Here is a 44,278-nt window from a genome sequence, read left to right on the forward strand (position 1 = left end):
GTGCAGGCAACGCACCATTTGCGGCATCGCAATAATCGCCGTGGTATAGGTGGTTGATCCAGTCAACCATTTAACAATCGCGATACAAGATCGTCATTCAGGCGTCACACGACGCCTGCACGGCCCGCTCGATAGACTGCGGGGCGTGAAGGCCGCCCCTCCGTCCACCCCCGCCTGGCCAGGCATTCGCCGCCGGGCCCTGTTGTTGCTGGCCAGTGCCCTGATGTCGGTCACTGCCCAGGCCCAGCCCGCTGCCGGCGCGCAAGCGCAGAAGGTGCTGCGCTACGCCTTCCGCATCGCTGAAACCGGGTTCGATCCGGCGCAGGTGATCGACCTGTACTCGCGCATCGTCATCAGCAACATCTTCGAGGCGCCGCTGGAGTTCGAGTTCATGGCCGAGCCGGCGCGGCTGCGGCCCAACACCTTGGTGGCGATGCCGCAGGTGAGCGAGGACCACACCACCTTCACCCTGCAGCTGCGGCCGGGCCAGTACTTCGCCGACGACAAGGCCTTTGGTGGCCAGCGCCGTGAGCTGACGGCACAGGACTATGTGTATGCGCTCAAGCGCCACTACGACCCGCGCTGGAAGAGCCCGCAGCTGTACCTGCTGGAGAACGCCAAGATCCTGGGCTTGTCGGAGCTGCGCCAGCAGGCCATGGACCGCAAGCAGCCCTTCGACTACGACCGCGAAGTGGCCGGCCTGAAGGCACTCGACCGCTACACCTTGCGCATCCAGCTGGCTGAGCCCTCACCGCGCTTTTTGTACGAGCTGGCCGATGCCTCGCTCAGCGGCGCGGTGGCGCGCGAGGTGGTGCAGGCTTATGGCGACGAGATCATGGCCCACCCGGTGGGCACCGGGCCGTTCAGGCTGGTGAGCTGGCAGCGCAGCAACCGCATCGTGCTGGAACGCAACCCCGGCTGGCGTGAGGTGCTATACGACGAGCACCCGCCGGCCGGCAACACGCGCCTGACCGCCATCGCGCAGCAGCTCAAGGGCCGGCGGCTGCCGATGATCGACCGGGTGGAAATTGCCATCGTCGAGGAGAACCAGCCGCGCTGGCTGAGCTACCTGGCCGGCAGCTTCGACCTGCTGGAAGAACTGCCGCCCGAGTACGCCGACCTGGCCATGCCGCACAACCAGCTGGCGCCGCACCTGGCCCGCCGCGGCATGGCCATGGTGCGCTACCCGCGGGCCGATGCGTCGCTGTCGTACTTCAACATGGAGCATCCGGTCATCGGCGGCTACCTGCCTAGACAAGTGGCGCTGCGCCGCGCCATCTCGCTGGCGCTCAACGTGGAAGAAGAAATCCGCCTGGTGCGCGGCGGCCAGGCGGTGCCGGCGCAATCCCCCATCGCGCCGATGACCTGGGGCTACGACCCGGCCTACAAGAGCGAGATGGGCGACCACGACCCGGCGCGGGCCCGGGCCCTGCTCGACCTGTACGGCTGGCGCGACGTGGACGGCGACGGCTGGCGCGAGCAGCCCGACGGCCAGCCGCTGGTGATCGACTACGCCACCCAGCCCGACCAGCAAAGCCGCAAGCTCATCGAGCTGTGGGAGAAGAACATGCGGGCGGTGGGCATCCGCATGCGCTTCAAGACTGCCAAGTGGCCCGAGAACCTGAAGGCCGCCCGCGCCGGCCAGCTGATGATGTGGGGCGTGGGCTGGAGCGCCACCCGCCCCGACGGCGACACCTTCCTGGCGCTGGGCTACGTGGGCAACAAGGGCTCGGCCAACCTGGCACGCTTCGACCTGCCGGCCTTCAACCGCCTGTACGAACACCAGGGCACGCTGCCCGATGGCCCCGAGCGCGCCGCCGAGATGGCCCGCGCGCGCGACCTGATGGTGGTGTACATGCCGTACAAGGTGCACCTGCACCGCATCTTCACCGACCTGGCACAACCATGGCTGATCGGCTACCACCGCAACATCTTCGTGCGCGACTTCTGGAAGTACGTGGACATCGATCCCATGCAGCAGGAGGCGGCGCGATGAGGCTGCCTGCCGCGCGGCGGGGCGGGTCGGCGCTGGTCGCCACGCTGCTGCTGGCCTGCAGCATGATGGTCGGCGCCCAGCAGCCCCCCGCAGCTGCCGCGGCGCCGCAGAAGGTGCTGCGCTACGCCTTCCCGGTGGCCGAAACCGGGTTCGACCCCGCGCAGATCAACGACCTGTACTCGCGCACCATCACGCCGCACATCTTCGAGTCGCCCTACCGGTACGACCCGCTGGCACGGCCCGCCCAGGTGCGACCGCTCACCGCCGTGGGCATGCCCGAGCACAGCGACGACTACCGCACCTGGACCGTCAAGCTCCAGCCCGGCATCTACTTCACCGACGACCCGGCGTTCGGCGGCCGGCGGCGTGAGCTGGTGGCGGCCGACTACGTCTACAGCTTCAAGCGCTTTGCCGACCCCGCCACCAAGAGCCCGGCCTGGAGCTGGATGGCGCAGTTCGGCTTCATCGGGCTGGAGGCGCTGCGCGAGCAGGCGCTGAAGCACAAGCAACCCTTCGACTACGACAAGCCGATCGAAGGCATCCAGGCGCTGGACCGCTACACGCTGCGCTTCCGGATGGACAAGCCGTCGCCGCGCTTCGTCACCAGCGCGCTCACGCTGGGCGACCTGATCGGCGCCGTCGCGCGCGAGGTGGTGGAGAAGTACGGCGCCGACATCCCGGCGCACCCGGTGGGCACCGGGCCCTTCGTGCTCAAGCAATGGCGGCGCAGCTCCTTGATCGTGCTGGAACGCAACCCCGCCTACCGCGAAGTGCGCTACGACGCCGAGCCGGCCGCCGACGATGCCGAAGGCCAGGCGCTGTTGGCGCGCTTCAAGGGCCGCCGCCTGCCGATGCTGGACCGGGTGGAGATCTCCATCGTCGAAGAGAACCAGCCGCGCTGGCTGAGCTTTCTGCAGCAGCGGGCCGACCTGATCGAGCTGCTGCCGCCCGAGTTCGTGAACCAGGCGATGCCTGGCGGCAAGCTGGCGCCCTACCTGGCCGAGCAAGGGCTGCAGGCGCTGCGCAGCCGGCGGTCCGACGTGAGCCTGACGCTCTTCAACATGGACGACCCCATTGTCGGCGGCTATACGCCCGACAAGGTGGCGCTGCGGCGCGCCATCTCGCTGGCGGTGGACGTGGACGCCGAAATCCGCCTGGTGCTCGGCGGCCAGGCGATGGCGGCGCAAAGCCCGGTGCCGCCCAACACCCATGCCTACGACCCCACCTTCAAGAGCGAAAACGCCGACCACGACCCGGCGCGGGCCAAGGCGCTGCTGGACCTGTACGGCTATGTCGACCAGAACGGCGACGGCTGGCGCGACCTGCCCGACGGCCGGCCGCTGGTGCTGCAGATGGCCACCCAGCCCGAGCAGCGCAGCCGACAGCTCGACGACCTCTGGAAGCGCCACATGACCGCGGTGGGCCTGCGCATCGACTTCAAGCCCGCCAAGTGGCCCGAGAACCTGAAGGCCGCACGTGCCGGCAAGCTGATGATGTGGGGCGTTGGCAGCTTGGCCGCGGCGCCCGACAGCCTGGGCATCTACCAGCGCTACCACGGGCCGCAGTCGGGTGGCCAGAACATCGCCCGCTTCAAGCTGCCGGCGATGGACGCGCTGTACGACCAGATGAACCAGCTGCCCGACGGCCCCGAGCGGCAGGCCTTGTTCGACCAGGCCCGCAAGCTGGCGGTGGCCTACATGCCCTACAAGGCCCGGGCCCACCGCATCGCCACCGACGTGGCCCAGCCCTGGCTCATCGGCTACCGCCGACCGCTGTTCTGGAACGACTTCTGGCAGTACCTGGACATCGACACCGACCTGCAACGCCAGCGGATGAAGCCGTGATGCGGGCGCTTCGTCATGCGCTGGCGGTGGCGGCGCTGGTCATGGCCACGCTGCCCGCGCAGGCGCCGGCCAGCAACGCCGTGCCACCGGCCAAGGTGTTGCGCGTGGCCTTCAACTCGGCCGAGACCGGCTTCGATCCGGCGCGCATCAGCGACACCTACTCGCGCACGCTCACCGCCCACATCTTCGAGGCGCCGCTGGAGTACGACGCGCTGGCGCGCCCGCCGCTGCTGCGCCCGCGCACCGCGCAGGCGATGCCCGAGCACAGCGCCGACTACCGCACCTGGACGCTGAAGATCCGGCCCGGCATCCACTTCGCGCCCGATGCGGCCTTCGGCCAGCAGCCGCGCGAGCTGGTGGCGCAGGACTACGTCTACAGCTTCAAGCGCTTTGCCGACCCCACCACGGCCAGCCCGATCTGGTCTTACCTGGAGACCTACCAGCTGCTGGGTCTGGCCGAGCTGCGCGAGCGGGCGCTCAAGCGCCAGCAGCCCTTCGACTACGACCGCGAGATTGCCGGCGTGCGCGCGCTGGACCGCTACACGCTGCAGTTCCAGCTGCGCGAGCCGCGGCCGCGCTTTGCCTATGTGCTGGCGGCCAGCGACGTGTTCGGCGCGGTGGCGCGCGAGGTGGTGGAGCGCTACGGCAACGCCATCACCGAACACCCGGTGGGCACCGGGCCCTTCATGCTCAAGCAGTGGCGGCGCAGCTCGCTGGTGGTGCTGGCGCGCAACCCGGGTTACCGCGACGTGCGCTACGACGCCCAACCCGCCCCCGACGACGCGGCAGGCCAGGCGGTGCTGGCGCAGCTCAAGGGCCGCCAGCTGCCGATGGTGGACGAGGTGCAGGTGAGCATGATCGACGAGGAGCAGCCGCGCTGGCTGAGCTTTCTCAACGGCCAGCTGGACGCACTGGCCGGCGTCTATGGCTCGCTGCCCGGCAGCTTTGCGCCCACCGCCGTGCCCAATGGCCAGCTGGCGCCGCACCTGGCCAAACGCGGCATCGTGATGCACCGGCAGGTGAACCCCGACGTCATCCTGACCCTGTTCAACATGGCGCACCCGCTGGTGGGCGGGCTGGCGCCCGAGAAGGTGGCGCTGCGCCGCGCCATCGGCCTGGCCATGGACACCGAGCGCGAGGCGCGGCAGATCCGCCGCGGCCTGGCGGTGCCGGCGCAATCGGTGATGCTGCCGCATGCCAGCGGCTACGACCCGCACTTCAAGAGCGAAAACGGCGACCACGACCCGGCCCGCGCCCGCGCGCTGCTGGAGGTGTACGGCTACCGTGATCGCGACGGCGACGGCTTTCGCGAGCAGCCCGACGGCCAGCCGCTGGTGCTGGAGATGTCCACCCAGCCCGACCAGATCTACCGCCAGTTCGACGAGCAGTTCCAGCGCGACATGCAGGCCGTGGGCCTGCGGGTGCGCTTTCTCACCGGCCAGTTCGCGGAGCAGCTCAAGCAGGCCCGCGCCGGCAAGCTGATGCTGTGGATGGTGGGCAACAGCGCCAGCTCGCCCGACGGGCAGGACGTGCTGCAGCGGCTGAACGGCCCGCAGGCCGGCGGCCAGAACCTGGCGCGCTTCCAGCTGCCGGCCTTCGATGCGGTGTACGACCGGCTCTCGGCCCTGCCCGACGGGCCCGAGCGGGAGGCGCTGTTCCAGCAGGCGCGGCTGCTGTCGGTGGCCTACATGCCCTACAAGGCCTCGGTGCACCGCATCAGCGTCGACCTGCTGCACCCGTGGGTCATCGGCTACCGCCGGCCGCTGTTCTGGAACGACTGGTGGCACCGGGTGGACCTGGATGCAAACGCCCGACAGGCCGCGGGAATAAACCCCGCCCACCAGCCGTAAGCAGCAGGTGCACGCTCCCGCCGCCTTCCGCCAGCAACTGCTGGGCGCCATTCCGCGCCTGCGGCGTTATGCCCGCTCGCTGGTGATGGAGGTGCACTTGGCCGACGACCTGGTGCAGACGGCGCTGGAGCGCGCGCTGGCCCATTGGCACCAGTTCGACCAGCGGCGCGACCTGGTGCTGTGGGCGCTGTCCATCCTGCACAACGCCCACCTGGACTTTCGGCGCCGCGACGCCCGCACCACCGCCATGGACCCTGCCGATCTGGCCGCCGAGATGGATGCCCACCAGGCCGCGGCACCGCCCCACGACCCCGGCCTGCGCATCGACCTGCAGGCGGCGCTGCGCCGGCTGCAGCCCGACCAGCGCGAGGTGCTGCTGCTGGTGGGCGTGGAGCAGCTGAGCTATGCCGAGGCGGCCGAACTGCTGAACATCCCGATCGGCACCGTGATGTCGCGGCTGTCGCGGGCCCGCGCGGCGCTGCGCGCGTCGCTGGAAGGTGGATCATCCGCCGCCGGCCACCTGCCGCCCACCTTGCGCCGCGTGGTCTGATCTGATGGCCCCCATGAACGCCCCCCTGCCCCCCGACGACACCCAGCTGGGCGCCTGGCTGGACGGCGAACTGCCGCCGGCCGAGCACGACCGCATCAGCGCCTGGCTGGAAGCCCACCCGGCCGATGCACAGCGGGTGCAGGCCTGGGCCGCCGACCGCGATGCGCTGCGCGCACTGTGGGGCCCGGTGGTGCAGGAGCCGGTGCCGCCGGCGCTGCAACGCCAGGCCTGGCGCGGCGCCAGCCGCGCGGCCTGGGCGCGGGCCGCCATGGTGGCCGGCCTGCTGGTCACCGGTGCGCTGGCCGGCGGCAGCGCCGTCTGGTGGCAGCAGCATGATGCCGCCGCCGCGGGCGGCGTGGCGGCGGTGACCCTCGAGCCGGCCTGGGTGCAGCGCGCCGCGCTGGCGCACAGCCTGTACGTGCCCGAGCAGCGCCACCCGGTGGAAGTGCGCGCCCAGGAAGACCACCTGGCCCGCTGGCTGACCCGCCGCACGCAGCTGCCGGTCAAGCTGTTCGACCTGCGCCAGCAGGGCTTTGCGCTGGTGGGTGGCCGCCTGCTGCCCGACACCGACGGCCCCGGCGCGCAGCTGATGTACGAAGACGCCAGCGGCCAGCGGGTGACGGTGTACCTGCGCAAGCCCGATCCGCAGGTACCCGCCTCCTTCCGCTATGAGCAGCAGGGCGAGCTGGGCCTGTTTTACTGGGTGGAAGGCGGCTGCGGCTACGCGCTGGCCGGCAGCCTGCCGCGCGAGCGCCTGCTGGCGCTGGCCGAGGCCATCTACCAGCAGCAGCCGCAGTAAGCCGGCCGGTGGCCGCGGGGCCCCGGGGCCGCTGCCTAGAATCCCCGCATGCCCGATCACGCCTCCGCCGCCCGTGCGCCCCGACCCGTTCCGCGCACGGCCGCCCAGCGTGCCGCGGCCTGGCACCGCCTGCTGGCGGTGGTGGTGCTGGGCTTTGCCTCCGGCCTGCCGCTGGCGCTCACCGGCCAGGCCATGCAGGCCTGGCTCAGCCTGGAAGGGCTGGACGTGGCCACCATCGGCTTTCTGAGCCTGGTGGGCCTGCCCTACACCTTCAAGTTCCTGTGGGCGCCGCTGATGGACCGCTTCGAGCTGCCGCTGCTCGGCCGGCGCCGCGGCTGGCTGGTGCTCACCCAGCTGGCGCTGGCCGGCGTGCTGTATGCGCTGGCCGGCACCTCGCCGTCGGCGGCGCTGCGCACCTTTGCGCTGCTGGCGGTGCTCACCACCTTCGTCTCCGCCTCGCAGGACGTGGTGATCGACGCCTACCGCACCGACCTGCTGCCACCGGCCGAGCGCGGCCTGGGCTCATCACTGAACGTGCTGGGCTACCGGCTGGCGATGATCGTCTCCGGCGGCGTGGCGCTGATCTGGACCGACCCCAGCAATGCCGGCACGGCCTTCGGCTGGACCTGGCCACAGGTGTACCAGTTGATGGCGGTGCTGATGCTGATCGCCGCCGGCTGCTCGGCCCTGCTGCTGCCGCGGCTGCAGCATGCGCCGGTGCCGCGCACCGTCGCGCGGCACGACCTGGTCGGCTTCGGCGCGGTGGTGCTGGCGGTGGCGGTGGGCGTGCTGTTCACCGACCGGCTGGCCAATCCGTTGGCCCGCTGGCTGCTGGGCACGGCGCTGCAGGGCAGCAGCCTGTCGCCTGCGCTGCAGGGCAAGTGGGCCGAGCTGCTGGGGCTGCTCATCGGCATCGGCGTCACGCTGCCGCTGGCGGCCTGGGCGGCGCGGCGCGCGCGCTTCGAAACCCTGCTGTCGGGTCTGCAGAGCTACTTCTCGCAGGCCGGCGCGGGCGCCTTCCTGGCCTTCATCGTGCTGTACAAGCTGGGCGACGCCTTCGCCGGCTCGCTGATGACGCCCTTCCTGCTCAAGGCCATGGCCTACAGCCCGGCCGAGGTGGGCGTGGTCAACAAGGTCATCGGCCTGTGGCTCACCATCGGCGGCGCGCTGCTGGGCGGCGCCTTGATGCTCAAGCTGGGCCTGTGGCGCTCGCTGCTGCTGTTCGGCGTGCTGCAGATGGTCAGCAACCTGGGCTTCTGGTGGCTGGCGGTCAATGGCGCGGGCGTGCTGCCGGGCCTGACCATCCCGGCCTTCGACTGGGGCTTCGTGCACCTGGCGCAGGCCACGCCGGTGGACGGCGGGCTGCTGATGGTGATCGCCTTCGAGAACCTGTCGGGCGGCATGGGCACGGCGGCCTTCGTCGCCTTCTTGATGAGCCTGTGCAACCAGCGCTTCACCGCCACGCAGTTTGCGCTGCTGTCGGCCTTTGCGTCGGTCGGCCGGGTGTGGGTGGGGCCGCTGGCCGGCGTGCTGGCCGAAAGCATCGGCTGGCCCACCTTCTTCCTCGTGTCCACGCTGGCGGCGCTGCCCGCGTTGGGGATGCTGTGGACGCTGCGTGGCAGCATCCGCGCACTGGAGGTGCCACCAGGGCCGGTGGCCGCTGACGACTGAGGACCGCCCCCAAGCTCGCTGCGCTCGCGTCCCCCCGAGGGGGAGCCCAGTTCCTTGGGGCGGCCCGGCGCAACTGGAGGCAAGGCGATTGCCAAACCGCCGGCACGCCCCCATCTTTGACCTGGTTCAACCGTTGTATGACGCCACTGCCATGACCAAGCTCTTCCGTACCGACGCCGACATCGCCGTGCCGCACGGCGCCGGCTGCCGCTGTGCGCTGCACGGCCGGCGCCTGTTCACAGGTGCCCTGGTGGCCGGTGCCATGGCACCCGCCTGGGCCCAGCGAGACAGCGAAGGCGTGCGCGGCGACGTAGGCAGCGAAAGCCAGTTCGCCAAGCTGGTGTCGGCCGAGGAGGTGGAGGCCGCGGCCCAGCAGCAGTACACGCAGATGAAGCGCGAGGCCGCCCAGCAGCGTGCACTGGCGCCCGACGACAACGGCCAGGTGCTGCGGCTGCGCGCCATCGCCCAGCGGCTGATTCCGTTTGCCGACGACTGGAACCGCCGCGCCGGCCAGTGGAAGTGGGAGGTCAACCTGATCGGCAGCCAGCAGCTCAATGCCTTTTGCATGCCGGGCGGCAAGATCGCCTTCTACTACGGCATCCTGCAGCAGCTGCAGCTGAGCGACGACGAGGTGGCCACCATCATGGGCCACGAGATGGCCCACGCGCTGCGTGAGCATGCGCGCGAGCGCATGGGCAAGACCGCCGCCACCCGCGTGGGCGCCAGCCTGCTGTCCAGCGTGCTGGGCCTGGGCAGCGCCGGCGACCAGCTGCTGAACATGGGCGGCCAGCTGCTGACACTGAAGTTCAGCCGCGACGATGAATCGGAAGCCGACATCGTGGGCATGGACCTGGCGGCCCGCGCCGGCTACGACCCGCGCGCCGGCATCAGCCTGTGGCAGAAGATGCTGCAGGCCAGCAAGGGCGCGCCGCCGCAGTTCCTGAGCACCCACCCGGCCGGCCAGACCCGCATCCGCGACATCGAGGCCAAGCTGCCCAAGGTGCAGCCGCTGTATGCGCGCGCGGACAAGCCTGCGCGCAAATACGGCCCGCCGCCGCCCGCGGCGGCCAAGGGCAACTAGGCGTCGGCTAATCGCAGATCAGGTGGCCGGCGACCCAGTAACAGCCGTCGTCGCCGCCGCCGCCGGCCTGCGTGGCCAGGGGCAGGCACACCAACAATGCGAAGGCCAGCTTCCCGCACATGGCCGATAAGCGAAGCAGTTTCATCGAGACACTCCTGAGGGGTGGCTCAATGTAACCAGATGCAGCAGGTGCGGCCGCTCCCTAGAACACCGTCTGCACCGCCAGCACCACGCTGCGGGCCGGCAGGTAACGCGCCAGCCGAACGTCGCCCGAGCGGAACGAATCGTCCTGGAACCGGAAGCGCTGGCCGAACAGGTTCTTGACCGTGAGCGTCACCGTGGTGGGCGAAGCGCCGGCATGGCGGCCCAGAACCAGGTCGACCAGGCGGAAGCGGTCGAAGCCCTCGGGCATGTTCATGCCGGCCGGCGTGCGCACACGCTGCGCCACGGTCGTCCAGGCGGCCTCACCGAACCAGCCGTCGTTCAGGAAGTAGCGAACCGCCAGCGGCACCGACGCGGTCCGCAGGTTCAGCAGCATGGGTATCTGGTAGAGGGGGTGGCGCCAGAAGCGGTCGAGCACCAGGCCGCCGCGCACCGCGATGCGCGGGTGCGGCGTCCAGAACAGTTCGGTGCGCGTCTGCTGCTCGTTCCAGCGCTCGTCGACCGTGCCCTGGCCGCTGGTGGTCACCGGGCCTGGCACGCTCACGCGGCGTGCCGTCCAGGCGGCGGAGAGCTTCAGGCCCGGCGACAGGGCGACGTCCGCGCCCAGTGCATGAACCACGCTGGCCACGCTGTTGCCATCGTCATAGATCTGGTTGAAACCCACCACCGACGTCGGCTCGATCGACTGATCGAACTCGGCCGCGCGCCGCAAGGTGCGGAAGGCAGCCGCGCGGACGGTGGCCTCCGGCGTCGGCCGCCACAGCAAGCCCAGCTTGGGCAGCCACAGATGGCGCAGGCCGGTCGGCTCATCGGCGACCAGGCGGGCCAGGCCCAGCGTGCCCTGGAGCGTGTCGCCCAGCGGCTGCTGCCAGTACGCATAGGCCTGGTCCTGGTTCAACGCTTGCCGGTCGTCGGTCAGGCAGGGCGCCTCCGTCCTGCAGGGGCCGGACGGCACGGGCAGGGCAGGGTCGTACCGCCGCAGCCGCAGCTGCGATGTCGAGCGGGTCCGGGCGACGCCCAGCAGCCAGTGGCCGCCAGCCACCGCGCGCTGGTACTGCGCTTCCAGCACATGCCCCGGGCTGTCAGCGTCGATGGCCAGCACGCGCGTGCGGCCCGGCAGCAGCACGGACTCTTCCTCATGCTGCCGCACATAAGACACCAGCACCACTTCCTGGCCGCTGGGTCGCCAGGCCAGGCCCAAGCGGGCGCTGCGATCCTCGATGCTGTTGTGCTCACCCGGCGCCGTGGACTCCACGCCGAAGGCGGAGCGCACATCGCCATACTGCGAGCGACGCGAGCGCAGCTGGCCCTGCAGCTGCAAGCCAGGCGTCAGCTGCCATTGCAGCAGCACGTCGTCCACCTGGTGGCTGATGGGCGAGTTCGGGCGGAAGCCCTCGGTGTGGTAGCGGAAGCTGCCGGCGTCCAGCGCCAGGCGATAGCCGGCATAGGCGCCGCTGGCTTCGGCCGACCAGAGCCCGCGGCTGCCAGCGGCCAGGCCCAGCCGGCCGCTGGCGCCCTGGCGCCCTGGCGCTCGAAGTAGCGTGACTCGTCGGCCGGCATGCCCAGCGCCGATTCGTCCACCAGACCCATGACGCCGGTGGAACTGCGGTGTGGCAACAGGTGCGCAGGACGCACCGGCTGCAGCAGCAGCGCCTGCAGGTTTTCGCTGCTCACGGCCGCCTCGTGCCGGTCCAGGCCGGAGTAGGCGTCGGCCAGGAACCGGTGCGCCGCCGCCGTGCCGGGATCGATGGCCAGCGCCTCGGCGGCCTGCGCGATGCCCAGCCGGCCAAAGCCCAGCTCGTCCTGGATGCGCGCCAGCGCCACGCTGCGTTCGGCGCGGTCGTCGTCCAGCAGCAGGCGCGAACGAACCACCGCCCGGTTGTCGTTGAGCGCGATCGAGCGCGCCATGTCGTCCAGCGCCTCCACCGGCCGGTTGTTCACCAGCTTGTACAGCGCTTCGTAGAACCAGGGCGTGGGGTCGAGCGGGTCGCGCTCGCGGGCCAGGCGGAACTGCGTTTCGGCCGCAGGGCCGCGGCGTTCCTGTGCATACACGCGGCCCAGGTAGCTGCGCAGCAAGGCGTTGTCGGGGTCCAGGCTCACCGCGATGTCGATCTGCTCGCGGCCTTCGGTGCGCCGACCCTCGCGCAGCTGCACCAGGCCCAGGCCCATGCGCGGCAGCGGGTCGGCCTGGTCCAGCTGCACCGCCTGTTCAAAGGCCTGGCGGGCGCCGCCGTTGTCGCCATGGGCCAGCAGGGTGAAGCCGTGCACCAGCTGGGCACGCGACAAGGCCGGGCCCTGCGCCACGGCCTGCCCGGCCGCCGCGGTGGCTTCCACCAGCCGGCCGGCGTGCAGGTGCAGCTCGGCCAGCCGTGCCCAGGCCAGCGCGTTGTCGGGCTCCAGCCGGGCGGCCGCCGCGGCCTGGGTGGTGGCCTGGTCCAGCTCGAAGCGCGACTGGTGCACGTAGGAAGCCGCCAGCAGCGCCGCGGTGGACCGGGCATCGGCGGCCACCGCCTGCTGCGACAGGGCCAGCGCGCCCTCGGGCTGGTTGTGCACCAGCGCCACCATGGCCTGCAGGGCCAGCGATTCGGCATGCGCCGGGTCGCCAGCCTCGATGGCCTGCAGCTCGGGCAGGGCCTGGTCGGCGCGGCCGACGTCCAGCAGCAGCGCCGCGCGCTGCAGCCGCAAGCCGCCGGCGCGCTGCGCCACCGGCTGCGCATCCAGCCCGGCCAGCGCTTCGGTCATGCGGCCGCGGGCGGCCAGGGCCGCGGCGGCACGCACCGCAGGCAGGTCGGCGCCCACGCGCGGCCGCACGGTGGGGTAGTGCACGGCCCACTGCACCGCATTGCGCGGGCGCAGCACCAGCGTCTTGCGCGGCAGGGTGACGGCATCGCCGCTGGCCTGTTCGCCGGCCCGCAGCGTCACCCGCCCGGCCTCGTTGCTGGCCACCACCCGGCCTTCGACCACCAGCACGCTGGAGGCCGATTCGCCCACCTGCACCAGGAATTCGGTGCCCTCGACGTTGGCGTTGACGAAGGGCGTGCTCAGCCGGAAGGGCTGGGGCGTGCGGGTGATGACGTTGACGATGCCGCGCAGCTGTTCGATGACGGTGCCGCGCGGCGCATCGGGCGCGCGCAGCGTGAGGTGGGAGTGCTGGTCCAGCCGCAGTGTGGTCTGGTTGTTCATCAGCAGCGCGGCCCGGCTGCGCTCGCCCACCCGCACCGCGTCGCCGGCGCACAAGGCCTGTTCCAGCCGCGCCGCCTGCCACGCTTGCTCGGCATGCCGTACTTCCACCGTGCCCTGGACCGAGGCCACGCGGGCCATCGGGCTCGCACAGACATCGCTGGCGCGGGCGGGTGCACACAGGAGAGGCAGGCTGGCCAGCGCGGCGAAACAGATGCGGAGCTTGGCGAACCTGACTGCGTGGGAGTGGGGGGCGGTGCCACCCAGGCGGCTGTTCATGGCAGTGCGTTCGCTGTCAAGGTCGGTGGCACCACTTCCCACGGTGCAACCAGACGTAAATATTCAACAGTGAAGATTAACGTATTTGTTCACTGCTTTGCAGCCCGCATCACTTTGATTGCACCTGAATCGGTAACGGAGCGCCCCGGCGCACAGGCTGCGTGAGCGCAGCGCGGCAATGCAGGAGGTAATAAGCCGTCGGCCCGTCGGTGGGGTGCGATTGATGCAAATTGGCAAAAGCGGCAATGGCTGCGTGCAATTCACCGGCACGGTAAAGCGCCAGGGCCTGCGCAAAGTCCAGCAGCAGCGGCGGGGGCGGCTGCTGTGGCGCAGTGGGGCGCCCCACCACCTCCACCACTTCCACCGCCGCCTGCTTGCCCGCCAGCATGAAGGCGCCCAGCGGCCGCAGCCACCAGTCGTGCAGGCCCTGCACCATCGGGGCGGAGGCCAGCACGCGGGTGCCCAGCGTCTTGTTCAGGCCCTCCAGCCGCGCCGCGGTGTTGACCGCATCGCCCACGGCGCGGAACTGGTACAGCGCGCTGGCGCCCACCACGCCCAGTCGCATCTCGCCCACATGCAGGCCGATGCGGGTGGGCCAGGCCGGCTGGCCGGCGTCGGCCGGCAGGGCCATGCGCTGCTGGATGGCCAGCGCCGCCTCCAGGGCCGCGTTGCGGCGCGCGGTGTCGTCGGGCTGCGTTTCCCAGATGGCCATCATCGCGTCGCCGACGATGTCGATCACCGCGCCGCCGGCCTGTGCAATGGGCTCGAACAGGCGCGCGTAATAGGCGTTGAGCTGCACGCCCAGCGCCTCGGCCGGCAGCCCCTCGGCCAGCGCGGTGTAGCGTTCCACGTCGGTGGCCATGCACACGCCCAGGCTCACCCGGTGGCTGTGCGTGAGGTCGCCCGACACCTGGGCCAGGTGATCGGCCATCTGGCTGGGCACGAAGCGCGAGAACGCCGCGCGCAGGCGGTGGTGGCGCTCATGCTGGTGACGGGCATGCAGCCACAGCGCCAGGGCCAGCGCCGCCGGCCATTGCAGCAGCAGCGGCACCACCCAGGGCAGCCACACATCCGCATGAAAGGCCCAGGCACTGGCAACGGCCACCGCCATCGCCGAGGCCAGCGCCAGCACCGCCTGCGCCCGTGGCCGCCGCAGGTGCGCCAGCAACGTCAACCAGGCGCCCCAGGCCACCAGCCAGGCCGCCCAGCCGACCGCCGGCAAGGGTTGCAGCCGATGGCCGTCGGACAGGTTGGCATAGGCGGTGGCGGCGATCTCCACGCCGCTCATCTCCACGCCCGAGCCGTCGGAGAACACGGTGCGGTAGTCGTCGCGCAGCCGGTCCTGCGCACCCGAAGATTCGGCCGAAAAACCGACGAACACCATCGCATCGCGGAACAACGCCGGCTCGGCGGCCAGCACCGCCGGCAGGTCGACGTACGACACGGTGCGGATGCTGCGCGCCGGCCCGTAGAAGTTGAGCGGCACGGCGTCGGGCCCGGCATGCAGCGCCCGCAAGGCCTCGATCTGCTCGCGTGGCACCGGCAGCTGCACGTCGGCCCATGCGTGCAGGCGCTCGGCCACGCGGCTGGCCAGGCTCGCATCGGCCATGAAGCGTTCGCGCAGCTGCCGCACCGTGCCGGAAGGGGGCTGCGGCGCAGCGCTGGCCACCTGGCAGGCCGTGGCGTCGGTCGTCACCTCGCAGGCCAGGTCGGCCAGCGCCTGCACCGCTTCCTGGTGCTGCAGATGAAAGGCCAGCACCGGCAGGCTGGGCTGGTGGCCCGCATCGCGGCGAAAGGCCCAGTACATGTCGATGCGCGCGTCCTTGGGCAGCACGAAGGGCGCATGGTCGAGCGCCGCCTCGTTGATCACCGGCACGGCGGGTTGCATCTGCTCGACCACCAGTTCGCCCGGTGCCTGCCGCCAGGTGTCGCGCCGCAGCGAAGACGTGACCAGCACATTGCCGGCCTGCCGCAGGCTGCGGGCGAACACCGCGTCGTCGGGCCCGGGCGTTTCAAAGGTGAGGTCGAAGGCCACCAGACCCGCGCCCGCTGCCTGCAGGCGGTCCACCAGTTCGGCATGCAGGCGGCGCGGCCAGGCGCGGGGCCGCTCGGGCAGGCCCAGGCTGGCGGCCGACCGTTCGTCGATGGCCACCACCACCACGCCGGCCGGTGGCGGGCGCACGCCGCGCCACTGGAACAGCGCCTGCAAGCCGGGGCCGGATTCCACCGGCAGCACCGGCTCCATCACCCAGGCCAGCAGGCCCAGCGCGGGCAGCAGGCACAAGGCCAGCCAGCGGGCGCCGCGCGGCGCCATCACCAGCGGCCGGGCAGGGGCTTGCAGATCACGAAGCGCTCGGCTTCCAGCCGCACGTAGCCGCCGGTCTCCAGGTCCTTCAGCAAGCGGCTGACCATCGCGCGCGAGCAGCCCAGGCGGCTGGACATTTCCTTGTGCGTCCACCGTTCATGGATCACGCGGGTGCCGTCGCTGCCAGGCTCTGCAATGGTGTTGACCATGTGCAGCAGCCGGCCATAGACATCGTTCAATGCCAGCTGGCGCGCATTGTTGGTGGCACTGCGCACACGCCGGATGACCTTGGCAAGCAATTCGAATGCAAATTCAGGGTGTTGCGCAATGTGCTCCAGCACCGCCTGCCGATTGACCACCGCGCAAGTGCAATGCTCGATGGTGACGACGCTGGCCGAGCGGGCACCGCCATCCAGGCTCAACTCCCCCATGTACTCGCCGGGGCCGTAGACGCCGTAGGTGATCTCCTGGCCTTTGTCGCCCACGGAATAGGCGCGCACCCGGCCCGAAAGCAGGATGTAGATGGCATCATCGCGTTCGCCTTCCTGGATGAGCAAAGTACCCGTGCGGTAATGACAGACTTGACCGCGTTGTGCCAGGCGTTGCAACAAGGGACTCAGGAAATTGGCGGACGTTTCTTCTTCGCGGTCGTGATTCAACATGCTGGGCACACGAGCTCTCTGCTCGTCGTTGCATGCTAGCGGCGCCAAGCGGCCAGCGGAAGCAAACCGTTACATATTGAATCCACAACGCTTCGGAATGCTGACGTGGGTCTTACGGCAACACGCGCAGCGTGGTAGTCATCGGCGGCAACCGGGCCACCTGCTGCACCAGGTCGCGCAGCGTGGCGGCGCCGGTCTTGGCGCGGATGCTGCCGATCTGCGTGCGCACGGTGGACAGCTGAACACCCTGGGTCTGCGCCACCTCCGCCGGTCGCGCGCCGGCACACAAGGCCTTGAGCACCTGGGTTTCGGTGCCCGTCAGCCGGTGGCCGCGGGCAAAAGCCTCCACCGACAGCTCTTCGCACACCTGCCGCTTGTTGAACATCAGCAAGGTGGCGCCTTCGGGCACCTGCGCCGACTGCGGCAACGGCACCACCACCACGCTCACACGCGCGCGGGCCGGGCCCAGGTTCAGCATGCAGCGTCGGTGGCGGCCCGCCGCGGCGGCCAGTGCTTCACGCACCGGCAGGTCGTCTTCCAGCAGGCGGGCGCGCAGCTGGCTGCCCACCACTTCCAGCGGATGGTCGCCCGCCAGCGTCTGGCGCGCGGCATGGTTCATGTGGATGACGCGGCCCAGGTGGCTGACCACCACCACGCCGTAGTCGATCTCGTCCATGACGGCACGCAGCGTTTGCGCCGCGACATCGCCCCGGCGTTCCGGGCCGCTGTAGGCGTGGCTGCGCACGGACGGCAACGCAAATTCAAGCAACATCGACTTCCTCGAAGGACAGGGCCGAACCGCAGCGCACCAGGGTAGCGCCGGCCTGTCGAGGTGGCCTCCTTCATTGCACGGGCAGCAACCGGTGAAAATTCACCATTCGGCCGCGCCCGGGCCGTGCAGGTCAGAGGCTGAAGTCGTAGTCGATCACCAGCGGCGCATGGTCGGAAAAGCGCTGCGCCAGGTAAATGTGCTCGCGTCGGGCGGCCGCAGCCACGCCGGGCGTGGCCAGGTGGTAGTCCAGCCGCCAGCCCACGTTCTTGGCCCAGGCCTGGCCGCGGTTGCTCCACCAGGTGTATTGCTCGGCCTGGGTGTTGAGCGTGCGAAACACGTCCACCAGGCCGGCCTCGTCGAGCAGCCGGGTCATCCAGGCGCGCTCCTCGGGCAAGAAGCCGCTGTTCTTCTGGTTGCTGCGCCAGTTCTTGAGGTCGATTTCCTTGTGGGCGATGTTGATGTCGCCCATCAGGATGAATTCGCGCTCTGACTTCAGCCGCACCAGATGCAGGTACATCTTGGCCAGGAAGCGGAACTTGGCGGCCTGCCGTTCCTCGCCGCTGCTGCCGCTGGGAAAGTAGCAGCTGATCAGGCTGAGCTTGCGGCCGCCCACGTCGTAGCGCGCCTCCACGTAGCGGCCCTCGGCGTCGAATTCGTCGGGGTCGAAACCCAGGATCACGTCGGTGGGCGGCTTGCGCGAGTACAGGCCCACGCCCGAGTAACCCTTCTTCTCGGCATAGTGGAAATGGCCGGCCATGCCGTCCAGGGTGTCGAAGCGTCCGCCCACGGTGTCCGCCTGGGCCTTGACTTCCTGCACCCCCATACAATCTGCCGCCGTTTCTGCGGCCCATGCCTCGAAACCCTTGGTCGCCGCCGACCGGATGCCGTTCAGATTGAGGGTGACGAGCCGAAACATACCTTCAGGACCTTCCTTCATGAGCACCCACGAACACACCGACCCGCTGGCCCAAGAGTTCGTCGAGTTCTCGGTGAAGGCCGGTGTGCTTCGCTTTGGCGAGTTCAAGACCAAAGCGGGGCGGCTGTCGCCCTATTTCTTCAACGCCGGCTTGTTCGATGACGGCGCCAAGCTGGGCCGCCTGGCGGAATTCTATGCACGCCGGCTGCTGGCCTCGGGTCTGCAGTTCGACATGCTGTTCGGCCCCGCCTACAAGGGCATCACGCTGGCCGCCGCGGTGAGCGTGGAGCTGGCACGCCTGGGCCACAACAAGCCCTTTGCCTACAACCGGAAAGAAGCCAAAGACCATGGCGAAGGCGGCACGCTGGTCGGCGCGCCGGTGCGTGGCCGCGTTCTCATCATCGACGACGTCATTTCCGCAGGCACCTCGGTGCGCGAGTCCATCACCATGATCGAAGCCGCCGGCGGCCAGCCGGTGGGCGTGGCGCTGGCACTGGACCGCCAGGAAAAGGCCACCGAAAACGGCGCCGACGTGCCGTGGTCGGCGGTACAGGACGTCACCAGGCGTTTCAACTTGAGCGTGGTGTCAATTGCGACACTGCATGATCTGCTGGACTATCTGGCGACGACCAGCGACGCCGCCCTGGCGGCACACGGAGACAGCGTGGCCGGCTACCGGGCGCGTTACGGGATTTGAATGCAACGAACGAGACACCGGCTGGCGACCGCACGATGGCTGAGTACCGCCCTGGCGATGACCCTGACCTGTGCCACCGCCGCTGCGCAGCCCCAAAGCCCGGCGTCTTCGTCCGCGGGCATCTACACCTGCACCACGCCTGACGGCCGGCGCTTCACGTCCGACCGCCCGATCCCGGCCTGCAACGGGCAGGAGCAGCGGGTGCTCAACAGCGATGGCTCGCTGCAACGCATCCACCCGCCGTCGCTGACGCCCGAAGAGCGCGCGCTGCGCGAAGCGGCCGAGCGCCGCGCGCAGGCCGAACGTACCGCGCAGCTCGACGCGGTGCGTCGCGACCGCAACCTGCTCAACCGCTACCCCGACGAAGCGGCCCACCGCAAGGCGCGCGAAGCGGCGCTGGACACGGTGCGCCTGGCCATCCGCGCCACCGACCAGCGCCTGAAGCGCCTGGCCGAAGAGCGCAAGCCGCTGCTGTCGGAAGCGGAGTTCTACCGCGACCGCACGCTGCCTGCGCTGCTGAAGCAGCAGCTGGACGCCAACGAGGCCGCGGCAGAAGCCCAGCGAACCGCCGCCCAGACGCAGGCCGCCGAGCTGGACCGCATCAACCGCAACTACGACCTGGAACTGAACCGCCTGCGCCGGCTGTGGGCCGGCGCGCCGGCCGGCTCGCTGGGCGGAGTGCCCACGCTGCCGGCCAGCGACACCCGCTGACCGCGACACCCGGCGCCGGCGTCAGGAACTGAGCTTCTTCTTCAGCAGCTCGGTGGCCTGGGCGGGATTGGCCTTGCCCTTGCTGGCCTTCATCACCTGGCCGACCAGCGCGTTGAAGGCCTTGTCCTTGCCGGCGCGGAACTCGTCCACCGACTTGGGGTTGGCGGCCAGTACCTCGGCGACGATGGCTTCCAGCGCGCCGGTGTCGTTCAGCTGCTTCAGGCCCTTGGCCTCGATCACCGCGTCGACGTCGGTCTCACCGGCCCACAGCGCCTCGAACACCTGGCGGGCACCGCTGTTCGACACCGTGCCATCGGTGATGCGGCCGATCAAGCGCGCCAGCGTGGCGGCCGGCACCGGGCAGTCGTCGATGGTCTTGCCTTCGGCATTGAGCCGGCGCGAGACCTCGCCCATCAGCCAGTTGGCCACCAGCTTCGGTTGCTGGCACGCATCCCGCGCGGTCTCGTAGAACCGGGCCAGCGCCAGGCTCTGCGTCATCATCGTCGCGTCGTAGGCGGGCAGGCCGTCGGCGGTCTGGAAGCGCTCGGCCATCTTGGCCGGCAGCTCGGGCATCTCGCCCTTCACCCGTTCCACCCACTCGGGCGCGATCACCAGCGGCGGCAGGTCGGGGTCGGGGAAGTAGCGGTAGTCGTGCGCGTCTTCCTTGGTGCGCATCGACCGCGTTTCGCCGGTGTCGGGGTTGAACAGCACCGTCGCCTGCACGATGGGCAGGCCGTCCTCGATCTGGTCGATCTGCCACTGCACCTCGAAGTCGATCGCCTGCTGCAGGAAGCGGAAGCTGTTGAGGTTCTTGATCTCGCGCCGCGTGCCGAAGGGCTGGCCCGGCCGCCGCACCGAGACGTTGGCGTCGCAGCGGAAGCTGCCTTCTTGCATGTTGCCGTCGCAGATGCCCAGCCAGGTGACCAGGCCGTGCAGCGTGCGCGCGTACTCCACAGCCTCAGCCGACGAGCGCATCTCGGGCTCGGAGACGATTTCCAGCAGCGGCGTGCCCGCGCGGTTGAGGTCGATGCCGGTCTGGCCGTGGTAGTCCTCGTGCAGCGACTTGCCGGCGTCTTCTTCCAGGTGGGCGCGGGTCAGGTGCACCGTCTTGCGCTGCTCACCGACGAAGAAGCTGATCTGCCCGCCCTGGACCACCGGTATCTCGTACTGGCTGATCTGGTAGCCCTTGGGCAGGTCGGGGTAGAAGTAGTTCTTGCGCGCGAAGATGGACAGCGGCGCCACCTTGGCGCCCACGGCCAGGCCGAAGCGGATGGCCCGCTCGACCGCGCCGCGGTTCATCACCGGCAGCGTGCCGGGCAGCGCCAGGTCGACGGCGCAGGCCTGGGTGTTGGGCGCGGCGCCGAACTGCGTGCTGGCGCCGCTGAAGATCTTGCTCTGGGTGGAAAGCTGCGCGTGCGTCTCCAGGCCGATGACGACCTCGTAGCCGCGGATCAGGGATGCTGTGGACATGGGGTGGCCCGGTTTCAGAAGCCCGCCGGCGCGCGGGTGTGCCAATCGGTGGCCTGCTGGAAGGCGTGGGCCGCCTGCAGCAAGGTGCCTTCGGCGAAGTAGTTGCCGATGAGCTGCAGGCCCACCGGCATGCCACCCGCGCCCGTGCCGGCCGGCACGCTCATGCCGGGCAGGCCGGCCAGGCTGGCGGGCAGCGTGAAGATGTCGGCCAGGTAGGCGGCCACCGGGTCGTTGCCCTGCTCGCCCAGGTGCCAGGCCACGCTGGGCGCCACCGGGCCGGCGATCACGTCGCAGTCGCGGAAGCTGGCCTGGAAGTCGTCGGCGATCATGCGGCGCAGCTTCTGCGCCTGCAGGTAGTAGGCGTCGTAGTAGCCATGGCTCAGCACATAGGTGCCGATCATGATCCGCCGCTGCACCTCGGGGCCGAAGCCTTCGGCCCGGCTCTTCTTGTACATGTCCAGCAGATCGGCGTACTTGTCGGCCCGATGGCCGAACTTGACGCCGTCGAAGCGGCTCAGGTTCGAGCTGGCCTCGGCCGGGGCGATGATGTAGTACACCGGGATGGACAGCTCGGTGCGCGGCAGGCTCACGTCCACCAGCGTGGCGCCCAGCTTTTCCAGCTCGGCCAGCGCGGCGCGCACGGTGCCCTCCACGTCGGCGGCCAGCGCCTGCGGGAAGAACTCCTGGGGCAGGCCCACGCGCAGGCCCTTCAGCGGCTGGGCGGCGGTGGCACCGGCGCGCGGCGCCCGCATCTGCGCATGGAAGTCCTGCGGCGGGCGCTCGGCGCTGGTGGCGTCGCGGGGGTCGAAGCCGCTCATCGCCGACAGCAGCAGCGCGCAGTCTTCGGCGCTGCGGGCCAGCGGGCCGGCCTGGTCCAGGCTGGAGGCGAAGGCGATCATCCCGTAGCGCGAGCACACGCCGTAGGTGGGCTTGATGCCGGTGACGCCCGAAAAGCTGGCCGGCTGGCGGATGGAGCCGCCGGTGTCGGTGCCGGTGGCGGCCGGCAGCAGGCGCGCGGCCACCGCGGCGGCCGAGCCACCCGACGACCCGCCGGGCACGCGCGTGGTGTCCCAGGGGTTGCGGGCCGGGCCGTAGGCCGAGTTCTCGTTGGCCGAGCCCATCGCGAACTCGTCGCAGTTGAGCTTGCCCAGGCTTACCATGCCGGCACCGGTGACGCCATCGGCGCCCCGGCCCAGGCGCGCCACCACGGTGGCGTCGAACGGGCTGCGGTAGCCGGCCAGCATCTTCGAGCCGGCGGTGGTGGGCGCATCGGCGGTGACGAACACGTCCTTGTGCGCGATGGGCACGCCGGTGAGTGCATGGGCCTGGCCGGCGGCGCGGCGCTCGTCGGCGGCGCGGGCCTGGGCCAGCGCGTTGTCGGCGTCCAGGTGCAGGAAGCTGCCCAGGCTCTCATGGGCCTGCGCGCGGGCCAAGAAGGCCTGTGTCAGCTCGACGCTGGAGACTTCACCGGCCGCCAGTGCGGCCGACAGCGCGGCCACGCCACGGGTGTGCAGATCAACGCCGCTCATTCGATCACCTTGGGCACGAGGAAGAGGCCGTCCTGCACGGCGGGCGCGCTGCGCTGGTTGGCCTCGCGGTCCTCGGCTTCGGTCACGGCGTCTTCGCGCAGCCGCAGCTGCACCGCCTGCACAGCGGACAGCGGCGTGTACAGCGGCTCGATGCCGCTGGTGTCCACGGCGCTCATGCGTTCGACGATGCCGAAGAAACCGTTGAGCTGGTCCAGCAGCTCGGAACGGGCTTCGGGCTTGAGTTCCAGGCGCGCCAGATGCGCGATCCGGCTCACGTCCTCGGGGGTCAGGGCCATCGGTCGGGGCTTGTCGGGGTTGTCGCCGGGCGGGTAAAGCTGGCTGCGAAACGCAGTGCCAAACCACCAGAAGGCGGGGGTTGATGGGGTATTATCGCCCGTTCCCCACAAGGCCTACGGCCCGTCAGACGTGTTTGCCCCGCGCAGGCACGCCAGCTGGCCGTACCCGGGCGCACCGGGTGCCGGGCCGCTTGTGACGGGGCCAGACTTTCCCGTGCCGCCCTGCCCCGAGCGGGCCCGGCGCCACGACCTCCGAACGAACAACACTCCATCTTGATGCGCCAGCCGCTGCAGCGATGCGTCCCGGGCCCGGTGGTCCGGTCGATGCGCGCGACCGCTGAGTGCACACCCTTCCCCCCGCCATGTTCGAATCGTTTCGCCGCTACTTTTCCACCGATCTCGCCATCGACCTGGGCACCGCCAACACGCTGATCTATGTGCGCGGCAAGGGCATCGTCCTCGACGAGCCCTCGGTGGTCGCCATCCGCCATGAAGGCGGCCCCCACGGCAAGAAGACCATCCAGGCCGTCGGCGCCGAAGCCAAGGCCATGCTGGGCAAGGTGCCCGGCAACATAGAAGCCATCCGCCCGATGAAGGACGGCGTGATCGCCGACTTCACCGTCACCGAGCAGATGCTCAAGCAGTTCATCAAGATGGTGCATCCGCGCTCGGTGCTCAAGCCCAGCCCGAGGATCATCATCTGCGTGCCCTGCGGTTCCACCCAGGTCGAGCGCCGCGCCATCCGCGAAAGCGCGCTGGGCGCCGGGGCCTCCGAGGTGTACCTGATCGAAGAACCCATGGCCGCGGCCATCGGCGCCGGCCTGCCGGTGTCCGAGGCCTCGGGCTCCATGGTGGTGGACATCGGCGGCGGCACCACCGAGGTCGGCGTCGTGTCGCTGGGCGGCATGGTCTACAAGGGCTCGGTGCGGGTGGGCGGCGACAAGTTCGACGAAGCCATCATCAACTACATCCGCCGCAACTACGGCATGCTGATCGGCGAGCCCACCGCCGAAGCGATCAAGAAGAACATCGGCAGCGCCTTCCCCGGCTCCGAGGTCAAGGAGATCGAGGTCAAGGGCCGCAACCTCAGCGAAGGCGTGCCGCGCAGCTTCACCATCAGCAGCAACGAGATCCTCGAAGCGCTGACCGACCCGCTGAACAACATCGTCTCCAGCGTCAAGAACGCGCTGGAACAAACCCCGCCCGAGCTGGGCGCCGACATCGCCGAGCGCGGCATGATGCTGACCGGCGGCGGCGCGCTGCTGCGCGACCTGGACCGCCTGCTGGCCGAAGAAACCGGCCTGCCGGTGCTGGTGGCCGAGGACCCGCTGACCTGCGTGGTGCGCGGCTGCGGCATGGCCCTGGAGCGCATGGAGCGCCTGGGCAGCATCTTCACTTCGGAATAATCCGGGTCTTCTTCCACCGCGGGCCGGCGCGTGCAAGACGTGGCCGGCCTTTCGTCATCTGAGCCGCCGCCGAGCCCCGAGCCGACACCATGCAGCTGGGCACCCTAGACCGCACACCGCCGCCCTTCTTCCGGCAGGGCGTGTCCGCGCTCACCAAGCTGCTGTTCTTCGCGGCGCTGGCCGTTTTTCTGATGGTGGCCGACGGCCGCTTCCAGCTGGTGGTGGGCGCACGGGCGGTGCTGGCCACCGTGCTGCTGCCGGTGGAACGGGCGCTGATGGTGCCGCGCGAGATGCTGGCCGGTGGCCGCGACTACCTGCAGGGCATCGCCCAGGCGCGCGCGGCCGAGAACGCCGCCCGCATCGAGATGGTGCGCCAGGCCGAGCGGGTGTCGCAGGTGGCGCTGCTGGAGCGCGAGAACAAGCGCCTGCGTGCGTTGCTGGAACTGCGCCCGGCCGTGACCGTGCGCTCCACCCCGGCCGAGGTCATGTACGAGGCGGCCGACCCCTTCTCGCGCAAGGTGTTCATCGACCGCGGTGAGCGCCAGGGCATCGTGCTGGGCTCGCCGGTGATCAACGAAGGCGGCGTGATGGGCCAGGTGACGCGCCTGTATCCGCTGACGGCCGAGGTCACGCTGCTCACCGACAAGGACGCCGCCATTCCGGTGCTCAACACCCGCACCCAGCAGCGCAGCGCCGCCTTCGGCGGCCCCGGCGCCACGGTGGAACTGCGCTTCATGGCCGCCAACTCCGACGTGAAGGTGGGCGACGTGCTCACCACCTCGGGCGTGGACGGCGTGTACCCGGCCGGCCTGCCGGTGGCCACGGTGGCGGTGGTGGAGCGGCAGTCCGAAGCCGGCTTCGCGCGCATCGTGCTCAAGCCCGCGGCGGTGCTGGACGGCGTGCGCCATGTGATGGTGCTGGAGCCCCTGAGCGCCCAGCTGCCACCGCCCCCCGCGCCCGATCCGGCGCCCGCGGTCGATCCCCGGAGCAAGCGCAAGCCATGATCATGCCCCGCGGCTCGGACCAGCTGCTGCTGCCGGCCAACCCCTTCTTCGTCTGGTTCACGCTGCTGTTCGCGCTGGTGTTCAACCTGCTGCCGTTCGGCCGCGAACCCGCGGTGCCCGACCTGCTGGCCCTGGTGCTGGTGTTCTGGAACGTGCACCAGCCGCGCCGCGTGGGCGTGGGCGTGGCCTTCTTCTTCGGCCTGCTGATGGACGTGCACGAAGCCGCGCTGCTGGGCCAGCATGCGCTGGCCTACACGCTGCTGTCGTTCTTCGCCATCACCATCCACCGGCGGCTGCGCTGGTTCGGCCTGCCGGCGCAGGCGCTGCATGTGCTGCCGCTGTTCGCGGCGGCGCATCTGGTGTCCATCGTCGTGCGGCTGGCGGCCGGCGGCATGCTGCCGGGCTGGCCCATCCTGTGGGCGCCGGTGCTCGAATCGGCCTTGTGGCTGCCGGCGACATGGCTGCTGCTGGCGCCGCAGCGCCGCGCCCCCGATCCGGACGAGAATCGGCCGCTGTGACCGAGATCAAGAACCTCGAACGCGAGATCAGCCGCTTTCGCGGCCGGCTGGTGGCGGCTGGCTTGTTCGTGCTGCTGGGCTTCGGGCTCATCGCCACGCGCATGGTCTACCTGCAGATCTATCGGCACGAAGAGCTGGCCACGCGGGCCGAGGCCAACCGCATCGCGGTATTGCCCGTGGTGCCCAACCGCGGGCTCATCGTCGACCGCAACGGCGTGGTGCTGGCCACCAACTACTCGGCCTACACGCTGGAGATCACGCCGTCCAAGGCCGGCGACCTGGAAGCCACGATCGATGCGCTGTCGCACCTGGTCGAGATCCAGCAGCGTGACCGCCGCCGCTTCAAGCGGCTGATGGACGAGAGCAAGAGCTTCGAGTCGCTGCCCATCCGCACCAAGCTGACAGATGCCGAGGTGGCCCGCTTCATGGCGCAGCGCTTCCGCTTCCCGGGCGTGGACGTGCGGGCGCGGCTGTTCCGCAATTACCCGCTGGGCGACGTCGGCGCCCACGTCATCGGCTACATCGGCCGCATCAACCAGGCCGAGAAAAAGGCCATGGAAGACTGGGACGAAGACGTCCAGGCCAACTACCGTGGCACCGAGGTGATCGGCAAGCTGGGCGTCGAGCAGAGCTACGAGCGCGAGCTGCACGGCCAGACCGGCTTCGAAGAAGTGGAAACCAGTGCCGGCGGCCGCGCGGTGCGGCGCCTCAAGACCCACCCTTCCACGCCCGGCAACACGCTGGTGCTGTCGATCGACATCAAGCTGCAGGCGCTGGTCGAGCAGATGTTCGGCGACCGCCGCGGCGCGCTGGTGGCCATCGACCCGCGCAACGGCGAGGTGCTGGCCTTCGTCAGCAAGCCCACGTTCGACCCCAACCTGTTCGTCGACGGCATCGACTACGACAGCTGGAAGGAGCTGAACGAATCCATCGACCGCCCGCTGCTCAACCGCGCGCTGCGGGGCACCTACCCGCCGGGCTCCACGTTCAAGCCCTTCATGGCGCTGGCGGCGTTGAACACCGGCAAGCGCAGCCCCAGCCTGGTGATCCAGGACAACGGCAGCTTCGTGTTCGGCAATCACACCTTCCGCAGTCACGGCGACAAGGGCCTGGGGCCGGTGGACATGTACCGGTCCATCGTCAAGTCCAGCAACGTCTACTACTACTCGCTGGCCAACGAGATGGGCGTGGACCTGATGCATGAGCAGCTGTCGCCGCTGGGCTTCGGCCGTCGCACCGGCATCGACCTGGAAGCCGAAGGCACCGGCCTTCTGCCCTCCACCGCCTGGAAGAAAAAGGCCTACAAGCGGCCCGAGCAGCAGAAGTGGTTCTCCGGCGAGACCATCTCGCTGGGCATCGGCCAGGGCTACAACAACTTCACCATGCTGCAGGTGGCCAGCGCCACCGCCACGCTGGTGGCCGGCGGCCAGCGCTTCGAGCCGCGGCTGGTGCGCGAGGTCGAGAACGTGGTCACCCACGAAAAGCGCCGCGTCTCGGGCCAGCCGCTGGCCCCGCTGCCCTACAAGCCCGAGCACATTGCGCTGGTGCTGCGCGCGCTGCATGGCGTGACGCAGGAAGGCACCTCCACCCCGGTGTTTGCCGGCGCGCCCTACAAGACCGGCGGCAAGACCGGCACCGCGCAGGCCGTGGGCGTGCGGGCCAACGAGAAGTACAACGCCGCCAAGCTCAGCGAATACCAGCGCGACCACTCGGTGTACATGGCCTTCGCGCCGCTCGAGAACCCCACCATCGCGCTGGCGGTGATCGTCGAGAACGCCGGCTGGGGCGCCGCCGCGGCCGCGCCCATCGCGCGCCGGGTGTTCGACTACAGCCTGCTGGGCCTGTGGCCCAGCGACGAGGACATGGCCGCCACCCAGCAGGGCAAGTCGGTGGCGCCCATGGGCACGCCGCGCCGCGCGTCCGACGTGCCGCTGCCGGGCGGCCTGGCGATGGCGGGCCTGCCGGGCATCGCGCTGGACGTGGGCAGCGAGCGCGGTGCGCCGTCGCCCATGCCCTCGGTGCCCGAAGGGCCGGTCGCGCCGGCGCCGGTGCCGGCCTCGGGCCCGCAACAACTGGCACAGGCGGCGGTGGCCGCACAACGGGGGGCCCGATGAGCGCGGTGATCGAACGCCCCTCGCTGTGGCTGCGGCTGCGGCCGCTGTTCGTGGGCTACGACTACTGGCTGATCGTGGCCATCCTGCTGCTGGCGGGCGCGGGCCTGGTCACCATGTATTCGGCCGGCTTCGACCACGGCACCCGCTTCGTGGACCATGGCCGCAACATGATGCTGGGCGTGGCCGTGCTGCTGCTGGTGGCGCAGGTGCCGCCGCAGCGCCTGATGATGCTGGCGGTGCCCGTCTACACCGTGGGCGTGGCACTGCTGGTGGCCACCGCGGTGTTCGGCATCACCAAGAAGGGCGCCACCCGCTGGCTGGACGTGGGCATCGTGGTGCAGCCCAGCGAGATCCTGAAGATTGGCATGCCGCTGATGATGGCCTGGTGGTTCCAGAAGCGTGAAGGCCAGCTGCGCGCGCTGGACTTCGCGGTCGGCGGGCTCATCCTGGCCATTCCGGTGGGGCTGGTGATGAAGCAGCCCGACCTGGGCACGGCCATCCTCATCCTGTCGGGCGGGCTGTACGTGATGTTCTTTGCCGGGCTGAGCTGGAAGCTCATCCTGCCGGTGCTGCTGGTGGGGGCTGCGGCGGTCACCGCGCTGGTGCTGTCGGAAGACGCCATCTGCCAGCCCGACGTGGTGTGGCCGGTGCTGCGCGAGTACCAGAAGCACCGGGTGTGCACGCTGCTGGACCCCACGCAGGACCCGCTGGGCAAGGGCTTCCACATCATCCAGGGGATGATCGCCATCGGCTCGGGCGGCATCCATGGCAAGGGCTTCATGAACGGCACCCAGACCCACCTGGAGTTCATCCCCGAGCGCACCACCGACTTCATCTTCGCCGCCTTCAGCGAAGAGTTCGGTCTGGCCGGCGTGGCGGGTTTGCTGGTGGGATTCACCTTCCTGCTGTTCCGCGGCCTGATGATCGCGGCCGAAGCGCCCACCATGTTCGCCCGCCTGCTGGCTGGCGCGCTGTCGCTCAGCATCTTCACCTACTGCTTCGTGAACATGGGCATGGTCAGCGGCATCCTGCCGGTGGTGGGCGTGCCGCTGCCCTTCATCAGCTACGGCGGCACCGCCATGGTCACGATGGGGCTGGGGCTGGGCATGCTGATGTCCATCGCCAAGAGCCGGCGGTTGATGCAAAGCTAGCTGGAGCACCCGGCGCTCCTGCGGAGCGCCACCCTCCGAGAGGGTGCCGAGGCCGCTTGGGAGCGGCCCGGCGCTGGCCTCGGCCGGCCCCACTAAGGAGCCACGGGGAAGCGCACGGTGAAGCGGGTGCCCGGCGGCGTGCTGCGCGGGTGGGCGTCTTCCACCGCCACCACCGCGTTGTGCTGCAGCGCAATCTCGCGCACGATGGCCAGGCCCAGGCCGGAGCCATCCACGTTGGTGCCCAGCGCGCGGTAGAAGGCCTGGAACACCAGATCACGCTCGGCCTCGGGAATGCCGGGGCCGGTGTCTTCCACCTGCAGCACCACCACCTGGCCGAACGGATCGGCCACGACACGCACCGTCACCGCGCCGCCTGAAGGCGTGTACTGCAGCGCGTTGTCCACCAGGTTGCGCACCAGCTCGCGCACCAGAACCGGCTGGCCCTGGATGCGGGCCGACGGGCCGCCGGCGTGCGCGTCCGGCCCTTCGTAGCCGAGGTCGATGCGCTTTTCCAGCGCACGCGGCACGAAGTCGCGCACCGTCTCCACCGCCAGGCGCGGCAGGCTCACTTCCTGCGTCTTGCGCGCCTGTTCCTTGTCCTCGGCCCGGGCCATGGCCAGCAGCTGATTGACCATGTGCGCCGCCCGCTGGGTGGAGCGAGCGATCTGCTGCAGCGAGCGCTTGACCGAAGCCACGTCGCCGCCGCTGTCCAGCTCACGCTGGGCCAGCTCGGCCTGCATGCGCAGGCCGGCCAGCGGGGTTTTCAGCTGGTGGGCCGCATCGGCCAGGAAGTGCTTCTGCGCGCTGATCGACAGGTCCAGCCGCGCCAGCAGGTCGTTGATGGCGCGCACCAGCGGCGCCACCTCGTCGGGCGCATCGCGTTCTTCGATGGGCGACAGGTCATGGCTCTCACGTTCGCGGATGCGCCGCTGCAGCGCATTGAGGGGCGCCAGCCCGCGTGCCAGCGCCAGCCACACCAGCAGTACCGCCACGGGCAGGATGACGAACTGCGGCAGGATCACGCCGCGGAAGATCTCGGTGGCCAGGCGCGAGCGCTTGTCCAGCGTCGTGGCCACCTGCACCAGCGGCACGCTGTCCTTGGGCGCATTGGCATCGGACAGCCACATGTAGGCGATGCGCACCGGCTCGCTCAGCACCAGGTCGTCGCGAAAGCGCAGCTCGCCGGGGGCGGCGCGTTCTTCGTCGGGCACCGGCAGGTCGCGGTCGCCGGCCAGGAACTCGCCGCGCAGGCCCAGCACCTGGTAGAAGACCTGGTCGCTGTCGTCGCTGCGCAGGATCTCGGCCGCGGCCTCGGGGATCTTCACCTTGACCAGCGGCGCGACGAACTCGCTGCTCTCCACCGACACCCGGCGCGCGACCGTGCGCGCCAGTTCGCCCAGCTCGCGGTCGTAGGGCCGGTTGGCAATGCCTTGCGCCACCAGCCAGGTGAGCGCGACGCTGATCGGCCACAGCAGCAGCAGCGGCGCCAGCATCCAGTCGAGGATCTCGCCGAACAGCGAGCGCTGTTCGCGCAGGGAGCCGGGCATGCGGTCGATCGCCTCCGTCAGCCGGCGTGGCCGTCAGCCCGGGATCTTCTCGAGGCAGTAGCCCAGCCCGCGCACCGTGGCGATGCGCACCGGCCCCTGCTCGATCTTCTTGCGCAGGCGGTGGATGTATACCTCGATGGCGTTGTTGCTGACTTCTTCGCCCCATTCGCACAGGCGCTCGACCAGCTGGTCCTTGCTCACCAGCCGGCCGGCGCGCTGCAGCAGCACTTCCAGCAGCGACAACTCGCGCGCCGACAGGTCGACCATCTGGTCATTCAGGTAGGCCACGCGGCCGGTGGCGTCGAAGCTGAGCGGCCCGTGCTTGATGACGGTGGACGCCGACCCCAGCCCGCGGCGGGTGAGCGCCCTCACCCGTGCCTCCAGCTCGGCCAGCGAAAACGGCTTGGCCATGTAGTCGTCAGCGCCCAGGTCCAGGCCCTTGACGCGCTGCTCCACGCTGTCAGCCGCGGTGAGGATGAGCACCGGCACGCTGGAGCCACGGGCGCGCAGGCGGCGCAGCACCTCCAGCCCGTGCAGTTTGGGCAGCCCCAGGTCGAGGATGAGCAGGTCGAATTCGTGCGCGGCCAGCGCGGCGTCGGCTTCGCTGCCGCTGCCGACCTGATCGACCGCATAGCCCGTGTTGCGCAGCGAGCGGATCAAACCATCGGCCAGCACCTGATCGTCCTCGGCAATGAGAATGCGCACGGCTTTGTCTCCTGTATCACTCGATTCTAGGTATGCCATCTCCCGCCAACGGGGGCTTTATCAGTACTGTACGAATATCCAGCTTCGGGTATCATCGCGGCATTGCCCGGAGAACGCCATGGACGCACCCGTCAAAGCTCTGAACACTGAAAAAGCCAAAGCCCTGCAAGCCGCACTCGCCCAGATCGAGAAGCAATTCGGCAAGGGTTCCATCATGCGCCTGGGCGACGGCGAGGTGGTGGAAGACATCCAGGTCGTGTCCACCGGCTCCCTGGGCCTGGACATCGCGCTGGGCGTCGGCGGCCTGCCCCGCGGCCGCGTGGTCGAGATCTACGGCCCTGAATCCTCGGGCAAGACCACGCTCACGCTGCAGGTCATCGCCGAGATGCAAAAGCTCGGCGGCGTCTGCGCCTTCATCGACGCCGAACACGCGCTGGACGCGCAGTACGCGCAAAAGCTGGGCGTGAACCTGCAAGACCTGGTCATCTCCCAGCCTGACACCGGCGAACAGGCGCTCGAAATCGTCGATGCGCTGGTGCGCTCCGGCTCCATCGACCTCATCGTGGTCGACTCGGTGGCCGCGCTCACGCCCAAGGCCGAACTGGAAGGTGAAATGGGCGACTCGCTGCCCGGCCTGCAGGCCCGGCTGATGAGCCAGGCCCTGCGCAAACTCACCGGCACGATCAAGAAGACCAACACCATGGTCATCTTCATCAACCAGATCCGCATGAAGATCGGCGTGATGTTCGGCAACCCCGAAACCACCACCGGCGGCAATGCGCTGAAGTTCTACGCCTCCGTCCGCCTCGACATCCGCCGCACCGGCAGCATCAAGAAGGGCGAAGAAGTCATTGGCAGCGAAACCAAGGTCAAGGTCGTCAAGAACAAGGTCTCGCCTCCGTTCAAGACCGCCGAGTTCGACATCCTGTACGGTGAAGGCATCAGCCGCGAAGGCGAAATCATCGACATGGGCGTGGAGGCACGCATCCTCGACAAGTCCGGCGCCTGGTACGCCTACAACGGCGAAAAGATCGGCCAGGGCAAGGACAACGCGCGCGAGTTCCTGCGCGAAAACGCCGACGTCGCCGTCGAGATCGAGAACAAGGTGCGTGAGGCGTTGGGCATCCCCCTGCTGCCCGGCAAGGCTGACGGCGCAGCACCGGCCGCGGCAGCCTCCAAGTAAGCCGCAGCATGGCGGCAGCGCCCGCCCGGCTTTCCCTGAAAGCGCGGGCGCTCAAACTCCTGGCGCAGCGCGAGCACAGCCGGCTGGAACTTCGCCGCAAGCTGCTGCCGCATGCGCAGGCCTTTTGCCAGGCACGCGACGAGGCGCTGGAAGCGGCGCCAGCGGGTGTTCCGCCAGCCGCCGAGCCGCTGGACACGCCGAACCAGTGCCTGGACAAGCTGCTCGACTGGCTGCAGGCCCACCGCTACCTCAGCGAAGAGCGATTCGTCGAGTCCCGCCTGCATGCGCGGTCGGCGCGCTTCGGCAACAGCCGCATCAAGATGGAACTGGCGCAGCACGGCCTGGCGCTGGATGCCGAGCAGGCCGCCCAACTGCGCACCACCGAACTCGAACGCGCCCGCGCCTTGTGGCAGCGCCGTTTCGGCAGCCCCGCCACCGACCCGGCGGGCCGGGCCAAGCAGATGCGTTTCCTGGCCGGCCGGGGCTTTTCCGGTGAAACCATCCGGCGCGTGGTGCAGGGCCTGGACGAAGACGCCTGCGGGTAGCCGCAGTGTTGCTGCAGCGCAAGATGCTACATTCCCGCGGTTTCCTCGGTGCCTGCGCGCCGTGGGATGGCGGCCCCGGGCCGCAGACCTGCCCGCTGTCCATGGCCTCTCCGCTCCTCCTCGACCCCACCGCCCGTCTCCGGCCGCTGCATGCGCCGGGCCAGCGCGTGAGCCTGGGCGCGGCGCAGGCCGGCACCGCGGGCGGGCGTCAGCCCGCTGTCGGCAATTCGGCCGACAATCCGCCTTTCCCGCCCGTCGCGGCGCGCTGACCGCGGCCCCGTCCGCCCGCAGCGCACCGCTCTGTCCGCTTCCCCCCCTCCAAGACAAGCCTATGAAGATCCACGAGTACCAAGGCAAAGAAGTGCTGCGCCAGTTCGGCGTTCCGGTGCCGCGCGGCTACCCCGCGTTCACCGTGCAGGAAGCCGTTGAAGCGGCCCAGAAACTGGGCGGCAGCGTCTGGGTCGTCAAGGCGCAGATCCACGCCGGCGGCCGCGGCAAGGGCGGCGGCGTCAAGCTGGGCCGCTCGATGGAAGACGTGACGAAGCTGGCGGGCGAGATCCTGGGCATGCAGCTGGTCACGCACCAGACCGGCCCCGAAGGCCAGAAGGTCCGGCGCCTGTACATCGAAGAAGGCGCGGACATCCAGAAGGAGTTCTACGTCTCGCTGGTGACCGACCGCGGCACCCAGAAGGTGGCCCTGATCGCCTCGTCCGAAGGCGGCATGGACATCGAGGAAGTGGCCCACTCCACCCCCGAGAAGATCATCACCGAGATGATCGACCCGCTGGCCGGCCTGACCGACGAGCAGGCCGCGAAGGTGGCCAAGGCCATCGGCATGGAAGGCCACACCGTGGACCAGGCCGTCACGCTGTTCAAGAACCTGTACCGCTGCTACATGGAGACGGATGCCTCGCTGGTCGAGATCAACCCGCTCAACCGTGACGGCAAGGGCAACCTGATCGCGCTGGACGCCAAGTTCAACTTCGATTCCAACGCCCTGTTCCGCCACCCGGAAATCGTCGCCTACCGCGACCTGGACGAAGAAGACCCGGCCGAGATCGAAGCCAGCAAGTTCGATCTGGCCTACATCAGCCTGGACGGCAACATCGGCTGCCTGGTCAACGGCGCCGGCCTGGCCATGGCCACCATGGACACCATCAAGCTGTTCGGCGGCGAGCCGGCCAACTTCCTGGACGTGGGCGGTGGCGCCACCGCCGAGAAGGTCACCGAAGCCTTCAAGATCATGCTGAAGAACCCGGAGGTCAAGGGCATCCTGGTGAACATCTTCGGCGGCATCATGAAGTGCGACACCATCGCCACGGGCGTGATCACCGCCTGCAAGGCCGTGAACCTGAGCGTGCCGCTCGTCGTGCGCATGAAGGGCACGAACGAGGAAATCGGCAAGAAGCTGCTCGCCGAGTCCGGCCTGCCGATCATCAGCGCCGACACCATGGCCGAAGCCGCGACGAAGATCGTCGCCGCCGTGAAGTAAGACGGGAGCAGATTCATGTCGATCTACATCAACAAAGACACCAAGGTCATCACCCAGGGCATCACCGGCAAGACGGGCCAGTTCCACACGCTCGGCTGCCAGGCCTATGCCAACGGCAAGAACGCTTTCGTTGCGGGTGTGAACCCCAAGAAGGCCGGCGAGAAGTTCGAAGGTATTCCCATCTACGCCAGCGTCAAGGAAGCCGCGGGCCAGACGGGCGCCACCGTCAGCGTGATCTACGTGCCGCCCGCGGGCGCCGCGGCCGCCATCTGGGAAGCGGTGGAAGCCGACCTGGACCTGGTGATCGCGATCACCGAAGGCATTCCCGTGCGCGACATGCTGGAAGTGCGCAACAAGATGAAGGCCAAGGAAGCGGCCGGCGGCAAGAAGACGCTGCTGCTGGGCCCCAACTGCCCGGGCCTGATCACGCCGGACGAGATCAAGATCGGCATCATGCCCGGTCACATCCACCGCAAGGGCCGCATCGGCGTCGTGTCCCGTTCGGGCACGCTGACCTATGAAGCCGTGGCGCAGCTGACCGAAATCGGCCTGGGCCAGTCCAGCGCCGTCGGCATCGGTGGCGACCCGATCAACGGCCTGAAGCACATCGACGTGATGAAGGCCTTCAACGACGATCCGGACACCGACGCGGTGATCATGATCGGCGAGATCGGTGGCCCGGACGAAGCCGAAGCCGCCCGCTGGTGCAAGGACAACATGAAGAAGCCGATCGTCGGCTTCATCGCGGGCGTCACCGCGCCTCCGGGCAAGCGCATGGGCCACGCCGGCGCGCTGATCTCGGGCGGCGCCGACACCGCGGACGCCAAGCTGGCGATCATGGAAGAGTGCGGCTTCAAGGTCACCCGCAACCCGTCGGAAATGGGCAAGCTGCTCAAGGCACTGCTGTAAACCTGCCAGGGCGGCACCCGTTGCGCCGTGCGTAGAGCTACGTACGCGCGCCACGGAACCAAAGCCTAAACTGCGGAATCAGCGCTGGCGCCTTGTGCCGGCGCCCCCGCACCCCGGGGCCTGATGCTCACGCATCGGGCCTTTTGCTTTTCTCGCCGCCCTTCGGAGATTGCTTCCCATGGACTTCGCCTCCGCCACATTCTGGGCCGCGCTGGGTTCCATCATCCTGGCCAACGTCCTGCTGTCGGGCGACAACGCCGTGGTGATCGCCCTGGCCGCCCGCTCGCTGCCCGCGCACCAGCAGAAAAAGGCCATCTTCTTCGGCAGCGCCGCCGCCATCGTGATGCGGATCGCGCTCACGCTGCTGGCCGTCAAGCTGCTGGCCCTGCCTTACCTCAAGATCATCGGCGGCATCGCGCTGGTGTACATCGGCGTCAGCCTGCTGGTGGAAGACGACGGCGGTGAAGACGAAGGCGCGGGCGCCGGCCATTCCAGCATGCTCACCGCCATCCGCACCATCCTGGTGGCCGACCTGGTGATGAGCCTGGACAACGTGCTGGCCGTGGCCGCCGCCGCCAAGGGCGACACCGTACTGCTGGTGCTGGGCCTGGGCATCAGCATTCCGCTGATCATCTTCGGCAGCACCATGCTGCTCAAGGTGATGGAGCGCTTCCCGCTGATCATCACGCTGGGCGCGGCGCTGCTGGGCTTCCTGGCCGGCGAGATGACGCTGACCGACCCGGCCGTGGACACCTACTTCGGCCACCAGTCGCACCTGGCCGTCAACGCCGCCGGCACCATCGGCGCCATCCTGGTGGTGGTGCTGGGCCTGTACCTCAAGCGCCGGCATTCGGCGCAGGCAGCGGCTTCGGCCACCTGATTTTGTAACGCTCACCTAGAATTTTCCGCTGAAGGGGAGTAGCTCCGGCGCCAGGCGGTGATACCGCCGGCGCCTTCGACAGATCGTCAAGACGAAGCCGGGAAGGCTTCCGGTCTGTCGGGCAGTGCCAGCCCAGGCCTGCCGAGCAAGACCTTCGACGTTTCCGTCCGCACTGCGGCGGTTGGCGCTCGAAGGCTTGCACGCACCCTCACCCGGTGCCCCAGCCGCCTTCGAAGGGCAACCCGGCTGCGGACGATCTCGACGATCCCTGTCCGCACCTAGGAGTTGCCCATGACCTTCCTGTCTCCCGAATGGCTGTCCGCCCTCGCGTCGATCGTGCTGATCGACCTCATCCTGGCCGGTGACAACGCGATCGTGATCGCGCTGGCCGCCCGCAGCCTGCCCACCCACCTGCAGAAAAAGGCCATCCTGTGGGGCACCGTGGGCGCCATCGTCGTGCGTTCGCTGATGACGCTGGTGGTGGTGTGGCTGCTGCAGATCCCCGGCCTGATGCTGGCCGGCGGCCTGGGCCTGGTGTGGATTGCCTACAAGCTGCTGGTGCCCGGCGGCGATGAAGAACACGGCGGCGCCGGCGCGACCACTTTCTTCGGCGCGATGAAGACCATCATCGTGGCCGATGCGCTGATGGGCGTGGACAACGTGCTGGGCGTGGCCGGTGCCGCGCATGGCGCCTTCGACCTGGTGGTCATCGGCCTGCTCATCAGCGTGCCCATCGTGGTGTGGGGCAGCAGCGTGGTGCTCAAGCTGGTCGACCGTTTCCCGGTCATCAGTTATCTGGGCGCCGGCGTGCTGGCCTTCACCGCCGCCAAGATGATCGTCGGTGAGCCGCTGCTCAAGCCGGTGTTCGACCCCAACGAGGTCGCGCGCTGGGCGGTCTACGCCGTGGTGATCGCCGGCGTGCTGCTGGCCGGCCGCATGATGGCCCGCCGCGCCGAGGCGCACACCGGCGCGGCCTGACGCCCCACCATTTCCGTCGATGCCCATCGGCGCCGCCGTGCTAAGGTCCGCGCCCAAAAGGATGGACACGGGTTTTGTCAGGGCATGGGGGATTCGACGAAGCGGCCGATCGGCCCCGCCCAAGGCAGTGAACGGCTGCTGCAGCGGGACAGCGAGTTCGACGGCTACCGCATCCACCGTGTGCTCGGCCGTGGCGCCATCGGCACGGTGTACCTGGCGTCCAACCGGCGCGGCAAGCTGCTGGCGCTCAAGACCATCGACCTGGCCCGCCAGTTCGAGCGCGACGAACTGCCGCTGGCCCGCGAGCGGCTGGCGCTGGAGACGCTGACCACCTCGCGCCTGCGCCACCCGCACATCGTGCGCGTGTACGGCTGCGGCGAGCGCCGCGGCCTGGCCTACCTGGCGATGCAGGCGCTGCCCGGCTGCACGATGGAGCGCTACACGCAGCGCCGCCACCTGCTGCCCGAGCCGCTCGCGCTGCAGCTGGCCGCGTCGGTGGCCGACGGCCTGGCCCACGCCCATGCCCAAGGCGTGGTGCACCGGGACATCAAGCCCGCCAACGTGATGGTGGAGCTGCCGACCCGGCGGGTGAAGATCACCGACTTCGGGCTGGCGCGGCTGACCGACGGCACCCGCACGCGCACCGGGCTGGTCCTGGGCACGCCCGCCTTCATGGCGCCCGAGCTGCTGGCCGGCGCGCCGCCGCACCCGGGCAGCGACCTGTATGCGCTGGGCGTGCTGCTGTTCCAGCTGCTCACCGCGCGCCTGCCTTACGAAGGCGAGTCGATGGGCACGCTGCTGCGCGCCATCGCCGGCGGCCCGCCGCAGTCGCTGCGCGGCCTGCGGCCTGACCTGCCGGCCGAGCTGGCCAGCCTGAGCGAGCGCCTGCTAGACCGCACACCCCGCGCCCGCCCGGCCGATGGCCTGCTGATCGCGCGGCAGCTGCGCGAGCTGGCTGCCGGCTGGCCTGCGCGGCTCGTGTCAAAAGGTGCCGCCAGCTTCACCCGCTGACCACGCCCAGTGACAAAAGAGCACAATCCGCCGACCCCATTCACCGCCGCAGCGCGCCCAGATGCCCATCGAGTTTTTCAGTGCCATCGACACCGGTCGGGCCCGCAGCAACAACGAAGATGCCGTGGCCCTGGACGAGCGCGCTGCCCTGGCGGTCCTGGCCGATGGCATGGGCGGCTACAACGCCGGTGAAGTGGCCAGCGGCATGCTCACCACCTTCATCCAGGCCGAACTGGGCCGTTGGCTCCATGAAGCCAGCGCGCAGGCCTCCGATGCCGACGTGCGCCGGGCGATGGACATCTGCGTGGACAACGCCAACCGCGCCATCTTCAACGCCGCCAATGCCAACCCGCAGTACGCCGGCATGGGCACGACGCTGGTGCTGTCGGTGTTCCGCGAGCAGCGCCTGCTGCTGGGCCACGTGGGCGATTCGCGCGCCTACCGGCTGCGCGCCGGCCGGCTGGCGCAGCTCACGCGCGACCACTCGCTGCTGCAGGAGCAGCTGGACGCCGGCCTCATCACGCCCGAGCAGGCGGCCTATTCGGCCAACAAGAATCTGGTGACCCGCGCCGTGGGCGTGGAAGACACCGTGCTGCTGGAAACCCACCTGCATGCCACCGAGCCGGGCGACCTGTACCTGATGTGCTCCGACGGACTGTCGGACATGGTGCCGGACGCCCGCATCGCCCAGGTGCTGCTGTCGCACGAGTCGCTGCCGGCCGCCGGCCGCGGCCTGATCGACGCAGCCAATGAGGCGGGTGGAAAGGATAATATTGCCGTGATTCTGGTCCGCGTTCAGGACGGCGCCGCCGGTGCCTCGCGCCCCTGGTGGCGCTTCAAACGCTAGGCCTCACCGCATCACCATTCACACGCCGGTCAGCCGCGTCTGCCGGCAGACGTCAAACACAAGGTCAAGCATGGGCAAACTGGTCGTTTCGCTGGATGGCGTGGTCATCAAGGAAGTCCAGATCACCAAGGACAAGACCACCCTCGGCCGCCGCCCGTACAACGACATCGTCATCGACAACCTGGCGGTCAGTGGCGAGCATGCGGTGCTGCAGATGGTGGGTGCCGACGTCTTCATCGAAGACTTGAACAGCACCAACGGCACCTACATCAACGGCAAGGCCATCAAGAAGCAGCTGCTGGCCCACAACGACACGGTCGAGATCGGCAAGTACAAGATCAAGTACCTGGTCGAAGAAGGCAACGAGTACGAGAAGACCATGGTCGTGCGCCCCGGCGGCACGGTGCCCGGGGTCTCGCCCTCTTACGCGCAGACCGCGCCAGCGCCGGTGTCCAGCTTCGGCAACCTGGGCGGCGCGGTGGGCACGGCGTCCATCAAGGTGCTCAATGGCGCTGCGGCCGGCCGTGAAGTCACGCTGACCAAGGTGGTCACCACCGTCGGCAAGCCCGGCGTGCAGGTGGCCTCCATCACCAAGCGGCCGGGCGGCTATGTGCTGGCGCACGTGGAAGGCAGCTCGCGCCCCACGGTCAATGGCGTGCCGCTGGTGGGCGAATCGGTGCCGCTGAAAAACGGCGACGTGATCGAGCTGGCCGGCACCCAGATGCAGTTCATCCAGGCCTGATCGCACAGCGGCGCGCCCGGCGCGCGCTGCTTCTGCCGTGAACGGCCGCCGACGCACCACGCTGGTTGCCACGGCCTTCTGGGCCGTGCTGCTGCTGCTGGGCATCGGCCATGCCAGCCGGCTGCTGCCGCTGGAGCTGATCGAGCGGCTGGACCAGGCGCTGGCCGACACCCGCACCCGCTGGACCGCGCAGCCCGGCGTGCCGCCGCGCATCGCCATCATCGACATCGATGAAGCCAGCCTGGCCGAATTGGGCCGCTGGCCCTGGCCGCGCGAGCGGCTGGCGCGGCTGACCGACGAGCTGTTCGAGCGGCAGCAGGTGGCGGCGGTCGGCTTCGATCTGGTGCTGGCCGAGCCCGATGCCGGACCGGTGGCCGCGCTGCAGCAGCTGGCGCTGGACGACCAGACCCTGGCCGCCCGCCTGCCGGCGCTGCGGCGTCAGCTGGACAACGACGCGGTGCTGGCCCGTGCACTCACCCAGCGCCCGGTGGCCCTGCCTTTCTACCTGACCAGCGACCGCGCCGGCGCCCGCAGCGGCCAGCTGCCGCCGCCACTGGCCACGCCGCTGCCCGACCCGGTGCCGGCCGGCCTGCCGCGCTGGAACGGCCATGGCGCCAGCCTGGCGGCACTCACTGCGGCCGCGCCGGCCGGCGGCTTCATCAACGCACTGCCGGATGACGACGGGCTGATCCGCTCGGCGCTGCTGGTGGCCGCTTATGCCGACGGCGATGGCCCGCCGCACCTGTACGAGTCGCTGGCCCTGGCCGTGTGGCGGCTGGGGGAGCAGGCCGCGGCGCCCACGCTGGAAGTGGCCGCCTCACCCAGCGGCCCGGCGCTGGTGGCGCTGCACCTGGGCGCACGGCGCATCGGGGTGGACGAGCGCGGCGCGGTGCAGGTGCCCTTTCGCCGCCACGCGGGGCCGATGTCGGGCGCCTTCGAGCGCCACGGCGCCGCCGACGTGCTGGCCGGCCGGCTGCCCGCGGGTCGCCTGGCCGGCTACCGTGTGCTGGTGGGCACCACGGTGCCCGCGCTGGGCGATCTGCGGGCCACCCCGGTGCATCCGGCGCAACCGGGCGTGGAGATCCACGCTTCCTTGCTTGCCGGCCTGGACGCAGGCCGCCTGCCGGTGCGGCCCGACTGGGCGGCCGGCTACGAGGTGTGCCTGCTGCTGGCCACCGCCCTGGTACTGGGTCTCGGCCTGCGGCGGCTGACGGCCCTGGGCAGCGTGGCCTGGAGCGTCGGCGTGCTGGTGGTGCTGCTGTGCACCAACCTGTACGCCTGGCAGGCGCAGGGGCTGGCGCTGCCGCTGGCCTCGGCATTGGTGCTGCTGTTCACCGGTTTTGCGGGCGTCATGGCCTGGGGCTACCTGGTGGAAGGCCGCTCGCGGCGCAGCCTGGTGCGCCTCTTCGGCACCTACGTGCCGCGCGAGCTGGTGCGGCGCATGGCGCGCGAACCCGAGCGTTACACCAGCGCCGCCCTGCTGGCCGAAAACCGCGAGCTGACGCTGCTGTTCTGCGACCTGCGCGGCTTCACCACCCTCTCGGAGCACTTGGAGCCGCTGGCGCTGCGCGAGCTGCTGAACCTGTTCTTCTCTCGCATGACGGCCGTGATCCACGCCCATGGCGGCACGCTGGACAAGTTCATCGGCGATGCGCTGATGGCCTTCTGGGGCGCGCCGCTGCCCGAGCCGCGCCATGCCGCACTGGCGCTGCAGGCCGCGCAGGCCATGGGCCACGCACTGGCCGCGCTGAACGCGGAACTGCGCGCCCGCGGCCAGCCCACGCTGTCGATGGGCATCGGCCTGCACACCGGCGTCGCCTGCGTGGGCGACATGGGCTCGGACCTGCGCCGCGCCTACACCGCGCTGGGCGACAGCGTGAACCTCGCCTCGCGCATCGAAGGGCTCACCCGCCGCTACGGCGTCGACCTGCTGGTCAGCGCCGCCACCCGCGAGGCAGTGATCGGCACCGACCCGGCGGCCGCAGCCGACCTGCCGTGGGTGGAGGTGGGCGAGGTGCAGGTCAAGGGGCGCCAGCAACCCGTGAACCTGTTCACGCTCGACGGCAGGCCGGCAGCGCCGGGCTCGGCGCGGGCCACGCAACTGCGCAATTGGCAGCTTGCGCTGGCTGCGGCGCGCTCGCAACATTGGGCCGAAGCCGACACCCACTGCGCCGCACTGCGAGCCAGCGTTTCCGAAGGCGACCTGCTGTGGCACCTTCAGCAGGCGCTGGCCCAGCACCCCACCCGCCCCTGAGGCGGCGCCCCTCCACCCGACCCCTGCCCCGTCCCGCCCCATGAAGATCCGTGTCCTCGGCTGCTCCGGTTCCATTGCCGCCGGCAGCCGAACCACCTCGTTCCTGCTGGACGACGACGTGCTCATCGATGCCGGCACCGGCGTGGGCGACCTGACGCTGGACGAGCTGGCCCGCATCGACCACGTGCTGGTGAGCCACAGCCACCTGGACCACATCCTGGCCATTGCCTTGCTGGCCGACAGCGTGATGCGCCGCCGCACCGCCGCCGGCCGGCCGCCGATCCAGGTGCATGCGCTGGCCCCCACGCTGGACGCGCTGCGCCAGCATGTGTTCAACGGTGTCATCTGGCCCGACTTCACCCAGCTGCCGCGACCCGAGCAGCCCATCCTGGCGCTGGTGCCGCTGGTCACCGGCGACGTGCTCACGTTGGGCACGCGCCGCATCGAGGTGCTGCCGGCCGAGCACACCGTGCCGGCGGTGGGTTATGCGCTGCTGCAGGACGCGCCGAGCCGCGACGCCCGCTGGGTGTTCACCGGCGACACCGGCCCCAACCCGCAGCTGTGGCACACGCTGCGCGGCCGCCGCATCGGCCACCTGGTCATCGAAACCGCCTTCGGCGACGACGAGCAGGCACTGGCCGAACTGAGCAGCCACCTGTGCCCCCAGACCCTCGGCCAGGAACTGGCCCAGCTGCCCGGCCGGGTGAGCGTGCACATCACCCACATCAAGCCCGGCGAGGTGGAGCCGGTGATGGCGCAGGTGCAGCAGCTGGGCAGCCGCCACGAGCTCAACGCCCTGCGTACCGGCCAGGAGATCGATCTGGGCTGAAGACTGACGTTTTGCGTCACCTGCTGCCGCAACGCGGCTCACCCGGGTGACCAGAAATGTCAGGCCATGTGCGGAACCGCACGATCGGGCGCCCTGCCAGCGCTTTCGCAGGCCCGGCACGGTGGCTGCAAACAGGAGTCTCGACTGCGGTCTCAAGTCACCCCGCCATCTTCCCTAGGAGCAACACCCATGAAGCGCGTCCAACAAGGTTTCACCCTCATCGAACTGATGATCGTCGTGGCGATCATCGGCATTTTGGCTGCCGTGGCGCTGCCGGCTTACCAGAACTACACGATCAAGGCTAAGGTCGGCAATGCGCTGCGCGCCGCCGATTCGGTCAAGACGGCCGTGGGTGTGTGCATCCAGGAACAAGGGGGCATCGCCACCGGCTGCAACGCCGGTGCTCTGGGCGTTCCTGCCTTCACCGCCACCAAGGAAGTGGCCTCGGCAACGACTACCAACGGCGTCATCGTGCTGACCCTGGCCACTGGCATCGGCAATGGTGTGGATGGCCAGACGATCACCTTCACGCCCACGATTGGCACCAGCGCCATCACCTGGAACAACACCACGACGGTCACTCAGGCCGAAGCCCTCGCGCTGATTCAGAAGAACAACATGTAAGGATGTTGACGGCGACGTGGCCTCGCGAGGGCCCGCCGCACATGCAAGACCAGAAGGGTCCGCTGATGCGGACCCTTTTTGCTTCTGCACCGTGAACCGCGGGCTGTCAGCGTTCGGCACCTGCCCCACCTGTGCGAAAGTCCCCGCTTTCCGCACAGCACCACCGTCCATGGCGCGCACGCATTTCCTCTTTCCTTTCGGCCACCGGTGAACCAGCGCCCGCTTCTTCAGGGCGCCGGCTGGCTGGCCTTGCCGGCGGCTGTGGTGCCTGCGCTCATCGCGTTCAATGAGCCGCCTTCTTCCACCTTCTACAACCAGGCCGCAGCCGCTGTGCTGTGGGGGCTGTTCGCCGCGCTGAGCGTTGCCGGCCCCGGAGCCGGCTCTGCCGGTCCGCGCCGGTCCCCATGGGCCGCGCTGTGGCCGCTGGCCGTGCCCCTGCTGCTGCTGACCGGCTCGTCGCTGGCTTCTTCCGTCTGGGGCCACCTGCCCATCACGCTGGGCCGGTTGTCCGCCCTGTCGCTGCTGGGCGCGCTGGTGATGGTGGGGGCGGGGTGGGCTGCGATGGCCCGGGGGCAGGGTCGGGTGTTGCCGGCGGTGTTCGTGGCCTGGCTGCTGGTCGGGGTGCTGAGCACCGCCATCGGCGTGGTGCAGGTGTTTGCGCCGGAGCTGGCCGATGGCAACGTGGTGGCCCGCACCGGGCTGCTGGGGCGCGCCGTGGGCAATCTGCGGCAGCCCAACCACCTGAGCAGCCTGCTGCTGTGGTCGGCCA

40 protein-coding genes are annotated in these 44,278 nt (G+C 69.7%); 28 read left to right on the forward strand and 12 right to left on the reverse strand.

All coding sequences use genetic code 11. The features are described from left to right. The first annotated feature begins 223 nt into the window (after nucleotides 1–223). The 7 genes from ABNT58_RS23315 (at nucleotide 224) to ABNT58_RS23345 (ending at nucleotide 9,791) form a co-directional block, all read left to right on the forward strand. Entirely contained in the window at nucleotides 224–1,996 is a 1,773-nt protein-coding gene (locus ABNT58_RS23315; protein ID WP_348755788.1) for an ABC transporter substrate-binding protein, read from the forward strand. Beyond that, nucleotides 1,993–3,840 (forward strand): ABC transporter substrate-binding protein, encoded by a 1,848-nt coding sequence (locus ABNT58_RS23320; RefSeq protein ID WP_348755789.1) that lies wholly within the window; start codon nucleotides 1,993–1,995, stop codon nucleotides 3,838–3,840. The genes ABNT58_RS23315 and ABNT58_RS23320 overlap by 4 nt, the downstream gene beginning before the upstream one ends. After that, complete coding sequence (locus ABNT58_RS23325; protein WP_348755790.1) at nucleotides 3,840–5,690, forward strand: ABC transporter substrate-binding protein; 1,851 nt, start codon at nucleotides 3,840–3,842, stop codon at nucleotides 5,688–5,690. The genes ABNT58_RS23320 and ABNT58_RS23325 overlap by 1 nt, the downstream gene beginning before the upstream one ends. Before the next feature lie 7 nt (nucleotides 5,691–5,697). Then, nucleotides 5,698–6,240: a sigma-70 family RNA polymerase sigma factor gene (locus ABNT58_RS23330; RefSeq protein ID WP_348755791.1), complete on the forward strand. Its 543-nt coding sequence runs from the start codon at nucleotides 5,698–5,700 to the stop codon at nucleotides 6,238–6,240. Between the two features lie 13 nt (nucleotides 6,241–6,253). Further along, nucleotides 6,254–7,039: an anti-sigma factor gene (locus tag ABNT58_RS23335; RefSeq protein ID WP_348755792.1), complete on the forward strand. Its 786-nt coding sequence runs from the start codon at nucleotides 6,254–6,256 to the stop codon at nucleotides 7,037–7,039. A 48-nt stretch (nucleotides 7,040–7,087) separates the two neighbouring features. Next, nucleotides 7,088–8,710, forward strand: coding sequence for an MFS transporter (locus tag ABNT58_RS23340; RefSeq protein WP_348755793.1), 1,623 nt, complete (start codon nucleotides 7,088–7,090; stop codon nucleotides 8,708–8,710). Between the two features lie 151 nt (nucleotides 8,711–8,861). Then, the gene (locus ABNT58_RS23345) at nucleotides 8,862–9,791 is read left to right on the forward strand and encodes a M48 family metallopeptidase (protein WP_348755794.1); all 930 of its coding nucleotides are present in this window, start codon (nucleotides 8,862–8,864) and stop codon (nucleotides 9,789–9,791) included. A 7-nt stretch (nucleotides 9,792–9,798) separates the two neighbouring features. Here ABNT58_RS23345 and ABNT58_RS23350 read toward each other — a convergent pair whose 3' ends face one another. The 7 genes from ABNT58_RS23350 to ABNT58_RS23380 all read right to left on the reverse strand — a co-directional run bounded on the left by ABNT58_RS23350 (nucleotide 9,799) and on the right by ABNT58_RS23380 (nucleotide 18,067). After that, the gene (locus tag ABNT58_RS23350) at nucleotides 9,799–9,936 is read right to left on the reverse strand and encodes a hypothetical protein (RefSeq protein WP_348755795.1); all 138 of its coding nucleotides are present in this window, start codon (nucleotides 9,934–9,936) and stop codon (nucleotides 9,799–9,801) included. A 57-nt stretch (nucleotides 9,937–9,993) separates the two neighbouring features. Further along, a complete protein-coding gene (locus ABNT58_RS23355) occupies nucleotides 9,994–11,313 on the reverse strand; it encodes a TonB-dependent receptor (protein WP_348755796.1) in 1,320 nt (439 codons plus the stop codon). Continuing rightward, complete coding sequence (locus tag ABNT58_RS23360; RefSeq protein WP_348755797.1) at nucleotides 11,283–13,274, reverse strand: FecR domain-containing protein; 1,992 nt, start codon at nucleotides 13,272–13,274, stop codon at nucleotides 11,283–11,285. The genes ABNT58_RS23355 and ABNT58_RS23360 overlap by 31 nt, the downstream gene beginning before the upstream one ends. Nucleotides 13,275–13,521: 247 nt before the next feature. Continuing rightward, nucleotides 13,522–15,726 carry an adenylate/guanylate cyclase domain-containing protein gene (locus tag ABNT58_RS23365; RefSeq protein ID WP_348755798.1) on the reverse strand — a complete coding sequence of 735 codons (2,205 nt, stop codon included), beginning with the start codon at nucleotides 15,724–15,726 and terminating at the stop codon, nucleotides 13,522–13,524. Further along, entirely contained in the window at nucleotides 15,726–16,379 is a 654-nt protein-coding gene (locus ABNT58_RS23370) for a Crp/Fnr family transcriptional regulator (protein ID WP_348755799.1), read from the reverse strand. The genes ABNT58_RS23365 and ABNT58_RS23370 overlap by 1 nt, the downstream gene beginning before the upstream one ends. 112 nt (nucleotides 16,380–16,491) lie before the next feature. Beyond that, nucleotides 16,492–17,055 (reverse strand): helix-turn-helix transcriptional regulator, encoded by a 564-nt coding sequence (locus ABNT58_RS23375; protein ID WP_348755800.1) that lies wholly within the window; start codon nucleotides 17,053–17,055, stop codon nucleotides 16,492–16,494. Nucleotides 17,056–17,281: 226 nt separating this feature from the next. Further along, nucleotides 17,282–18,067, reverse strand: coding sequence for an exodeoxyribonuclease III (locus tag ABNT58_RS23380; RefSeq protein WP_348755801.1), 786 nt, complete (start codon nucleotides 18,065–18,067; stop codon nucleotides 17,282–17,284). Between the two features lie 19 nt (nucleotides 18,068–18,086). On the opposite strand from ABNT58_RS23380, the gene pyrE reads away from it, so the two are divergent. Beyond that, nucleotides 18,087–18,764 carry an orotate phosphoribosyltransferase gene (gene pyrE, locus ABNT58_RS23385; RefSeq protein WP_348755802.1) on the forward strand — a complete coding sequence of 226 codons (678 nt, stop codon included), beginning with the start codon at nucleotides 18,087–18,089 and terminating at the stop codon, nucleotides 18,762–18,764. A 57-nt stretch (nucleotides 18,765–18,821) separates the two neighbouring features. Further along, the gene (locus ABNT58_RS23390) at nucleotides 18,822–19,475 is read left to right on the forward strand and encodes a DUF4124 domain-containing protein (protein ID WP_348755803.1); all 654 of its coding nucleotides are present in this window, start codon (nucleotides 18,822–18,824) and stop codon (nucleotides 19,473–19,475) included. A gap of 21 nt (nucleotides 19,476–19,496) precedes the next feature. On the opposite strand, the gene gatB is transcribed toward ABNT58_RS23390, so the two are convergent. The 3 genes from gatB to gatC are packed head-to-tail and all read right to left on the reverse strand — an operon-like array spanning nucleotide 19,497 to nucleotide 22,770. Continuing rightward, nucleotides 19,497–20,945 carry an Asp-tRNA(Asn)/Glu-tRNA(Gln) amidotransferase subunit GatB gene (gene gatB / locus ABNT58_RS23395; protein WP_348755804.1) on the reverse strand — a complete coding sequence of 483 codons (1,449 nt, stop codon included), beginning with the start codon at nucleotides 20,943–20,945 and terminating at the stop codon, nucleotides 19,497–19,499. 14 nt (nucleotides 20,946–20,959) lie between these two features. Continuing rightward, the gene (gene gatA / locus ABNT58_RS23400) at nucleotides 20,960–22,474 is read right to left on the reverse strand and encodes an Asp-tRNA(Asn)/Glu-tRNA(Gln) amidotransferase subunit GatA (protein ID WP_348755805.1); all 1,515 of its coding nucleotides are present in this window, start codon (nucleotides 22,472–22,474) and stop codon (nucleotides 20,960–20,962) included. Beyond that, nucleotides 22,471–22,770 carry an Asp-tRNA(Asn)/Glu-tRNA(Gln) amidotransferase subunit GatC gene (gene gatC, locus ABNT58_RS23405; protein WP_348755806.1) on the reverse strand — a complete coding sequence of 100 codons (300 nt, stop codon included), beginning with the start codon at nucleotides 22,768–22,770 and terminating at the stop codon, nucleotides 22,471–22,473. The genes gatA and gatC overlap by 4 nt, the downstream gene beginning before the upstream one ends. Nucleotides 22,771–23,132: 362 nt before the next feature. On the opposite strand from gatC, the gene ABNT58_RS23410 reads away from it, so the two are divergent. The 5 genes from ABNT58_RS23410 (at nucleotide 23,133) to rodA (ending at nucleotide 28,963) form a co-directional block, all read left to right on the forward strand. Further along, nucleotides 23,133–24,176 carry a rod shape-determining protein gene (locus tag ABNT58_RS23410; RefSeq protein ID WP_046112886.1) on the forward strand — a complete coding sequence of 348 codons (1,044 nt, stop codon included), beginning with the start codon at nucleotides 23,133–23,135 and terminating at the stop codon, nucleotides 24,174–24,176. Nucleotides 24,177–24,265: 89 nt separating this feature from the next. Further along, entirely contained in the window at nucleotides 24,266–25,180 is a 915-nt protein-coding gene (gene mreC / locus ABNT58_RS23415) for a rod shape-determining protein MreC (RefSeq protein ID WP_348755807.1), read from the forward strand. After that, nucleotides 25,177–25,698, forward strand: coding sequence for a rod shape-determining protein MreD (gene mreD, locus ABNT58_RS23420; protein ID WP_348755808.1), 522 nt, complete (start codon nucleotides 25,177–25,179; stop codon nucleotides 25,696–25,698). The genes mreC and mreD overlap by 4 nt, the downstream gene beginning before the upstream one ends. Next, nucleotides 25,695–27,812 (forward strand): penicillin-binding protein 2, encoded by a 2,118-nt coding sequence (gene mrdA / locus ABNT58_RS23425; RefSeq protein ID WP_348755809.1) that lies wholly within the window; start codon nucleotides 25,695–25,697, stop codon nucleotides 27,810–27,812. Before mreD ends, mrdA begins: the two co-directional genes overlap by 4 nt. After that, a complete protein-coding gene (gene rodA, locus ABNT58_RS23430) occupies nucleotides 27,809–28,963 on the forward strand; it encodes a rod shape-determining protein RodA (protein ID WP_348755810.1) in 1,155 nt (384 codons plus the stop codon). Before mrdA ends, rodA begins: the two co-directional genes overlap by 4 nt. A gap of 92 nt (nucleotides 28,964–29,055) precedes the next feature. On the opposite strand, the gene ABNT58_RS23435 is transcribed toward rodA, so the two are convergent. Both ABNT58_RS23435 and ABNT58_RS23440 read right to left on the reverse strand, forming a co-directional pair. Further along, complete coding sequence (locus tag ABNT58_RS23435) at nucleotides 29,056–30,510, reverse strand: sensor histidine kinase N-terminal domain-containing protein (protein WP_348755811.1); 1,455 nt, start codon at nucleotides 30,508–30,510, stop codon at nucleotides 29,056–29,058. A 33-nt stretch (nucleotides 30,511–30,543) separates the two neighbouring features. Further along, complete coding sequence (locus tag ABNT58_RS23440; RefSeq protein WP_348755812.1) at nucleotides 30,544–31,215, reverse strand: response regulator transcription factor; 672 nt, start codon at nucleotides 31,213–31,215, stop codon at nucleotides 30,544–30,546. A 118-nt stretch (nucleotides 31,216–31,333) separates the two neighbouring features. Here ABNT58_RS23440 and recA point away from each other — a divergent pair, with 118 nt between their 5' ends. The 14 genes from recA to ABNT58_RS23510 form a co-directional block, all read left to right on the forward strand. Beyond that, nucleotides 31,334–32,398 carry a recombinase RecA gene (recA, locus tag ABNT58_RS23445; protein ID WP_348755813.1) on the forward strand — a complete coding sequence of 355 codons (1,065 nt, stop codon included), beginning with the start codon at nucleotides 31,334–31,336 and terminating at the stop codon, nucleotides 32,396–32,398. Between the two features lie 8 nt (nucleotides 32,399–32,406). Then, nucleotides 32,407–32,943: a RecX family transcriptional regulator gene (locus ABNT58_RS23450; protein WP_348755814.1), complete on the forward strand. Its 537-nt coding sequence runs from the start codon at nucleotides 32,407–32,409 to the stop codon at nucleotides 32,941–32,943. Nucleotides 32,944–32,951: 8 nt separating this feature from the next. Continuing rightward, the gene (locus ABNT58_RS23455) at nucleotides 32,952–33,212 is read left to right on the forward strand and encodes a hypothetical protein (protein WP_348755815.1); all 261 of its coding nucleotides are present in this window, start codon (nucleotides 32,952–32,954) and stop codon (nucleotides 33,210–33,212) included. Between the two features lie 62 nt (nucleotides 33,213–33,274). After that, nucleotides 33,275–34,435, forward strand: a complete 1,161-nt coding sequence (gene sucC, locus ABNT58_RS23460) for an ADP-forming succinate--CoA ligase subunit beta (RefSeq protein WP_348755816.1) — start codon at nucleotides 33,275–33,277, stop codon at nucleotides 34,433–34,435. 15 nt (nucleotides 34,436–34,450) lie between these two features. Further along, nucleotides 34,451–35,344: a succinate--CoA ligase subunit alpha gene (sucD, locus tag ABNT58_RS23465; RefSeq protein ID WP_250198581.1), complete on the forward strand. Its 894-nt coding sequence runs from the start codon at nucleotides 34,451–34,453 to the stop codon at nucleotides 35,342–35,344. 178 nt (nucleotides 35,345–35,522) lie between these two features. After that, nucleotides 35,523–36,224 (forward strand): TerC family protein, encoded by a 702-nt coding sequence (locus ABNT58_RS23470; RefSeq protein WP_348755817.1) that lies wholly within the window; start codon nucleotides 35,523–35,525, stop codon nucleotides 36,222–36,224. A 291-nt stretch (nucleotides 36,225–36,515) separates the two neighbouring features. Next, the gene (locus ABNT58_RS23475; RefSeq protein ID WP_348755818.1) at nucleotides 36,516–37,202 is read left to right on the forward strand and encodes a TerC family protein; all 687 of its coding nucleotides are present in this window, start codon (nucleotides 36,516–36,518) and stop codon (nucleotides 37,200–37,202) included. Between the two features lie 84 nt (nucleotides 37,203–37,286). Then, nucleotides 37,287–38,213, forward strand: a complete 927-nt coding sequence (locus tag ABNT58_RS23480; RefSeq protein ID WP_348755819.1) for a serine/threonine-protein kinase — start codon at nucleotides 37,287–37,289, stop codon at nucleotides 38,211–38,213. Nucleotides 38,214–38,274: 61 nt separating this feature from the next. Next, entirely contained in the window at nucleotides 38,275–39,060 is a 786-nt protein-coding gene (locus ABNT58_RS23485) for a Stp1/IreP family PP2C-type Ser/Thr phosphatase (RefSeq protein ID WP_348755820.1), read from the forward strand. A gap of 70 nt (nucleotides 39,061–39,130) precedes the next feature. Next, nucleotides 39,131–39,802, forward strand: coding sequence for an FHA domain-containing protein (locus ABNT58_RS23490; protein WP_348755821.1), 672 nt, complete (start codon nucleotides 39,131–39,133; stop codon nucleotides 39,800–39,802). A gap of 37 nt (nucleotides 39,803–39,839) precedes the next feature. Then, complete coding sequence (locus ABNT58_RS23495; protein ID WP_348755822.1) at nucleotides 39,840–42,056, forward strand: adenylate/guanylate cyclase domain-containing protein; 2,217 nt, start codon at nucleotides 39,840–39,842, stop codon at nucleotides 42,054–42,056. Between the two features lie 40 nt (nucleotides 42,057–42,096). Continuing rightward, nucleotides 42,097–42,885 (forward strand): 3',5'-cyclic-nucleotide phosphodiesterase, encoded by a 789-nt coding sequence (locus tag ABNT58_RS23500; RefSeq protein ID WP_348755823.1) that lies wholly within the window; start codon nucleotides 42,097–42,099, stop codon nucleotides 42,883–42,885. A 189-nt stretch (nucleotides 42,886–43,074) separates the two neighbouring features. Next, a complete protein-coding gene (locus ABNT58_RS23505; protein ID WP_348755824.1) occupies nucleotides 43,075–43,509 on the forward strand; it encodes a pilin in 435 nt (144 codons plus the stop codon). A gap of 207 nt (nucleotides 43,510–43,716) precedes the next feature. Then, on the forward strand, nucleotides 43,717–44,278 hold a 562-nt coding region (locus tag ABNT58_RS23510), incomplete at its 3' end, for a pilin glycosylation ligase domain-containing protein (RefSeq protein WP_348755825.1).

It is taken from the genome of uncultured Aquincola sp. (genome assembly GCF_964001545.1).
In the GTDB taxonomy this organism is placed as follows: domain Bacteria; phylum Pseudomonadota; class Gammaproteobacteria; order Burkholderiales; family Burkholderiaceae_C; genus Aquincola.

What these genes read in the sequence shown, in the direction of transcription:
- ABNT58_RS23315 (WP_348755788.1), top strand. Translation starts at nt 224, where the DNA reads ATGTCGGTCACTGCCCAGGCCCAGCCCGCTGCCGGCGCGCAAGCGCAG.
- ABNT58_RS23320 (WP_348755789.1), top strand. Translation starts at nt 1,993, where the DNA reads ATGAGGCTGCCTGCCGCGCGGCGGGGCGGGTCGGCGCTGGTCGCCACG.
- ABNT58_RS23325 (WP_348755790.1), top strand. Translation starts at nt 3,840, where the DNA reads ATGCGGGCGCTTCGTCATGCGCTGGCGGTGGCGGCGCTGGTCATGGCC.
- ABNT58_RS23335 (WP_348755792.1), top strand. Translation starts at nt 6,254, where the DNA reads ATGAACGCCCCCCTGCCCCCCGACGACACCCAGCTGGGCGCCTGGCTG.
- ABNT58_RS23340 (WP_348755793.1), top strand. Translation starts at nt 7,088, where the DNA reads ATGCCCGATCACGCCTCCGCCGCCCGTGCGCCCCGACCCGTTCCGCGC.
- ABNT58_RS23345 (WP_348755794.1), top strand. Translation starts at nt 8,862, where the DNA reads ATGACCAAGCTCTTCCGTACCGACGCCGACATCGCCGTGCCGCACGGC.
- ABNT58_RS23350 (WP_348755795.1), bottom strand. Translation starts at nt 9,936, where the DNA reads ATGAAACTGCTTCGCTTATCGGCCATGTGCGGGAAGCTGGCCTTCGCA.
- ABNT58_RS23360 (WP_348755797.1), bottom strand. Translation starts at nt 13,274, where the DNA reads ATGGCCCGCGTGGCCTCGGTCCAGGGCACGGTGGAAGTACGGCATGCC.
- ABNT58_RS23365 (WP_348755798.1), bottom strand. Translation starts at nt 15,726, where the DNA reads ATGGCGCCGCGCGGCGCCCGCTGGCTGGCCTTGTGCCTGCTGCCCGCG.
- ABNT58_RS23370 (WP_348755799.1), bottom strand. Translation starts at nt 16,379, where the DNA reads ATGTTGAATCACGACCGCGAAGAAGAAACGTCCGCCAATTTCCTGAGT.
- ABNT58_RS23375 (WP_348755800.1), bottom strand. Translation starts at nt 17,055, where the DNA reads ATGGACGAGATCGACTACGGCGTGGTGGTGGTCAGCCACCTGGGCCGC.
- ABNT58_RS23380 (WP_348755801.1), bottom strand. Translation starts at nt 18,067, where the DNA reads ATGTTTCGGCTCGTCACCCTCAATCTGAACGGCATCCGGTCGGCGGCG.
- pyrE (WP_348755802.1), top strand. Translation starts at nt 18,087, where the DNA reads ATGAGCACCCACGAACACACCGACCCGCTGGCCCAAGAGTTCGTCGAG.
- ABNT58_RS23390 (WP_348755803.1), top strand. Translation starts at nt 18,822, where the DNA reads ATGACCCTGACCTGTGCCACCGCCGCTGCGCAGCCCCAAAGCCCGGCG.
- gatB (WP_348755804.1), bottom strand. Translation starts at nt 20,945, where the DNA reads ATGTCCACAGCATCCCTGATCCGCGGCTACGAGGTCGTCATCGGCCTG.
- gatA (WP_348755805.1), bottom strand. Translation starts at nt 22,474, where the DNA reads ATGAGCGGCGTTGATCTGCACACCCGTGGCGTGGCCGCGCTGTCGGCC.
- gatC (WP_348755806.1), bottom strand. Translation starts at nt 22,770, where the DNA reads ATGGCCCTGACCCCCGAGGACGTGAGCCGGATCGCGCATCTGGCGCGC.
- ABNT58_RS23410 (WP_046112886.1), top strand. Translation starts at nt 23,133, where the DNA reads ATGTTCGAATCGTTTCGCCGCTACTTTTCCACCGATCTCGCCATCGAC.
- mreC (WP_348755807.1), top strand. Translation starts at nt 24,266, where the DNA reads ATGCAGCTGGGCACCCTAGACCGCACACCGCCGCCCTTCTTCCGGCAG.
- mreD (WP_348755808.1), top strand. Translation starts at nt 25,177, where the DNA reads ATGATCATGCCCCGCGGCTCGGACCAGCTGCTGCTGCCGGCCAACCCC.
- rodA (WP_348755810.1), top strand. Translation starts at nt 27,809, where the DNA reads ATGAGCGCGGTGATCGAACGCCCCTCGCTGTGGCTGCGGCTGCGGCCG.
- ABNT58_RS23435 (WP_348755811.1), bottom strand. Translation starts at nt 30,510, where the DNA reads ATGCCCGGCTCCCTGCGCGAACAGCGCTCGCTGTTCGGCGAGATCCTC.
- recA (WP_348755813.1), top strand. Translation starts at nt 31,334, where the DNA reads ATGGACGCACCCGTCAAAGCTCTGAACACTGAAAAAGCCAAAGCCCTG.
- ABNT58_RS23450 (WP_348755814.1), top strand. Translation starts at nt 32,407, where the DNA reads ATGGCGGCAGCGCCCGCCCGGCTTTCCCTGAAAGCGCGGGCGCTCAAA.
- sucC (WP_348755816.1), top strand. Translation starts at nt 33,275, where the DNA reads ATGAAGATCCACGAGTACCAAGGCAAAGAAGTGCTGCGCCAGTTCGGC.
- sucD (WP_250198581.1), top strand. Translation starts at nt 34,451, where the DNA reads ATGTCGATCTACATCAACAAAGACACCAAGGTCATCACCCAGGGCATC.
- ABNT58_RS23470 (WP_348755817.1), top strand. Translation starts at nt 35,523, where the DNA reads ATGGACTTCGCCTCCGCCACATTCTGGGCCGCGCTGGGTTCCATCATC.
- ABNT58_RS23475 (WP_348755818.1), top strand. Translation starts at nt 36,516, where the DNA reads ATGACCTTCCTGTCTCCCGAATGGCTGTCCGCCCTCGCGTCGATCGTG.
- ABNT58_RS23480 (WP_348755819.1), top strand. Translation starts at nt 37,287, where the DNA reads ATGGGGGATTCGACGAAGCGGCCGATCGGCCCCGCCCAAGGCAGTGAA.
- ABNT58_RS23485 (WP_348755820.1), top strand. Translation starts at nt 38,275, where the DNA reads ATGCCCATCGAGTTTTTCAGTGCCATCGACACCGGTCGGGCCCGCAGC.
- ABNT58_RS23490 (WP_348755821.1), top strand. Translation starts at nt 39,131, where the DNA reads ATGGGCAAACTGGTCGTTTCGCTGGATGGCGTGGTCATCAAGGAAGTC.
- ABNT58_RS23500 (WP_348755823.1), top strand. Translation starts at nt 42,097, where the DNA reads ATGAAGATCCGTGTCCTCGGCTGCTCCGGTTCCATTGCCGCCGGCAGC.
- ABNT58_RS23505 (WP_348755824.1), top strand. Translation starts at nt 43,075, where the DNA reads ATGAAGCGCGTCCAACAAGGTTTCACCCTCATCGAACTGATGATCGTC.